This window comes from Saccharibacillus kuerlensis DSM 22868, from assembly GCF_000378145.1.
GTDB classification, from domain to species: Bacteria; Bacillota; Bacilli; order Paenibacillales; family Paenibacillaceae; genus Saccharibacillus; species Saccharibacillus kuerlensis.
Genome location: NZ_KB899301.1, coordinates 1 through 56,889 on the forward strand (window position 1 = coordinate 1; position 56,889 = coordinate 56,889).

Sequence of the window (56,889 nt, forward strand, 5' to 3'; positions counted from 1 at the left end):
TGGTTTTGTTCCAACGTCCGCGTTGGTCGGCAAAGCCTTCCCCCGTCTTACTTTTCTCAACCCACCGTTGAATCTGGGATTTATTTGCGATGTTCAGCTTCTCCATGATTTGGGGATAGCTCCAGCCTTCTTCGGTTCTCAACCTCACGGCTTCCCGTTTGGTTTCTTCCTCGTATCGCTTGAACGTTTGTCCTTTTTTAGCCATAAAAAATCCCCTCCGGTCTTCAGTGTTGATCTCATTTTACCATGAGGTCTTTTTTCACTGTCTACCTTGAGGGGATAATACCACCGCCTCGGCGCCGCAGGTGCTTTTTGGTTAGTCGGATGTACATTCTGCCTCTTCTTACAGCTGAGCGACGAGAATTTCAGCAAACTGCTCTAGGAATTCACGGTCGGTCTCATCGAATCGAGCATGTTCTGGGCTGTCGATATCCAATACGCCGATCAGTTCGTCGTTTTTGACAAGTGGAACGACAATCTCACTGTTGGTAGCCGCATCGCAGGCGATATGACCAGGGAACGCATGCACATCTTCGATAAGCTGTGTTTCGCGTGTCTGGGCAGCCGTACCGCAGACGCCTTTGCCGATTGGGATACGAATGCAGGCAGGCAGTCCCTGGAATGGGCCAAGAACCAACTCTTTGCCGTCATACAGGTAAAATCCGGACCAATTTGTATCGGGCAGGCACTGCGCAAGCAGTGCCGAAGCGTTAGCAAGATTGGCGATTCTGTCGGGCTCGCCGTCGATCAGAGCTTTCAATTGGGAAAGCGCGGTTGCATAACGTTCTTCGCGCGTACCTTCATAGCTTTTTGTTTCAAACATGGGTATGAGCCTCCTATTCGCGGGGGAATTCGAAAAATATCGGTCGGGTTGAAAAACGAGTCAAAATCGAAGAAAAGCGGCCCGAAATTTTTCTCCCAACCTCTGGTTCCAATGTCTGTCCAGTCTCTTAATTAAGGCCTTTTCCGAGAGAAATGTCAATGCATGCAGCGATTTCCGAGAGGTGTTTCCCTCGATAAAGCGACGGGTAATTAGTGGGTAACTCAAACGCTGCGTATTTTGCTTTGCCGAAATCTATAGTAGGATCGAAGCCACAGAAATGCGACAGCCGTCACAGAATGGAGGAGAGGCGATATGCAGGCCGCAACACAGAACTTATTCATACGGATTCACCTGCTGCATTATGCGGAGGAACAAGATATTTCTATTCGCGAAGCGCTGCCCAAACTTGAGCGTGCCGGTTACCGGGTTGCAGACCGCGAGGTCAAGCAGGAACTGGAGCATTTGGCTGCCGAAAATCTGCTTACCGCCCACGGGGAAGAGTATACGCTGACCGGAGCAGGGATCAACGAGCTGCGCAAGGTCCGCACTTCGCTCGGCAGTATGTGTTCGGAAGTACTGACCGAAAGCCGGGCAGACAAAGCCGTTCGCGTCTGAATGAACAAATAGCGGATCATGTACAAGATGGACACGAATCTTAACCGCAGGCAGTCAAAACGATTGGCCGGCGGATAGATCCCCGAAGCTGTATCCAAGGATACGGCTTCGGGGATTTTTGTGACCGGCATCGCCGGACGCTTTCTGACATGGTAAGTTCTGACATGGTAAGATGGAAGAGATGCTGCCTAGCCTGCATCTACAGGGCCGAATTATGCAGCTATTTTGGACGGAACGCTTTCGGGCGCTTTACGTGACGGGGGGACTTGAAAGAAGTGGGACGAGTGCAAGACAAACGAAAGTATGTACTGGCCGGTCTGATGCTGTCCACTTTTTTGGCGGCAGTCGAGGGAACGGTGATCAGCCCGGCAACGCCGTCGATCGTAGGCGAATTTGAAGCGGCTTCGCTGATGAGCTGGGTATTCGCCGCTTATCTGCTGACGATGGCCGTGACGACACCGATCTTCGGCAAGCTCAGCGACCTTTTTGGACGCAAGCCCGTTTTCCTAATCGGCTGTGTGCTCTTCATTATCGGTTCGGCGCTGTGCGGATTTGCCGGCGGCATGGAGCAGCTGATTGCTTTTCGTGCCCTGCAGGGTATTGGAGCCGGAGCCGTTATCCCGGTCACGTATACGATTGTAGGCGATCTGTACAAGATGGAAGAGCGCGGCAAAGTGCAGGGTATGATCAGCTCGGTATGGGGAATCGCTTCGCTCGTCGGACCTCTGCTGGGCGGTTATTTGGTCGATACATTTTCCTGGCGCTGGATCTTCGGAATCAATGTGCCGTTCGGCCTGCTGGCCGTACTGTTTATTATGCTGTTTCTCAAAGAAGAGCGGACTCGCCGGAAAGCGCAGATCGACTGGGCTGGAGCGGCGACTTTCTCGATCGGGATGACGGCACTGCTGCTTGCATTGACTTCAGGCGGGCAAAACGCTTCCTGGGGTTCGCAGCTCATTATCGGTCTGCTTGCGGGCTCGGTGGGGATGCTGGTGCTCTTCGTCTGGATCGAAAGCCGGGTGTCGGAGCCGCTGGTTCCACTGAAGCTGTTCCGTATTCGCGACATTACGTTTTCCAGTATCGCGGCGATCTTTGTCAGCACACTGCTGATCGGTCTTACGACGTATATTCCGCTGTGGGTACAGGGCGTGCAGCAGGGCAGCGCTGTTCTGTCGGGACTGCTGCTCGCGCCGATGTCTTTCAGCTGGATTGCCGGTTCGTTTATCGGCGGACGAATGATTGCCAAGAACGGAGCACGAGGCGCGGCGGTTATCGGTTTGACGGCGCTGGTGGCGGGCATTGCAGGAGTAACGATGATCGGAGGCGGCTCGCCAGGCTATGTGCTTCCGCTGCTGATGCTCGTACTCGGTCTCGGATTCGGGATGTCGCTCACCGTGTTTACGATCATCGCACAGTCTTCGGTCGGCTATTCGCTCCGGGGTGCTTCGACAGCACTGAACACCTTCCTGCGTACGCTCGGACAGACGCTGGGCGTTGCTTTCTTCGGAACGCTTCTGAATGCTTCCCTCTTGTCGGGAACGGGGGCCGCAGGTGCCCAGGGCGTTACTGAATCTGATATCAACACGCTGCTGTCGGAACATGGCCGTGCCGAACTGACGCCGGATAAGCTGGCAAGCCTATCCGGGATTCTGGAAGGCGGTCTGCATGGATTGTTTGTCGTTATGCTGATTCTGACCGTGCTGGGTCTGCTGGCGGTACTGCCGCTGAGCAAGCGTCCTCCGGCACCGCAGGAAGAGCCGGGGGAACCGACTCAGGGACAGCATGCAGACTGAGGCTGGCAAGAGCTGTAGAGCATTCATACTGATACAGATCGAAGAGCCTCGGTACTTTTGGTTGAAAAGGATATAAGCCTGTATTCTGTATTCAATTCTGTATTCAATTCCGTATTCAAATTCCGTATTCAAATCAGGCGACGATAAATTCAAAAAGACGACTTCCCGCTTTGAAAGCAGGGTAGTCGTCTTTTTGCTTTGCTGCCGCGGGAATCCAAAACTTGTTCAATCCTGCTTATCGCCTACGACTACCTACTTGCGTGCCAACGGAGAAAGCTTTGCCGCCTCCATGCCCATTTTTTTGAGCAGCAGAATCAGTTGAAGCTTCTCTTCCTCTTCAAGACCGCTGAGTGCATCAGTGAGGCGTTCCGCATAATGGGGATAGACTTCGTCCATCAGACTTCTGCCTTTTTCCGTTAGTTCCGCATAAATGACGCGCCGATCGGTTGGACAGGGGCGGCGAGCCAGCAGACCGTGGTGTTCCAATTTATCGATGACATAAGTGACGTTGCCGCTCTGCAGCAGAAGCTTGGCTCCAATCTGCTGAATCGGCTGTTGGCCTTTGAAATAGAGAACTTCGAGAACGGCAAATGCCGTGGGATTAAAGCCTTGAATTTTGCTTCCGCCAACTGCATGTTCGTTGACACTCTTGAACGATTTGGCAAACACCCGGTACAGATGCATCGACAGTTCGGTATCTCGTGCCTGGGAATGAATCATTACGCTTCCGCCCTTTCGAATTTGGGTAGATGAACTACATTTATCTTAATTCAGCGCTGTTAATCGGAACATGTCATTTGTCACAGCTTTGCATTTTAACTATTAAAATTTTACGTTTTCGCGGAAGATTCAAATTTGAAGTGACCAGGTGGACCAGGAAGAGTTGGCGAAAAGGAACCCAAAGCCTCAAATAGACGTATTATGGCGTGTACGCAAGCCAATACTCGACATCGTATTTTACGTTCAACAGCTTCATTCGAATTTGAAAACCGGACTGGGCGTTGAAAGAATTTTCTATTTTAAAAAGATGATGAGTTTGCATACAAGCATTTAGAATGCAGAACCTAGAGTGCAGGACCAAATTATTGACTCGTTCGAATAGAAGTTTTTTTCTATGTTCTGTTCTGATCCAGTTTTTGCTCGGATATTTTCATTGTATGGAAAGAGGAGATGAATGATGCAGAACAAAGAAGAGTCTCAAAATGGGAAACCTGAAATCGTTCTAAATGTCCGTATTGAAGAAGCAGGCTATTCGGTGGGCGACGGGCAGATACGGGACATTGAATTTGACGTATGCCGCGGAGAATTGGTCGGATTGATCGGGCCTAACGGCGCAGGGAAAAGTACAACGATCAAAGCGATTCTGAAGCTGATTCCGCATGTGAAAGGCGATATCGTACTGGGAGGATCGGGTACGTATGCCTACGTGCCGGAGCAGCCGCTTTACTATGACACGCTGACGCTGTGGGAACATCTGGCTCTGGCGGGAGCTGCTTATGGCATGGAAGAAAAAGAGTTTGAGCGAAGTGCAAACGGGCTGCTGGAGCGCTTTCGGATGACCGATGCCCGCGATAAGCTGCCCGGCGGAATGTCGAAGGGTATGAAACAGAAGATGATGCTGATGCTCGGATTTCTGCTTAAGCCCGATGTCTATATTGTAGATGAGCCGTTCATCGGACTCGATCCGCGGGCAACCCGGGATTTCCTACGGCTGTTGGAAGAGGAGAGGCAGCGCGGAGCGGGTGTGCTGATGTGTACCCACGTGCTTGATACGGCGGAAAAGATCTGCGATTATTTCGTGCTGCTCTCGAACGGCGAGACCGCGGCACAAGGGAACATGACGCAGATCCGCGAAGCAAGCGGCCTTAGTGAAGGCGACTTGTTCGACTGCTTCGAGGCACTGACTGTATGAGGGACAGCAAATCTGAACCTAGAATACATAAGTTTGCAGGATTGGCTGAACCCGCAGCATTGTTCTGGCGGCGGCTGCATGATTACCTCAATTGGGAACGAAAAAATCTGAGACTGGTCATCGACTGGATCGTGGCGCTGTATATTATCGTTCCGTTTGGACTGCTCGCCGGACGCTATTATTACGGTTTCTGGCACGGAGAAATTCCTATAGTCATGCAAAATCTGCCGCTGATTGTACTTCTGCTGCTTCCGCTGCTGAGCGCTCTGGCTTCCCGCCCTATTCTGCTGCTCAATCCGGCCGACGCGGTGTTCCTCCGACAGCGTCCGGGCTGGCTGAGGAATGTGATTTCCCGGGCAGCCGTTATGTTCACGGTATTTCAAGGCGCCAAAGCAGCGCTGATCATGGCGCTGCTGCTGCCGTTTCTGCGGGAGCTGTATCTGCTCCCATGGGGCGGCGTCGCCGCCCTGTACCTGGCGGTCTGGGCGCTGCATCTGGCAGCGGGGATGACTGCGCATTTCGCCGGTATATTCCGGCGGGAGCGCCTGAAAGGGAGCGCGGCCCTGGCGGCGCTGCTCGCCATATCGGCGCTCTTTCTCTGGGCGGCCGTCTCCGGAACGGCCGCGAGTCTGGCCGCCGCCGCGGTGCTCGGCGCGGCGGCAGGAATTATGATGCAAAGGCGCGTGGCGCTGTCGCATCATTTTGAGGAAAGCGCCGCCGCCGATGTGGCGGTGCGCTTGCGGTTCGCGGCGCTGCTGCTGGCGCGCGCAGTGGAGCGGCCGCAGCCGCCCAAGCGCAGGTCGCTGCTGCTGCGCCGCTCGGGACCGCTGCTGCCGCGCTTCGCCGGCAGCTGGCGCACGCGGCAGATCGCCGACGCCGCGCTCAAAAGTTCGCTGCGCGAGAACGGCTACGCGGCAATGTATCTGCGCTTTGCGGTCATCAGCGTAGCAGGAGTCGCTGTCGGGCCGATCTGGGTCGGCTGGGTTGTAACACCGCTGATCCTTCTTCTGTTCTCCATGTGGCTGCGAGGACTCTGGCTGCGCTTCATCGATCATGCTTTTCCGCCGGTTGCCTCCCTGGACCGAGGGATTGCCGATTCCGCCTGCGCACCGGCGGTCGGTATTCAGATGCTGCCGCTGGCTTTTGCCCTGACGGCCTGTCTGGGCGTTAAAGTGTTCGGAGCCTGGTGGGGAGCTCTGGTATTTGGCCTGCCAGGCGCTGCGGTCGGCGTGCTGCTGGCGTTTACTTTATCTATATTCTGGCATAAAAAAGAATGAACGGCAGGTTCAGCGCGTCGGGATCTTCGGCTTATCTGTTCGTCGCACCTATTCAGCCTACCTGCCTACCCGCTCTACCTATCTATCCGGCCTATCTGCTTTACCTGTCTATCTGCTTTACCTGTCTATCTGCTTTACCTATCTACCTGGCCTACCTGCCTATCTATCCGTTCTACCTACCTGATCTATACTTATCCAACTCAAAATAGAAAACAGGGCTGCGTCTTAACGACGCAGCCCTGTTCGTTTATCGGGTAAGTTTCTTTCATTCATCTAAAAGCATGTCTATTCTGCCTTATTCTATGTTTTAACGAATCCAGGTATCCCTATTTAATGATTTTCGGGCTTTTTGAGAATTTAACGAATTCTCATATCCTTATTTGCGGCAATTGGCTCGGTTTCAGTCTGATTAGGGACAAATAGCGTTATCACGATTCTTTAGAATCCATAAGAGCGGTTTGGAGAGCGAATAGTGTTATCAGGATTCGTTAAAATCAGGCTGCCGAGCAAGTAAGACTGCCGAGCAAGTAAGACTGCCGAGCAAGTAAGACTGCCGAGAACGTTAGACTGTCGAGAACGTTAGACTGCCGAGAACGTTAGACTGCCGAGAACGACAGACTGCCTAGAACGACAGACTGTCCAGAAAGTCGGATTCTCCATAGAGACTCATCTCTCAATCGCTGCAGAAGCTAATCTCTCAAACTTATCCCCGCAGCGCAATCGCACGCTCTGCAGCGCTCGTCCCAGCTGCATGGCCGGTAGAGAAAGCGGCTGTAATATTGTAACCGCCGGTGTAGCCGTGAATATCGAGCAGTTCGCCGCAGAAATACAGACCTTCGGTCAGCTTGGATTCCAGTGTAGACGGATCAACTTCTTTCAGATGAACACCGCCGCCCGTAACGAAAGCATCTTCGATCGACAGCGTACCGTTGACCGGGATTGGGAATGCTTTGATCAGCTTCGCAAGTTCGGTCCACTTGGCTTTCGGAATGTTGTCGTGTGTCAGCATGTCGTCCAGTTCTGCGCGGATCAGCAGCAGCGGGATCAACTTCTCCGGCACCGCATTTTTGAGTACGTTCTTAATCGCCTTCTTCGGTTCAGCGGCTGTCAGATTCAGCGTTTCCCGATAGACGTCGTCGGCGCTTCGATCCGGCATCAGGTCTACCGTAACTCGTACGGTACCGCCGGCCTGTTTGTCCAACTCCTTGACGACATATTGGCTGCATCTCAGCGCTGCCGGACCCGACAGGCCAAAGTGCGTGAACAGCATATCGCCGACATGGGTCACAAGCTTCTTGCCCTTGGCATTCCAGACGGTCAGTTCGATATCTCGCAGAGACAAGCCCTGCAGTTCCTTGCTCTGGATAAAAGCAGCGCCCGATGTCAGCGGCACTTCGGTCGGGAACAGCTTGGTAATCGTATGTCCGGCTTCTTCTGCCCACGGATAGCCGTCCCCGGTCGATCCGGTCTTGGGAACGGACTTGCCGCCGACGGCCGCGATGACGCAGGAAGCGGAAATCTCTTTGCCGTCTTTCAGTCGAACGCCCGCTGCCTGTCCGTCATGATACAGAATGCGTTCTACCGGCGTGTTGATCCGTACTTCAACGCCGAGCGAACGAACCCGTCCGACCAGAGCGTCTACTACCGTTTTGGCCTTGTCGCTGACCGGAAACATCCGTCCGTTGTCTTCTTCTTTGAGTTGAATACCGAGTCCTTCAAAGAACGCGATAATATCGCGGCTGCCGAACTGCGACAGCGCACTATAGAGAAACCGGCCGTTGCCGGGAATCCATTTGATCAGTTCGTCGAACTCTTTGTTATTCGTTACGTTGCAGCGTCCTCCGCCGGAAATGCCCAGCTTGCGCCCCAATTTGTCTCCCTTGTCGAGCAGCAGTACTTTCGCTCCGCGCTCGCCGGCCGCTGCTGCGGCCATTAGCCCGGCGGATCCTCCACCGATCACAATCACTTCATAATCCAACATTCATCGTCCTTTTCCTTGTTAATCGATTTTCTCCATGATAGCACAAAAAGTGCGCAGAAATGGCTCTGTTCCGCTGGAAAAGCGATACGATTTTGGAAATGGAAACAGAGACGGAATTTCGTCTTTATATGGACAAAAGGCGAAATCGTTCAGGCGGAAGATGGGATCACGGCTTTCCTTTCGTTAGGAAGCACGTTATAATAAAGGAACATTAACGTTTTGAAGGAGTGAATCGACATGGCAATGTCTTTTGATCAATATATGCGCGATATGATCCAGCCGATGCGTGATGAGCTGACATCGCTGGGAATTCGTGAACTGCGTACACCGGAAGAAGTGGAAGAAAACCTGCCGAACGCGACAGGCACAACGCTTGTCGTGATCAACTCGGTCTGCGGCTGTGCCGCGGGACAATGCCGTCCGGGTGTTGCCCAGGCGCTTCAGCATGAGAAAACGCCAAACAACCTGTTTACGGTATTCGCCGGACAGGACAAGGAAGCCACGGCTCAGGCTCGCGAATACTTCGCACCGTACCCGCCTTCCTCGCCTTCGATTGCGCTGTTCAAGGACGGAGAACTGGTTCACTTTATCGAGCGTCACGGAATTGAAGACCGCTCTGCCGGTGAGATTGCCGAAGAGCTGACTCAGAAATTCGACGAATTCTGCGGCTAAACATTTTTGACGGTTTATCTTTTGAACGGTCTGTTTTTAAATAAGTCTGTTTTTGAATAATAAATATGCGGCGCTCCGGCAGACGATTTCGTCATGCGGGGCGCTTTTTTTCATGAATGGATAGGGGAATACTTCGCAAGCAGATGAGGAATTACATAGCAAAAATAGAAGCGGAATATGTAAAAAAAGACGCGTAAGTTCGATGTTAGCCTGTTACGGGTATAATGGAGAGGAGAGGCATTAACCATTTTGTCCGGGAGATACAAGTTCCGGATACTCAAAGGAGAGAATGTACGATGAGTTTGCAGCAACAGATTATCGCGGAATTGGGTGTAAAGCCCACGATCGATCCTGAAGCCGAAATCCGCAAGCGGGTCGACTTTCTGAAACAGTATGTGCTTGGTTCAGGCACCAACGGTCTGCTGATCGCGATCAGCGGCGGTGTAGACAGTGCAGTAGCTGCCGGCCTGTGCAAGCGGGCGACGGACGAATTAACGCAGGAGCAGGGCAAGGAATATGTCACGCTCGGCGTATTCCAGCCGTACGGCGAACAGTCCGATATCGAACACAGCTACGCGACGGCCAAAGCTTTCGATCTGAAGCATACCGTCGAAACGAATATTCAAGATGCGGTAGACCATGTCGCTTCTACAGTCGAGAAAAGCTTCCAAGACCTGGCTATCAACAATGCAGGCAAGATGACGGACAAGGGCAAAGGCAACATCAAAGCGAGAACTCGTATGGTTGTACAGTATGCACTGTCATTCGAGTTAAACCTGCTTGTAGTCGGCACCGACCATGCTTCGGAAGCGATCACCGGCTTCTATACGAAGTGGGGCGACGGAGCGGTCGATATTACGCCGCTGTCTACCCTGAACAAGCGTCAAGTTCGTCAGGTAGCGCGTGCGCTGGGCGTTCCAAGCGAGATTGTCGAGAAAGCGCCGACGGCCGGCCTGTGGGTCGGACAGACCGACGAAGCTGAGCTGGGCATTACGTACGACGAGAACAGTGACTACCTGGAGGGCAAGGAAGTCGATCCGAACGTTCAGTCGCTGCTGGAAAACTTCTATAAGAACACAGCGCATAAGCGGAGTCCGATTCCGGGAATCTGATTCAAAGCGAAACGCATAGAAACCTTGTCGACCGCTTAAAGACCTGCTTACAGCAGGTCAATGTTCGAGAAAGTATGATTCCGAGTGAAGTGAGGAGGCGGAGGGAGAAATTCAGTATAGGAACGATAGTGCTCGCCTTTGAAATTGAGAAAACACCGCTAAAACGCGATCCTTTTTCTTAATTTCAACAAGCGACTTAAAGCCTTTCGAAGAAAGGCACATCGTAAGCATCAGCCAACGAATTTCTCCCGCAGCCCTTGAGCTTCCAAAGTGCATAGGATTTTCTTAATAGCTTAAAGACCTGCTTATAGCAGGTCTTTTTTGCGGGATGACCCAGGTTCGTCAGGAGGCCATCTGTTGAGCACGACATCAATCCAGAAATCGAACCGGAACTGGAGTTCGCCTGCTTCTCCTGCTACAATATAGGGCAGAGCTGCGGCACTGCCGCCACACGGCGGCCGAATTATACGGAGTGAAAGTGGGGGAGCCGAGATGATCTACGGAATCGGCCATGACATATTGGAGATCGACCGGGTCGTCCGGCTGCTGAAGGGAAAACAAAGCGAACGTTTCCTGTACCGAATTTTGACACCGAAGGAACTTGAAATTGCCCGAGCCCGAGGTCCTAAGCTGGCGGAATTTGTCTCCGGGCGCTTTGCTGCCAAGGAAGCGATCGTGAAGGCGCTGGGCTGCGGAATCGGTCGCACAGTCGGATTCGACGATATCGAGATCGTTCCAGATACGCTGGGCAAGCCGGGAGTCTCTCTCTCGGAGGCAGCTTGGAACAGGCTGAATCTGCCGGGCGGGAACGCTTATCTTATACATTTGAGCATTACGCATCAGCCGGCGATGGCTTCGGCTTTCGCCGTAGTAGAAAGGACGACATCATGACTGACGAGGAAACAAGGAACGAAGCAGCGAACGAAAGCGCGGCACAGGAGAGAGAGCGGCGGGTTCGGGAGCGGATTGGTACTGTCGAAGCGGAAGAGAGCAAAGCTTATTTTAGCCGTGAGCTTCTGCTCTGGTACGACCGCAGCAAGCGGGATCTGCCGTGGCGTCGCCATCGCGATCCTTACTTCATCTGGGTATCGGAAATTATGCTGCAGCAGACCAGAGTCGATACGGTTATTCCGTACTTCAACCGCTTTATCGAGCGTTTCCCGACCATACGCGATCTGGCGGAAGCGCCTCAGGAAGACGTCGTGAAAATGTGGGAAGGGCTTGGTTATTATTCCCGGGCCCGGAACCTGCAGGCAGCTGCGCAGCAGATTGTAGAGCTGCATGACGGAAAAATGCCTTCCGAACGCGAACACGTCTTTGCTTTAAAAGGTGTCGGTCCGTACACGGCCGGGGCGATTTTGAGCATCGCCTTCAACCGGCCTGAACCGGCGGTAGACGGCAACGTTATGCGTGTGCTGTCGCGCTATTTTCTGATCGAAGACGATATTGCCAAGCCCAAGACGAGAGTGGCGATGGAGAAGATGATTCCGGAATTGATTCCGGAAGGGCGGGCGTCGGACTTCAACCAGGCGCTGATGGAGCTTGGTGCGCTGATCTGTACGCCGAAATCGCCGCACTGTCTGATCTGTCCGGTTATGGAGCACTGCCGGGGCCGGATCGAAGGGATGGAGCGCGACCTGCCGATCAAGACGAAGGCGAAGAAGCCTCGTCCCGAGCAGCGGCTGGGCGTGCTGCTGGAAGGGTCCGGCGAACACGAGGGACGCGTGCTGGTACGCCGTCGTCCGAAGACAGGCCTGCTGGCGGGCATGTGGGAACTTCCGCATATTGCGGCAGGAAGCGGGGCGGAAGCGGGAGATCTCGGTCTTGATGTCGCGCAGCTTGAAGAACTGCTTGAAGACCGTGGATTGGCATGGTCGCCAATGTCACCATATTTGACAGCGGAGCATACGTTCAGCCATATTCATTGGACGATGAGAGTGTTGATCGCCCGCGAGGAGTCGGAAACATTGGCACATTTGGCTGCCGAGAGCGGCGTGCCTTACGCAGTCGCGGTTCCGGAAGCTGCTGAAGCGGAGGACGAATTAATAGACGAAGAAACCGGCGAGGAATGGCGCTGGATCTCACGCGAAGATATGGAAACTATCGCATTCCCCAACCTGTTCTTGAATATTTTAAACCGGTATTTCGCAGGAGAGAGCGAGCGGGAGTAGAGGCAGCAAGAGAAGCAAAAGGAGCTATGAACGAAGTAGTGGGAATGAACGGAGAAACAGCAATAAAAGAAGCAGTTGCAAAAGAAGCAGAAGTAACAAGTAGAAGATATCGTAGAGGTTCCGGCATACGAATTGCAAGGAACAAACAGCGGAATGCATAAAAAACGCCGATCCTTAAGGATCGGCGTTTTTGCGATAAGCTGCATCGGCTGTGCCGGGCAGCAGGCTCGTCGGGAATTACTTCGCAGCTTCGTAACGCTTGGACACTTCGTCCCAGTTGATTACGTTCCAGAAAGCAGCGATGTAGTCTGGACGCTTGTTCTGGTATTTCAGGTAGTAGGAGTGCTCCCATACGTCCAGACCAAGGATCGGAGTCAGACCTTCCATGATTGGGCTGTCCTGGTTCGGTGTGCTTGTTACAGCCAGTTTGCCGTCTTTGCCGACAACGAGCCATGCCCAGCCGCTGCCGAAACGAGTCGTAGCCGCTTTGTTGAAATCTTCTTTGAATTTATCGAAGCCGCCCAGCTCGCTGTCGATTGCTTCAGCCAGCGCGCCCGAAGGGTTGCCGCCGCCGTTTGGTCCGATAACGGTCCAGAACAGGCTGTGGTTGTGGTGACCGCCGCCGTTGTTGCGAACAGCCGTACGGATGCTTTCAGGTACGCTGTCGAGGTTGGCGATCAGCTCTTCGAGGCTCTTGCTTTGCAGCTCGGGAGCGCTCTCCAGAGCGTTGTTCAAGTTGGTAACGTATGTGTTGTGATGGCGATCGTGGTGGATTTCCATCGTCTGTGCGTCGATATGTGGCTCAAGCGCGTCGTTCGAGTACGGCAGTGCTGGCAGTTCAAAAGCCATAATAAAATTACCTCCTGCTTAAGTGGGATTTGGCGACGTTTCGCGCAAAAGATGATGAACTTGCCTAGGAAGTACAGAGAAACGTCTTTACCCTTTAATTAAACAGGAACACTTTCTTTAAATCAATAGATCATTTTTCCTCCGTGACTTTTTGCAGAACGAAAAAATCTTGCAAGCCTGTGCTGTAGGGAGAAAAGAAAATAGGGAAGTGTTAAAAAAGTCATAATGATGTAAATTCCATTTGTTTATAATCGAACGGTAAAGAAGGCGAAAAATCGCGAGAAATGCACGGCAAGCTGGCGAAAAAACTCGAATTATAGCGCTTTCAAAAGAAAAGTAATGTTTTTTCGTGTCACTTGTGGTTTAATAAGCGTGTGAGGAAAGTGAAACCGCTGGAAACCACGCATTTTTTCTGCCTTTTTTGTAAATCCGCGTCTTTCTTTCTGTAAAAACCTGATTCAAGTAAGCTTTTGCGAAAGGCTCCGAACGACGGTTTTCATAGCCTGATCGAGCCGGGGGATAACAGTCGTCCGTTCTATAGCTGTGAAAACTTGTAATGCCGCTTTTTGCATGTGCTGCCATTTCCAAAGAAGAAGGGGATTTAAGCATGAACGTTCGTTCTTTTCAGTTAAGTGATTCTAGCCGTATTTCAGAACTTCTGAAGGTCGCTTTATCCGAAGAATGTTATGAAAAGACGATTGGTCCATTCGCCAGGCAGTTGTCTTGGGATTCGGAACTGATTCTGGTAGCGGAAGACGGAGATGAGCTTGTCGGTGTGCTGATCGGTACGATTGAGCGCAACATGGGCTGTTATTACCGTATTGCTGTTCATCCGGATTATCGTCGGCAGGGAATCGGCAAGGCGATGGTCGCCAAGCTCGAAGGCCGCTTTCAACAGCGTAAAGTCAGCGATATTTTTGTATCTGGAGATGAGCACAACTCACCTGCACTCCCGCTGTATGAAGCTATGGGCTACGGCGCGAACCGCATTTTGAATGCTGTTCAGAAGCTCAGTATTTTGGCTGTACATTAAAAGGCTGAAGCCGATCAATATCCGAAGCGGGAAGCTGTCGGATACGGTGGAGAAAGCCGCAGAATAGACATATACGCGGATTCCCCGGAAAGGAACCGCTTGAACTTGAATAAGCATGCCTGCTTTCTCGGGTGTCCGCACGGCCTTCGCGCCGCATACGGAAGCTGGAGAGTGTAGGGATGCTTTTTATTTTGTCCGGTCTTATATTCAGGTGAGATCCAGAAGTGAAATTCCTGCGAAATCCCTCGATTTTATTCCGTATTAGAGGTAAAATAGAGAGTGCTTCATAATAGCATAATGACACAAGAACGCTTCCGGCAGCTTGATGAAGCCCGGATTAAAGCGTCTTTTTTGCGTAAAGCATAGATGAAAATTTCCATGTGCACGTGTATGAACAAGAATAAAGAGAAGGGAGGGATCGGTATGAACGAACAGGTACGAGAGGGCGGCGGAACGAAGACGGCGTCATGGGAAGCGCTGAAACGCGAAATTATCGAGGCGGCCCCATCGCTTGGAATCGACGACATCGGATTTGCTTCGGCCGAGCCTTTTCTGTCGCTGCGAACGAGACTGGAGCAGCATCGCGCCAACGGTTACGAGTCGGGCTTCGAAGAACCGGATCTGGACAAGCGAACTTATCCGGCGCTCAGCCACGAGGACCCGCAGTCGCTGATTGCCATTGCTGTCGCTTATCCTTCCAAACTGGAGAATGCGCCGAAGTCCGAGCCGGGCCGCACCCGCGGCATGATGGCGCGTTCGGCCTGGGGCCGGGATTATCATCATGTGCTGCGGGAAGCGATGGACCGGCTGGTTGAGTTTATTAAGCAAAAAGTGCCGCATGCCAGCGTCGTCAGTATGGTGGATACCGGCGTGCTGTCGGACCGCGCTGTCGCGCACCGGGCGGGGATCGGTTTTCAAGGGAAAAACTGCATGATCATCTCTCCTAAATACGGTTCATGGATTTATTTGGGCGAACTGATTACGAATATCCCGTTCTCGCCGGATGAAGAAGTTCAGGAGGACTGCGGCGACTGCACACGCTGTATCGACGCCTGCCCGACAGGTGCACTGGTCGGTCCCGGCGAGCTGAATGCACAGCGCTGCGTATCCTTTCTGACTCAGACCAAGGGGCTGCTGAGCGAAGAATTCATGATGAAGATCGGCAACCGGCTGTACGGCTGTGATACCTGCCAGATCGTCTGTCCGAAAAATAAGGGCAAGCACTGGCCGCATCATGAGCAGCTTCAGCCGGATCCCGAGAAGGCGAAGCCGCTGCTGCTGCCGATCCTGGATCTGAGCAACCGACAGTTCAAGGAGCGTTTCGGCGATACGGCCGCTGCATGGCGCGGACGGGGACCGATCCAGCGTAATGCGGTGATCGCGCTGGGGAATTTTAAGGACGAGGCGGCAATGCCTAAGCTCGCTGAAGTGCTGCAGAGCGATCCGCGTCCGGTTATGCGCGGCACGGCCGCATGGGCGATCGGCCGAATCGGCGGTCCTGCCGCCGAAGAGGCGCTGCTCGCTGCGAAGCCGCTGGAGCAGGATGCGGAAGTGGTAGAGCGGATTGAGCTTGCATTGAGCGAAGTGCGAGAAGGCCGCAGACCGCGACCGGCGAAAGGAGATCCCGCACGGCGCGGAGCGGCAGCTCCCGGGCCGGGTGCATCAGGCCCAAGCGGCGAAGCGGCTGCATCTGCTGTTATAAGCGGCACAAGTGAAGCGGCTGTGGCGGAAGACGGACCAAGTACTTCGGCTGCAGTGGAAGACGGAACAAGCGGCACGGATAATTCAGCCGCCGAAGCTGCAAGCGAGGCAGGCGATACAGCCGCAGCGGCAGGTATCACGAGCGCTTCTTCGCCTGCTGGCGGTACAAACGCTGCGGCTGCAGACGGTGCAAGCGAAGCGTCGGCAGCAGGAATCTCTCCTGCCGCAGCACTCCTGCCATCCGCTCTGCCGTCTTCCCCGATGGAAGCGGCAGTTCCCGGCGGAAATGGACGTACAAGCGTTACGGCAGTAGAAATGCTTCTCTGCGACGAGATGCAGTCGCCGATCGGTCCGCTGCTGCTGACAGCAAGCGAACGGGGATTATGCCGCATCGACTTCGGCACGTTCGACGGACGCTCTGCAGAGCTTGCGAGCTGGGCGAAGCGTTGGTTCGGATCGGCGGACATTGTTCGCAGGCCTGACATCATCAAGCCATATAAGAAGCAGTTATTTGAATACTTGTCCGGCCGCCGCGAGAAGTTTGAATTCGAACTTGATCTGCGCGGAACGCCTTTCCAAGTCGAAGTATGGCGTGCGTTGGAGAGCATCGGTTACGGCGGCACAGCTTCTTACAAATGGGTCGCCGAATTCGTTGGGCGTCCGAATGCTGTAAGAGCGGTAGGCGGCGCCAATAATCGCAATCCTCTGCCGATCGTTCTTCCATGTCACCGGGTTGTCGGTTCGAGCGGGAAGCTGATCGGTTATGCCGGCGGACTTGATATCAAAGAAAAGCTGCTTGAGATCGAGCGCAAGAGAATGAACGTACAAGAAGAAGGCAGTCCGTACAACTAGGGAAGACTTTGGCGGTTACTTTTCAATGCTGTCATATACTGAGAGAGCTCTTCCGCCAGCAATAATAAATTGCGGCGAATGCCGCCTCGTGCTACACTTATTACGTGCGTTTATATGGGCACACATAGCGAAAAAACGTGGGGTGACATCAGCGATGTGGTGGAATTATGTGATACCGATCGTGACATTGATCGTCGGTTTGGTTGGCGGATTCTTTATCGGCGTTTACTATCTGCGCCGGCAGCTTACCAGCATGCAGAACGACCCGCAAATGCTGCAGAAAATGGCCAAACAGATGGGATATAATCTGAACGGCAAGCAAATGCAGCAGGCGCAGCAGATGATGAAGCAAAACGGCGGTATGCCTGGCGGCAAACCGCCAAAAGGAAATGCTTATCCTCCTAACAAACGGAGAAGATAAGTACGTCTTCCGGGCTCCAGCAGGAGCTTCGGCAAATGTGTCAGCCGGGCTGCATGTTGATGCAGGACCCGGTCGACGCATTAGGTAAGGAGGAACGGAACATGTCCGGCTTGAACGATTATACAAATAAAAAGGTTGGCGACAACCGCGAACAGATCGAACATCATATTGCCAAGATTCTGGAGCTGATCGGCGAGGATCCGCAGCGGGAAGGGCTGCTGGATACTCCGGCGCGAGTAACCCGGATGTACGAAGAGATTTTTGCCGGATACGACACCGATCCTCGTGAAGCGCTGGGCGTGACGTTCGACGAACATCACGAAGAGCTGGTCATCGTCAAGGACATTGTGTACTACAGCCAATGTGAGCATCACATGGCTCCGTTCTTCGGCAAGATTCATATCGGCTATATTCCAAACGGCCGTATCGCAGGACTAAGCAAATTCGCACGGTTGGCCGAAGCGGTAACGCGCCGTCTTCAGGTACAAGAGCGAATCACGACTCAGATTGCCGACATTCTGGTGGAGGTTCTCCAACCGAAGGGTGTTATGGTGGTTGTCGAAGGTGAGCACTTGTGCATGTGCGCACGTGGAGTGAAGAAGCCGGGCAGCAAGACAGTTACGACTGCCGTACGCGGTGTTCTCCGCAATGATGCGGCGCAGCGGGCGGAATGTCTGACGCTCATCAAGAATTGAAACGATATGCAGGATGAACCTGTCCGGCCGGAGGCCGTGTCTTCAAAACGCCTTATCTTTCCGGATAAAGCGCCAATTTGAAAACACGCCTTGGGTCGGCGGGTTCTTTTTCAGCTTGGGAAGTTAATCGTATTCGGTCCCGAGCAAAATCAGGAAGGGGCGGAAATGATGAAAAAAAAGACAGTCGGCTTTGTGCTGTTAATAGTACTGCTGTTGACACTGACAGCCTGCGGCAAACCGGCATGGATCGGCAATCAGAAAGCAGAACCGCTTGAAGGGACGGAGCAACTTTTTGATCTCAAAGCTTACGATCCTGAAGAACAGGTGGAACTGAGCTGGGAAGGCCAGAAGATGACAGGGACGTTCGAACGTCACCCAACGCTTCCGATCGGCGTGTATCTGCCCCAAGGAGCTTCGGCTTTCAAGATGGGGAACGATACAGCTTGGGGTTTCCAGAGTAAACAGATCTTTATGAGCGTGACGAAGAACTCGCTGATCGATGCTTCGCTGATGCGCGATCGCACTGAAGAGGTCGCCGGCTACAAAGAATATCGGGGTTCAATCAATGATGGCCGGATTGCAGACTTTTTCCAAGTAGAGCATGACGGAGAGACGTATATCGTATCGTTTACTTATCTGGACAAAGCCAAAGCGCTGCCACTGCTAATTGATATGGCGAAAAGTTTGCGAATTACAGAATAAAAGCTTAAACCGTCAGGACGAAGAATTTCTTCGTTCTGACGGTTTTTTTTATTCCGGGCAAGTAAAAAGTAAAATATTTCTTAACAAATCGATAGAAAAAGATTATTTTATACTTATAGTTATACAGAAGTATAAAAAGGAGTGAAGAGATGACAATTATTTATACGGAAGCTTTGAGCAAAATGTACGGAAACAAGCAGGCTGTATCGGATTTAAGCCTGGAAGTACAGTCCGGAGAAATCTACGGGTTTATTGGACCGAATGGAGCAGGAAAGTCCACGACGATCCGAATGCTCCTTCAGCTCGCCAAGCCAACGTCTGGCCGGATATCGTTATTCGGCAGGGATGCCGGTCGCCCTTCCGCCGAACTTCGCCGCCGCATCGGATACCTCCCTTCGGAAATCCGGCTGTATGAGCGTTGGACGGGAATGGAAAGTTTGGCTTTTACCGCACGGGCTTACGGACTGAAGTTGGATACGACCGATTACCGTCAGCAGGCCGCAATGCTGAACCTCGACCTGGGCAAAAGAATCAAATCGTACTCGCTCGGCAACCGCAAAAAACTTGGATTGATCCAGAGCCTCCTGCACAGCCCCGAACTGCTGATCCTCGACGAACCAACATCCGGACTCGATCCGCTGATCCAGCATAAGCTGATTGATCTGCTGAAGCAGCAGCGGGAAGCCGGTATGACTTTGTTTTTTTCCACGCATGTATTGAGCGAAGTGGAACGCTTATGTGATCGTGTAGCGATGATCCGGGATGGACGGCTGCTGCGGGTGGAGAGTGTTGCTGCGCTTGTCGGCGGCAAACGGCATGTTTTTCGAGTTCGCTTTGCTGACGATCAGGATCGGACGGATGAGTTGGGACTGCACGATTTCGCTGCGGAAACAATCGTAAAAGACGGTATACACCAGTTTACGATAGACGGCCCGCCTGGTCCGGTGCTGCAGCGATTGGGCAGATATGAGATTCTGGATTTAACAGTCGAACGTCCGACACTTGAAGAATCGTTTATGCGCGATTATAAAGAGGGGGAAAAATGATGAGCAGAAATTTGATCGGGATGGAATTAAAATCGCTAAGAGTGTCTTTTCTAGTGGGCACTCTCGTTCTGCTTATCTACCAATTTGTGCTGGGCGCAATGGCGGATTCATTCGCGGGAAACGCAGGCATGATGGAAGTGCTCCAGGGGAAATCGGCAATTTTGGAGTCTTTCGGTATTAATACGGTCATGATGTCTTCTTACGAAGGGTGGGTCGGAGCACAGCCGCATATGCTTTTTGCTCTGCTGCTGAGTGCATTCTCCGCCATCTGGGCCGGGACGTGTATTTCGCGTGAACGAGATAAGGGGACGGCAGAGTACTTGTTTTCGCTGCCTTACAGCCGCCGGGAAATTTTCTTCTCCAAAGCTGCCGCACATTTGCTTTTAGTTACGATCATTGCGCTGTTGACCTTTCTTGTGAATTGGGCGGCAGGAGAACTGTTCAGCAGTGTTTCCAACGTCAAAATACTGCTTCTGCTCGTATTGGCAGGTTATTGTATAGCGCTCGCTTTTCTCGGAATCGGTTATATACTGACGTTCTGGGTAACTTCGGAGCGTGCGGCGACTTCAACGGGAATCGGTCTTGTACTGATGATGTTCTTCATGGGCCTGCTATCGACAGCACCGGGAAATGCGGCACGTCTGGCAGACTTGAGTTTGTTTCGTTTGTTCGTGCCCAGTGATATTGTCATGGATGTAACCTTGACAGCGGCAGGTGTATTGATTACGGTTGGATTATACGCAGTGGGGCTGGCGGCTGCGGCCTTGGGGCTGGAACGTCAGGACTTATAACGGGAAGGTGTGAACAAGCCAAGTGAGCGGCAAACGCGAACGGGTTGTCGAAGCCGCTTCGGCGCTGTTTTTCGAATATGGCATTGCCGATACCGGCATGGAGCGGATCGCCGAGCAGGCTTCGGTGTCCAAGATGACTCTGTATAATTATTTTCAAAATAAAGAAGGGCTGCTGCGCGAAGTCACAAGCCGACTGGTGCAAAAAGCGGAAGAAGATATCGACCGCGTGCTCAGCGAAGAATCTGAACCGTTCAGTGCGCTGCTTCGTCTGCGGGACGAAGCGGCTTATGCGTCGATTTCAGACGTGTTTATCAGGGATCTGATTGAAGATTATCCGGATCTCGCGGCAGAACTGATGGAGTTCCAGACGAAAGGCATGGCGGCTAAGATGGAACAGTTGATCTTTAGAAGCCAGCAGTCCGGAATGCTGCGCAAAGATGTTTCTCCGCATGTGCTGTTTGTGTTCACGATGGCGGTTAAAGAATATTTGAGCCGGCCGGGCGTTTGGGACAATATGCCCGATATACGCGCCGCTTCGGAACAAATTTTGTCGATGATGTACAGCGGGATACTCAGTGAAGAATACCGCCGGGAAGGGAAAGGGCTGAACTCTGCAGAAAGCGAAACTCCGGAGGAAGAAGAGTAAGCTTTTCAAAGGACTTCGAAAATAGGAAAGGAGCGGACAGAATGAGCACAGATAGAGCGGAATATGAAGGGATCGGGCCGGAAATAAAACAGCAGGAGCGGCTTGCGGAGCAGAAACGTCAAGTTTGGCCGGAAGGTATCCGCATCTGGGCACCGACGCTGGAAAGCATGCCGGAAGACATTATATTCCCGCTGGCTTGGGAAGAGATGATGTGCCGCCGTGTCGGCGAAGGAGAAGCACCGATCATGCATATCTGGCGGCATCCTTATGCATTGACGATCGGCATGCGGGATCGTCGGCTGCCGCGTGCTCCGCAGGCGATGGAGAAGCTGAGACGCGAAGGCTGCTCAGTAGCCGTACGGGTATCGGGCGGTGCCGCTGTTCCGCTTGATGAAGGCGTAGTCAATGTATCGCTCATTCTGCCTAATCCGGATCGGAAGCTGGAGCTGCACGGAGACTTCGAACGCATGGTCTCGCTGATCGCCGGCGCTGCCGCACCATGGACCAGCGAAGCTAGAGCCGGAGAGATTGCAGGTGCGTTCTGCCCAGGCGATTACGATGTAAGTGTGAACGGACGGAAATTTTGCGGTATTGCCCAGCGCAGACAGACCAAGGCATACATCTTGACTGCATTCATTATTGCAGACGGCAGCGGGGAAGAACGCCGCCGGTTGGCACGCGAATTTTACGACGAAGCTTCCGGCATTCTGCAGCCCGGCGATGCTTACCCTGATGTTCGGGAAGGGTCAATGGCAAGTCTGGACGAGCTGGCTGGCGTACCATCGGCCGAAGCCTATATTTCTTCGCTTCAGGATTGGATGATTGAACAAGCCGGAGCTTCCATACTGACAAAGGGTCCACAGCTGCCGTTGGACGAGCTGGACCGTCTGTCGGCGCAGCTCAAACTACGTTATGATCGGGACTGAGCAGGACTGAATATAATCTGTACAAAAAAGCCGTACCGGAAACCGCATTAGCGGACTTCGGTACGGCTTTTCGATGATTTTTGGACTGCATATCGCTTATCTGCAGTCTCACATCCGATTCGCTTGTTTAGTTCGTTCGTTTGTTTGGCTTGATTGGAAAGAAACAAAGCGTTACGGAGTCCCGGCACCCATTTTTTCTCCGTTTTTGATTTCTTTCTGTTCGGCCATGCTGACGTCGCCTAGGAAGTTTGAGACGCGGCGCAGATATTCACGCGGATGTTCGCGGAAGATCAGTTCATGGTGCGAGTTCTGAACAATCCAGGATCTTGAGTTCGGATTGGTCTGATTTGCGGCGAGCTGTTCGGCGATCTGGTAAGGTGCTTTTGTATCTTCGGTACCGTGGATAAAGAAGATCGGGATCGGGTAATCTTTCTGCTCGACTTCCCGATACGGAATCTGATTTAGACTTGTTCCGTTCAGAACCGGGAACAGCATTTGCAAAATTTCAAGCGACGGATGGCGTGGAAGCGCAATGTTCTGCCGGATGTTATGATACAGCGTGTCCGGCTGAAGCAGGAAGGCGCTGTCCAGAATCATGGCGTCGATATCGTCGCTGATCAGTGCCGCCTGCAGTGCGGTGCCGCCGCCCATCGAGAAGCCCCAGACTACGACCTGCTCCGCACCCTGCTGCTTGGCGTATTGGACGGCCCCGAGCAGCTGCTGCGTTTCCTTTTTGCCTCCGGTTGCTACTTCCTTGCTGCCCTGCGAAGCAAAACCATAGTCGAACATGATGACATTAAAATTCAGGCGGTGCGCATAATGCGCCAGATCGTACATAGGAACCCAGGTCTCTTCGCGATTGGCTCCATAACCGTGGCTGAGTACAATCGTTTTCTTTGAATCCGCGCTGTCGGCCGGGATATACCAGCCCTGCATGATGCGGCTTCCGTCAACTGCAGGAAACGTGACATCTTTATAGTCCATGCCAGTCGCCTGCTTAGGGTTGGAATACAGCGGAGCGACGGTTGGATTGGATAATACCCAGGCGATATAGGCATGCAGCGCGACAAAACAAAAGATCAGAAAGAAAAGAATCGATAAGAACAAAGCCACTGCTATATTACGCAACCGGCGATGGCCCGGTGAGATTTCCTTAACGGTATCTTCCGTCTGCGGAGTGCTGCTCCGTTCAGACTGAACGACACTTTCGGAAGCAGGATTCATCGCGGTCTCTCCTTGGCTAAAATTTTGATGAAGCTTGAACAATATAGGACAGCTGAACTTTTATTGTTTCTTTTATTTAATGGTATGTCTCGGCAGAGCCGAAGTCAAACTTACAAGCACTATATCGGCATCTGAAAGCGTTCTCTGCACCCCATTCCTTCTGTCCGTCTTTGGCGGACGAATTTCGTCTGTTTGAGGGGCGAAAAAGGATGGAATCAGAAAAATGAGAGTTTCATAAATATTGATTATGTTTCACTCAATGAAACGAAAATATGCTATATTAGAAACAAACGCAGGCCGATGCTTCATCTATCATTTATATGAAACGTTCAGCCGAACGATGAAACCCAAAATTCCCACATGGAATTCGGAGAGAAGGTATGCTTGTATGGAAGACGGCAAATTGAAAGTCCGCGCCGTTGATCGTGCGCTCGATATATTGATGTGTTTTACCCGGAGCGGCACTCTTAGCCTGACGGAAATTGCTGGGGAAGTAGGGCTCCACAAGAGTACGGTACATAGGTTGATGACGACGCTTGAGGAGAAAGGCTTCGTCAGCCGGGATGTATCTACCGAAAAGTATCGTCTGGGTATCAAGATTTGGGAGCTTTCAGCGCATTTGTCGAATACCAATGATCCCGCGCTCCTGCTGCTTCCGGCGATGGAGCGTCTGCGCGACGAGCTGGAAGAAACGGTTAGTTTGTACGTGCGCGACGGCCGGGAACGGCTGCGTATTCAGGCGGTGCAAAGTAATCAGGCGATCCGCCGCGTCGCTCCAGTTGGCGCGCGATTGCCTCTGTATGTCGGCGCTTCGAGCAAGATCCTTGTCGCTTTTTCAAGCGAGCGCGAGCAGGAGTATATTCTGAGCGATCCGATCTGGCCGGATATGGTAGGACGGTCGGCTTTCCGCGATCAACTGAAGTCTATTCGTGCCGCCGGTTATGCGATCAGCGTTGAAGAGCGTGAGCAGGGAGCGACTTCGGTCGCCGCACCGATCTTCGACTTGAAAGGCAATCTGGCTGCAGCTCTATCGGTATCGGGACCGCTTGCCCGCCTGCCGGTCGAGAAGCTGGAGAGCTATGCGCCGCTGCTGATGGAAAGAGCGAGAGAGATGGGTTTGATGATTCGATGATTGGGTGAATAACCCAACATAGAAATGATCGTTGTAGAACTGCCACGGGCTTCTTTGCCGAAGTCCGTTTTGGCATGCGTACATTTTGTTCTTTTCTGAAATTCGGAGTATGATTATTTTCACAAGTAAAATCATGCCTTAGGAAAGGAAGATCCGAACATGCAGGTTACGTTTTCACCGGTCAACAAACCCGAGGAGATTAAGGAAACTGCCGATTTGGCAGCGGAGATCTGGAATGAATACTATATCTCTCTCCTCACACAGGGACAGATTGATTACATGATCGAAAAATTCCAGTCCGTTCCGGCAATTACGAGTCAGATTGAACATCAGGGTTATGAGTATTACCTGATACGCAATGAAGAAGCGGCAGTAGGGTATGTAGCGGTCAAGGAAGACGAAGGCCGGCTGTTTCTGAGCAAGTTCTATGTCAAGCGTGAGGATCGGGGACGCGGATATGCCAGTCAGGCGAATGCGTTTCTGGAACAATTGTGCCGGGAACGCAGGCTGAGTCACATCTGGCTGACCGTCAATCGGGATAACCGTTCAAGTATTGCGGTGTACGAGAAAAAAGGCTTTCGCACTATACGCGAGCAGATTGCCGATATTGGGAACGGCTATGTAATGGATGATTTTGTGATGGAAAAAGAAATGATATAAAAGCAAATCTAAGCTTGAGGACCGGCAGCGTAGGAGTGAGGGGCAGAAGCGCTTTTTACAAATCCATCGACATTCGAATCATATCCCGGCATCGGATACCGTTCTCGTAGATCTCTTCTTCATAGTGCCGGACGAAAAAGTCAAGATCCACACCAACGATTCGGAAGCCGCATTTCTGATACAGGGCAAGTTGGCCGATGCTTGAATTGCCGGTTCCGATTTCAATGGTTTTGTAACGAGCCTGATGAGCGGTTTGGACGGCATGGAGGACGAGCTGTCTGCCTATGCCTTGCCCGTGCAGCCCTTCGGCCACAGCGACATTCACGAGCTCTACCGTCTCGGGCCGTGTAGGCAGCAGAACGTAGGCGCCGATCGTTTGGTCTTCCAGTTCCGCAATAAAACAGGTGCCACGACGCAGGTAATCTTCAATGAGCGGGAGTGAGGGATCTGCGAGCAGCAGCAGTTCTGTCGGATGCCGTTCTTCCGTGCCCAGCGGGCGGATGACAAGAGATTCGGTATTCATGAGCATTCCTCCTGATCATTGTAGGGTAAGAAGTTAACGCCCTGTAAGCATTGTAACGTGAAGTATTCTGTCGTTACAAAACAGATCTATCCCGTTTCTGCATGATGAAAAAGTAAAAGCCGCTTCATTCGCCAGTTGGCGAATGAAGCGGCTTTTTGGTTGAATCTTTTTAGTCCTGCATTTTCAGCGGCTTCTCACCATTTGCGACTTTCATCATTTGGCGAAGAACCGTCTGGAGGATGCCTCCATTGTAGTAGTAGTCGACGTCGACCATACTGTCCAAACGTGCGATAGCGTTGAATTCGAACTGTGTGCCGTCCTCGCGAGTTACGGCAACTGTCACCTTCTGTCCCGGCTGAATATCGTTGCTCAGGCCCAGAATGTCGAAGGTCTCGCGGCCATCAAGACCGAGGGATTTCCAGCTGCTTCCTTCTTCGAACTGCAGAGGCAGAACGCCCATACCGACGAGGTTGCTGCGGTGGATCCGCTCGAAGCTTTCGGCGATAACCGCTTTGACACCCAGCAGCATCGTACCTTTGGCTGCCCAGTCACGCGAGCTGCCCGTACCGTATTCTTTACCGGCGATAACGACAAGGTTCTGGCCCTCATCTTGATACTTCATCGAAGCATCATAAATGGACATCACTTCGTCGGTCGGCAGATACTTGGTTACACCGCCTTCGGTACCTGGAGCGACCATGTTGCGGATACGAATGTTTGCAAACGTACCGCGCATCATAACTTCGTGATTGCCTCGACGGGAGCCGTAGGAGTTGAAGTCTTTGCGTTCTACACCATGCTCAGCGAGATACAGACCAGCTGGGCTGCTAGGCGCAATATTACCTGCAGGCGAGATATGGTCGGTCGTAACCGAATCGCCCAGCAGTGCCAGAACACGGGACTGCTTGATATCGGAAATATCGTTGAGTCCTTCGTTCAGGTAACGGAAGAACGGAGGGTTTTGGATATATGTCGATTCCGCATCCCACTCGTACAGTTCGCCTTCCGGTACTTCAATCGCGTTCCAGCGCTCATTGGCTGTAAACACGTTGGCGTATTTCAAGCGGAACATTTCCGGTGTGATCGCCATAGCGACCGCATCGCGGATTTCTTGGGAAGTCGGCCAGATATCGCGCAGGAATACCGGTTCGCCCTGCTGATCGTAACCGAGAGGTTCCGTTTCCATATCGATATTTACCGTGCCTGCCAGCGCATAAGCGACAACGAGAGGCGGCGAAGCCAGGTAGTTCATTTTGACTTGAGCGTGAATACGGCCTTCGAAGTTCCGGTTGCCGGACAGTACACCCGCTACCGTCAAATCGTTATCGGTAATCGCTTGTGCAACATCTTCCGACAGCGGACCGGAGTTACCGATACAAGTAGCGCAGCCGTAGCCGGCAACGTAGAAGCCCAGCTTCTCGAGAGGATCCATCAATCCGGCTTTGTACAGGTAGTCCGTTACGATAAGGGAGCCCGGCGTAAGACTTGTTTTCACATATTCCGGACGGGTCAAACCGCGTTCTACGGCTTTTTTCGCCAGCAGACCGGCACCGAGCATAACGCTTGGGTTAGATGTGTTGGTACAGCTTGTAATCGCTGCGATCGCAACGGCGCCCGCGCCCATCTCGCTCGTTTTGCCGTTCTTATGGTTAACTGTAACCTTCTCGGCAATCTTCTCGTCGCTCAGACCGTAACCGCCTTTGTCGATCGGCGTACGGACGATGTCGTTGAAGTTTTCCTTCATATTGGTCAGCTCGATACGGTCCTGCGGACGTTTAGGTCCCGCAAGGCTCGGTACGACGGAGCCCAGATCGAGCTCAATGACCTCGCTGAATTCCGGATCGGCCATATCGTCAGTGCGGAACATGCCCTGGGCACGGTAATACTGTTCGACCAGTTCGATCTGTTCGTCCGTACGACCTGTGTTGCGCAGGTAGGTCAGCGTTTCTTCGTCGACAGGGAAGAAGCCCATTGTTGCGCCGTATTCCGGAGCCATATTGGCAACCGTTGCACGGTCCGCCAGACCGATGTTGCTGAGGCCTGGGCCGTAGAACTCGACAAATTTGCCGACTACGCCTTTTTTACGCAGAATCTCGGTGACGGTAAGAGCCAGGTCGGTTGCGGTTGCACCTTCAGCCAGGCTGCCTGTCAGTTTGAAGCCGACAACGTCAGGTGTGACAAAGTACAGCGGCTGGCCGAGCATGCCGGCTTCCGCTTCAATGCCGCCAACGCCCCAGCCTACAACACCGAGACCGTTGATCATTGTTGTATGGGAGTCTGTTCCAACAAGGGAATCCGGGAAGACGTAAGTTTCGCCGTCGATTTCCTTGGTTGCCGCTACAGAAGCCAAGTACTCCAAGTTAACCTGGTGCACAATACCTGTGGAAGGCGGAACAGCACGGAAGTTATCGAATGCCGTTTGTGCCCAACGAAGGAAGCGATAGCGTTCCTCGTTGCGTTCAAACTCGAGATTAATATTGAAATCAAGCGCATCGGATGTACCGAACGCATCAACCATAACGGAGTGGTCAATTACGAGGTCAACCGGTACGAGCGGGTTGATCTGTTTCGGATCGCCGCCGCTGAGTTTAACGGTATCACGCATGGCTGCCAGATCGACAACGACCGGAACACCCGTAAAGTCCTGCAGTACGATACGTGCTGGGATGAAAGGAATTTCCTTGTTGCTGTCGCGATCGACGTTCCAGCGTGCAATTTGTTTAACATGTTCTTCGGTAATCGCTCGTCCGTCGAATTGGCGAATGGCCGCTTCGAGCAGAACGCGAATAGAAAACGGAAGCTTGGAGATGCTGCCGTGACCTTGTTCTTCGAGTGCTTTCAGACTGTAATAACGGAAGGTCTTGCCGCCCGATTCAAGAGTACGCGCGGTAGAAAATTGATCGGATAAAGCCATGAGTGTACCTCCTCGGAAAATGGGATAAAGCGTCTCGGCGTCCGGAAAATCCTGCATAAACGCGGGAAAACCGGGAAGTCGTCAGCAAACATAAGAATTGGAGCAAGGCGCATTTTGATACTCTTAGCACCAGTTGTTTCATTTAGTGAAACTAAATTTCAAAAATATCTATTTTAATTATAACGTTTACAATCCGGTGCGTAAAGCCCTTTTTACTCTTAAAACGCCGCGATATTCCAAATTTCGTAAGTACGCGGTATGTGCGTTTTCTTTGCAGGTCGGCCATCAATCTACTATACTGGTGAAAGAGATTTCAATGAATTGACGGGGGTTCAGACATGACAGCAAATAAAGTAACCGTAGGACTGGTATACGGCGGCAAATCAGGCGAACATGAAGTTTCGCTGCAGACCGGTTTCGCGGTAATGAATGCATTCGATTACGAGAAATACGAGATTGTTCCTTTTTATATTACCCTTAGGGGCGAGTGGCGAATGGGTTCCGTGCTTCATAGACCAATGAATTCGCTGGACGAGATGAAGCTGGAATCGGCATCGGACGGAACGGCCGAAGCAGCCGGTGCCATGTTCGCGTCGCTGAGCGGTCGGGAAAGCGGAATCGATGTCATGTTCCCGCTGCTGCACGGCACTTTCGGCGAAGACGGTACGGTGCAGGGGCTGTTTGAGATGGCGGGGCTGCCTTATGTGGGCGCAGGAGTCCTTTCGTCCGCTGCAGGCATGGATAAAGACGTGATGAAAAAATTGTTTGCAGCCGCCGGACTTGAACAGGGCGAATACATTGCTTTCAACGAGCGCGACTGGCAGACAAATCGTCATGAGCTGCTGCAGGAAGCAGAGAACAGGCTGGGCTACCCTTGCTTCGTCAAGCCGGCCAACCTTGGCTCCAGCGTCGGCATTTCCAAAGCGGAAGATCAGGAAGCATTGATCGATGCAGTAGAGCTTGCGCTGCGTTATGACCGTAAAGTCTTGATCGAGACGTTTATCGATGGACGCGAGCTGGAAGTTGGCGTGCTCGGCAACGACGAACCGCAGGCTTCCATACCGGGAGAGATTGTCTCCTCCGGCGATTACTACGATTATAACGCCAAGTACATCGATGGTAAGTCGGAGATGATGATTCCAGCTCCGGTTGATCCAGATCTGGCCGATTCCCTGCGTGAACTTGCCGTTCGTGCCTTCCGTGCAGTCGAAGGTAGCGGACTGTGCCGAGCAGATTTCTTTGTCCGCCGTTCCGACAACAAGATTCTGATCAATGAAGTCAACACAATGCCTGGCTTTACGCCGTTCAGTATGTATCCGCTTCTATGGCGCGAGACAGGTATGTCCTATCAGGCTCTGCTGGACCGCCTGATTGAATTGGCTCTCGAACGTCATGAAGCCCGTACTAATCTTCAATACGGAAGATAATAGGAACGAGAATCCAATATCCCTATGGGCAATTGGATTCGCAGTTCCCGCGCCAAGCGATTCTTTTGATTAAACAAATTCGCAGTTCCCGCGCCGAGCGAGCCTTTTGGTTAAGTGCATTCACAGTTCAGTTCCCGCGCCAAGCCGGCTGACCAGTTACATAAATTCGAAAGGGGTTCTAGTCCATGGGATTTGAAACGGAGTTCAATTCGATATGCAAATTCAAGAGCGATCAGGAGCTTTACGAACTGCTGGAGTATGGACGCGGCAAGATGGTAAAAGAAGGATTCCGCGTATTTCCGACAGGCCAGAAAGTTATTGCCTACACACCGGAAAATCAGGCGATCGCGATTGTACGTATTACCGCGTCCATCGCGGAAATCAATTTTCAGGACAAAGAGGTTACCCAGGTCGAACTGGAACTGGTACGCAAACTAACGGAAGAAGAATCGCGCATGCAAACGGCGCTTGCGTACGAGATGTTTTTCGGCGAACGGGAATAAGATACGGTCAATCGGGAAGGAACGGGTATAGGAGAGCTGCTGGAGGGTAAGAATATCTTAGTGCTGGACACGGCCAAAAAGGCCGATCGAAGACACCGAGATTCTCCTGTGCAGCGGCTTATCTCGTGGAATTATTGGAGAAGTCTCTATGTAGATAAGCGACAAACCGAACGAAAATTCACGTCTTCAACAAACAAATACAGCCTCACAGCAATTCGAGAAAGGCGGTAAAATAGTGGAATCCAACGATAAAATTCCTTATGTCTTAACGGGAAAAAGTTATACAGCAGTCGCAATTAACGCAGCAGCCAAAGCAGGAGAATGGATCAAAAGCAAGCTGGGAACCTTTGAACAGTTGTCTACAAAGACATCGGCCCAAGATTTGGTTACGGAAGTGGATAAAGGTGCAGAGCAGATGATTCGCAGACTGATCCTCACGCATTTTCCGGATCACGGAATTTTGGGAGAAGAAAGTGTGGAACCGGGCGAAGAAGCATCGATTCAAGCACTCGCCGAAGCGCAGAAAGAAGAGTATCTGTGGATTATTGATCCGATCGATGGGACTACCAATTTCGTTCATGGGTTTCCATTCTATTCGGTTTCGATCGCTCTTGCCCATAACGGCGAAGTTATTATCGGTGTCATCTATGATCCGTCGCGAGACGAGATGTTTGTGGCAGAAAAAGGCAAAGGCGCTTACGTACACGGTGCCCGTATGGTCGTCTCCGGAGAGGAACGTCTGGCACAGGGATTAATCGCCGTAGGTTTCCCAGCCGATCCGATCGTCAAGCTCCCGATCAATCTGCGCGGTATTGAAGCGGTTGCGCCGCGTGCGCGCAGCTTGCGTGCCGGCGGCTCGGCTGCTCTGCACCTCGCGCATGTCGCAGCAGGACGATTGAGCGGCTACTGGGAATCCGGTCTGAATGCTTGGGATATCGCAGCGGGAGCGCTGCTGGTTGCAGAATCGGGCGGAAGAGTAACCGATACGCTTGGAAATGCTTATCACCTTGGCGTGCGCAATGTTGTGGCAACCAATGGAGCGCTTCATGCCGAGCTGCTGACCGTATTAAAAGAAGCCGACGCAACAGGTTTCTGAAAGTCGCCACTGCCTGAATCATCATGACTGAAGACTCCTAAGGAGGGATATCCATGAGCGATGATGCACAGGATCGTAAGCTTGGACAGGAACAATTGGAAGAAGAACTTAGCGAACTGCTGACAGAAGGCGAACTGAAGGATGAGAATCGTGAGCGCAGAACTCGTGAACAGATTTCCCCTCGGTATGAGATTCGCATTCAGACTACACTTGATCCGATCGTCGAAGAAACTCGCTTATATCGCCAGATGGCGGAAGAAATAGATGACCGTTATGACGATTATTTAAAGAAAACCCGTTCTCAGCAGCCTAAGGAGACGGAAGGCGAGCATGAGAAGAAGTAACTCCTTTGTAGATGGTGGACCGTCGTACCCGGAAAAAATTCCGTTAGTGGCGACGGTTCTTTTTTTACTCTGCCTTCTGAATCTCCGAACACAATGCCGATCAAATTTGCAAGGGTCCGTACGGACCGGAAGGGAATCACAATGAAAATTGCATGGAGAAAAAGCTGTATGGTGCTTGTCTGCGTCGCGCTGGCATTTCCGGCGTTGGGCTTAACAGGTGTGAGCAGCGTGAATGCCGCCGTAGAATCCTATAAGATTGTATCGTTCGGAGACTCACTGACGACCGGCTATCAACCGGACAAAAAGCCGAATGAATATTATGGCTTTGTACCTCGCCTTGCAGAGCAAGCTCAGTTCCGAGGACGTGCCGAAGTTGATAACTACGGAATCTCTGGCTTGGACTCTTCTGGACTAAACCGTTATATTGAAGCTGTTGAAGCTGAGAGAAATACAACAGCGGATGCCATTCAAAGTGGGCTGCGAGATCCCAATGCGGCGAAATTGGCGGCAAATGTTTCCGAGGTGCGTTCCGATATAGTGGAGGCCGATGTAATTACCATCACAATCGGAGGCAATGATTTGCTTCCGCTCCTTACCGCTCGTCCACGACTGACTGCGGCGCAGTTGGAGCCGAAGGTGGAAGAACTGCTGCAGGGTTATGCTTCCAATGTTGACCAAATCTTGACCAACCTCAAACAGATCAACCCCAATGCGCGGATTGTAATCGCCGATCAGTATCAACCTGTCTCGGATTCTAAGTCCGGCGGTCTGTACGCTCAGTTGAATCAGGCGGCAGAGGCTTATACAAAAACACTGGACACTGTGACAGCCAAGCAGAACGCTCAAGGAGCCAAAGTTGAAGCTGTGCATGTGGTTCCTCTGTTCGCAGGCAAGGAATCCGAACTTACTTACATCGAATACAATGATATTCACCCGAATCAGGACGGCTACGAACTGCTGGCGAAGGCGTTCGCCGAGCAGATCTGGGGCGAGTATCGTACACTTAAAGCTTCGGCTCTTGCAAATACAGTAGCCGTTGTTGTATCCGGCAGAGAACTGGATACGAAGTTTAAGCCGATTCTTAAGAACAATACTACTTTTGTTGTGCTTCGTGATATTACCGATGCTCTGGGCGCAAATCTCAAGTGGAACAATAAGACTGCAGCAGCAAGCATTAATTATGGCGGCCGTGCTGTCAATATCCCGGTCGGCAAGAAGGCGATTACCGTCAATGGACAGAGTAAAGTGATCACAGTTCCGGCCTTTACGACGAAAGTTAATGGAGAAACGAAAACTTATGTACCGCTCGCGGTACTGGCAGACGGACTCGGTTTCGACGTTCAATATACACAGCGGTTGAAGACAGTATTTGTCAATCCATAAAAGTTGTTTAGAATGTCTTCTGCCTCTGGAAACGCATGGCTGGGGAGATCATGAAATTCAAATCACGATGAAGGAGAAAGCCGTCATTGAAACCGAACCTAACAGAAAAACTTAAACATTTGATTTCGACTGATGGGGCCTATCATTCACTGATGGAAAATCACCCTGACGGCATTGTAGTGCTGGAGCGATCGGGAGGCGTCATCGGAATAAATCCGGCATTACATCGAATTACCGGTTATACATTGGAAGAACTGCAAGCTCTGCAGCCCAAAAATTGGGGTATTCGCGCTACTCCCGAAAAATTAAAGCACCTTTTTTCTCAAGCTAAGAGAGGGCACACGGCAGAAGAAGAAGTCAAGGTTCTGCATAAGGATGGCTCACGCCTTTGGCTGCAGCTGACTTTCGTTCCGCTCGAATTTGATTCGGATGTCATCGGGATTTATGTCATCTGCCGGAATGTAACGGATTTTAAAAGAACGGAAGAAGAGCTGAGGAGTGTTACACTCAAACATGCTCAGGTTGAAGAAATTGTACAGATTGCTTCATGGGATTGGGAAATAGGTAAGGATTACATTACATGTTCCGATACTTTTTACGAAATATTTGACATTGAGAATCCTCAAAAATTTTACCAATATAAACATTTTGCCGAGAAACTTATACCCGAAGATCGTGAGCGTATTAAGGGAGAGATTGGTAAAGCATTGGAAGGCGACCTTTACGATACCGAGTACAGCATAGTAGTAAGCGGTGGCAAACGCAAAATAATCCGGGCACAAGGAAAACCGTATCAGGATCCTCATACCGGCAGCCTTCATTTGTTTGGTACGGTACAGGATATTACGCAGTCCAAGATGCTTGAGATGCAGCTGCGGAAGAGTGAAAAAGGGTTCCGGTTGATTTCGGAGCATTCGATCGATCTTATTTCAAGACATGCGGCGGAAGCAGAGGCTCCTTATCTCTATGCTTCGCCGGCGTGTGAAAGAATACTCGGCTACAAACCTGAAGAACTGATTGGCCGAAGCGCCTATGAATTTTTTCATCCGGATGATGTGGTTCTGGTGACCAATTATCTGCAAGAAATTCTGAGTACGGAAGGTGCTTACACGGTTTCCTACCGAATCCGGGCAAAGGACGGTCACTACGTCTGGATCGAAAGTACAGGACGCTTTAGCTATAATGACGAAACGGGAGAAATCGAGGAAATCATTGCCGTTTCCCGCGACATCACTGAACGTAAGGAAGCCGAACGCCAGCTGCAGGAAAGCGAACAGCGATACAAGTCTTTATTCGAATACAACCCGTTTGCCGTTTATTCATTCGATAAGGAAGGCAGATATGTATCGACCAATGCTGTTCTCTCTCAAATGCTTGGTTATGCGCCGGAACAATTGGAAAATATGTCTTACAAGCAGGTTGTGACTCCCGAGGAGCTTGAAAATACCGAGAAACATTTCGAAGCCGCGAAAAACGGTATTCCGCAAAGTTATGAAACGGCTGTTACGAGCAGTGATGGAACTATATTGAATCTCAGCGTCACTAACGTTCCGATTGTGGTAGATTCGGAAGTCGTTGGGGTATACGGGATCGCCAATGATATTACAGAGCGGAATCGTTATATTCGGCAGATTGAAGAATTAGGGTATGAGCATGCCCTGATTCTACGTTCTGTATCTGAAGGCATTTTTGGACTTGATCGGGAAGGCAGGGCTATGTTTACCAATCCTGCGGCTTTGGAAATGCTTGGTTTTGAACAAGAAGAATTTTTGGGGGCCTATAACCACATACTGCTCAATCATGCGGGGGCGGGAGGCGTAACTCATCCCATCGAACACTGTCCAATCTGCTGCACCGTTCAAGACGGCGTATCAAGATCGGATAAAGAGGGCGTTTTTTGGAGAAAAGATGGCTCCAGCTGTCTGATCGAATACACGGTAAATCCGATCTTCGACAAAGGCGAGATTCGAGGAGCGGTCGTGGTGTTCCGGGATATTACCAATGAACGGGAAGTGCTGCGTCAGAAGGAGTTGGCGGAACGAACAGCTTCGGCCAAATCCGAATTCCTGGCGATGATGAGTCATGAAATTCGTACCCCGATGAACGGGGTTCTTGGAATGACGGACCTGTTATTGGATACGGAATTGTCCGGCGTGCAGAGAGAATATGTAGAGATTATCGGTCAGAGCGGCAGAAGCCTGATGCGCATTCTGAACGATGTGCTCGATTTCAGTAAGATTGATGCGGGCAAGCTGAGTTTAGAGCCCGAAAGCTTTATGGTTGAGCCTCTGTTAAGAAGTACCGTGGATTTGTTCGAGCCGAAAGCAATGGAAAAAGGAGTGGAACTATCCTGCCGGATCGGTTCAAGGGTTCCGGAAGAAATCGTAACAGACCCGAGCCGTCTAAGGCAGGTGTTAACCAACCTTATCGGCAATGCAATCAAATTCACCGAGCGGGGGAAAATCGAAGTAGCGGTGGATCTGATGAGAGGCTGTTCCGAAGAACGGCCGGTATTGGAATTCAGGGTAGAGGATACCGGAATCGGGATTCCGGCCGATAAGCTAAACCGATTGTTCCAATCTTTCTCGCAGCTTCATCCCGAGCTGAACCGTAAGTATGGAGGTACAGGCTTAGGACTGTCGATCTGCAAGAAGCTTGTCGAGTTAATGGGAGGGACGATTAGGGCTGAAAGTCTGTTCGGATCCGGATCAGTCTTCCGCTTCACACTGCCCTGCTATTTAAGCGAGAACGACACGTACGAAGTAAGCCAAGACGAAGACAAAATATTGATGGTCAGAGAAAAGGCGATCGATCCCCAAGATCTGAACATTTTGATTGCGGAAGACCATCCGGTTAATCGGCGTCTGCTCATTGATCTGCTGGAGAAAATGGGCTGCAAAGCGGATATAGCGATTAACGGGATCGAAGCTTTCTCGGCAGTGGCACATAAATCTTACGACATTGTTTTTATGGATGTACAGATGCCGCTGATGGACGGAATGACCACAGCCCGTCTGATTCGTCAGATGGTGCCTGCCGAGCAGAGACCTTACATCGTTGCAGTTACCGCCTTTGTACGTCCGGGATTTGAAGAGGAATGCTTGGAAAGCGGCATACAGGACCTCATTTCCAAGCCGTTTTCCGAAGCGGAAATCCGGCGGGTATTGGAAGACCGCGATGGCCGTCGGCGTGAATTTATGCGCAGTTCTTCTTGATAAAAGCTCAGAATTCCCATGCATCCGAGAGCCTATCCGTCATTGACTTGTTGTTTAAATCCTTGCGCTTTTGAGTATTACCGCTTCTGTTTTACAGAGAAAAAGGATGAAAGATTAAAAAGACCTTTCCCGTGAGGGAAAGGTCTTCAGGCTGTCGAGAAAGTTCAATACGCAGAACATTCGTAGAGGCTGCGAAGGGAATTCGTTAGCTGATCCTTACGATGTGCCTTTCTTCGAAAGGCTTTAGGTCGCGTGTTGAAATCGGGAAAGAAGATTATATTTTAAAGGAATTTTCCCGAGAGCGGACTTTCTCGAGAAGTCAAAGACCTTTCGCGTGAGGAAGGCTATTTGACTTCTTCTGCCATCCAGTCCGCCCTCAGCGCATCGCTTTCAACGTTTCGTTGAGAGCGATCATCGTTCGGTTTGAGTAACCCGACCTCAGCGCATCGCTTTCAACGTTTCGTTGAGAGCGATCATCGTTCGGTTTGAGTAATCCGCCCTCAGCGCATCGCTTTCAATGTTTCGTTGAGAGCGATCATCGTTCGGTTTAAGTAATCCGCCCTCAGCGCATCGCTTTCAACGTTGATTCAGCTGCGTCCAAAGTACGGTCGATATCGGCATCGGTATGAGCAGTGGTCAGGAACCACGCTTCGTATTTCGAAGGAGCCAGACAGATGCCGCGGTCCAGCATACCGCGGAAGAAAGCAGCGAAGGCTTCGCCGTCCGTGTCTTTTGCCTGCTCGTAATTAGTGATCGGATGATCGCAGAAATGTGTGGAGAAAGCACCGCGAATCCGGTTAATTGTCATCGGTACGCCGTGACGCTTCGCCGACTCGGCAATGCCGTCCGTCAAGCGAATCGCGAGACGTTCCATTTCTTCGTATACGCCTTCGCCCTGCAGCACCTCTAGGCAGGCGATGCCGGCCGAGATCGAAGCCGGATTGCCGGCCATCGTACCTGCTTGGTAAGCGGGTCCGAGAGGGGCAACCTGTTCCATGATATGCTTACGGCCGCCATACGCGCCGATCGGCAATCCGCCTCCGAGGATCTTGCCGAGCGCTGTCAGGTCCGGCGTAATGGCCTCATGGTTGTCCAGTCCAGCGTAAGTCTGCGAAGAACCGTAGTGGAAGCGGAACGCGGTAATGACTTCATCATAGATAACGAGCGCGCCGTGATCATGAGCCAGCTTGCACAGACCTTCAAGGAATCCTTTTTCGGGCATAACCATGCCGAAGTTGCCAACGATCGGTTCGACCATAACGGCTGCGATTTCCCCTTCCCAGTGGTTCAGCGCTTCTTCAAGACCCTGGAGATCGTTGAACGGCACAGTAATGACTTCTTGTGCAATACTGGCCGGTACACCAGCGCTGTCCGGAGTACCCAGTGTGGAGGGTCCGGAGCCTGCGGCAACAAGCACGAGATCTGAGTGTCCGTGATAACAGCCGGCGAACTTGATAATTTTCGAACGCTCGGTATAAGCGCGTGCTACGCGAATTGTCGACATGACGGCTTCCGTGCCGGAATTGACGAAGCGGACTTTGTCCATTGACGGAATAGCGTCTTTAAGCATCTTGGCAAGCTTAATCTCAAGCTCGGTCGGCGTGCCGTACAGCACACCGTTTTGTGCGGCGCGTACAATCGCCTCCGTAATATGGGGATGTGCGTGTCCGGTAATGATCGGACCGTAAGCAGCCAGATAGTCGATGTATTCGTTGCCGTCGACGTCCCAGAAATGTGAGCCTTGGCCCCGCTGCATAAAGACGGGCGAACCTCCGCCTACGGCTTTGAATGAGCGGGAAGGGCTGTTGACACCGCCAACGATATGTTCGAGTGCTTCGGTGTATAGTTTTTCGGAATTTGAACGATTCATGATTCACGATCCTTTCAGAAATATGGAGAACCCGCTGACGGGGCTGCAAACGCAGAGAGCGCCCGGTAAGGGCGCTCTCTAAGCGTAACGAATTTTCGCGTCGGAGTACAGCGTCTGTTTTGTTAATTCTGATCGTTTTCGTCTAATCCGTCTGCTTCCGTTTTCGGTCCCGAAGGCGTGGAGAACGGCGTTTGAAGCAGATCGGACTCGTCTTCCGCCGGAGCTTCCTCGCTGCCTGCGTTTAGTGTATCCTGAACGAACTGCTTGAGTTTGTCTTCGCTGCGGATCGTGAGCACTGCGGCTCCGCCGATTGTTTCTTCTTTCAAAATGGAATTCGGCGGAATCTGTTCACTGCCGTTCATCTTACTATCGTAAGCGACGGTTGCAAGCTTCCACATATCGCTGACGCTCAAATTGGTATCGATATACGGGTTGACCTGTTCAAGGATATCGGGAAGGTTCATCACTGAAGTAGTCGATTTGAGCTTGTCTCCAACGGCCTGCAGGAAATCGCGCTGTCTGCTCGTGCGGCTGAAGTCGGACAGAAGGTCATGACGGAAGCGGACGTACTGCAGAGCCATTCTGCCGTCCAAATGCTGCATGCCCTCTTTCAGATCAATATCGTACTGAGGACCATCGGCTGCACTAATGTATTTCATATTCTTTTCTACGTAAAAGTCGATCCCGCCCACAGAATCGACCAGCTTAATGAAGCCTTCGAAGTCCGTATAAACATAATACTGAATCGGGATTCCCATTAGATTGCCGACGGCTTCCATGGCGGTGTTGGGTCCACGGGTGATGGCCATGTTAATTCGCTGTTTGCCAAAACCGGGAATGTCCACATATGTATCGCGCATGATCGAGAAAACGTTGATCGCTTTTTTGACCGGATCGATCGAAGCAACCAGCATCGTATCCGAACGGGGAATGTCGTCTCCGAGCGCATCACGGCCATCCACACCCATCAGCAAAATGTTGACCGGCTCATTGCCTTCCCACTTGGGCGGCTCCTGAGCAACTATTGTTTCCGTAACCGGAAGATTGCGGAACGGGGAACTATCTCCGACTTTTTGCAGGTTCGATACTTGATTGTAGAGGTTAGAGAAGTAGTAGACGGCATAACCTCCGGCAGAAGCGAAAATAAGAACCAATGCCCAAATCAGCACATGTTTTTTCTTCCTAATCATTCGTTTTCTTCCTTTCGTCACTCAAAAATAATAGAAGACAGAACGCCGTTTGCCATTGTTGCATCCCTACATTATAATTTTTTTCGGAGCAGCAGGCAATTCAGCGTCTCCGGCCGGTATGTACACGTACCAAGAAACACCGGTGTTACGGAATGTGATTGCCCTGCAATTCGTTCATATCGGAGGCTGTGACTTCCCTGTAGACGGATTGATTTTCGAAAACGGGCAAGAAAGAGTCTTATGCGACAAAGAAACGACAGACGGAACACACACCATGCAATAACGGCGTCTCAACGCTGAATAGCCGGTGATTTTTGCAGTGAATCGTAAAGCTCCTTGAGAAAAAACGATCCGGACAGCCGAATGTTTTCAAATGGTGCATTGCCGGTATGGAAAAGGGCGATGAATTTGAAAAACCGACTTGGCCAGGATTCGAAGAAAGGAAATTATATGAAAGCCATCGAAGTGGAGCATCTCAGCAAAATTTTCAAAGTACAGAAAAACCGCGGCGGGCTCAAAGGAGCGCTGCAGGATTTATTTGCTCGTCAGTATAATGAGGTCGCGGCCGTCAATGATATCTCGTTCTCTATTCCGGAGGGCGAAATTTGCGGATACATCGGCGAGAACGGTGCAGGCAAGTCGACGACAATCAAGATGCTGACCGGCATTCTCGTTCCGACCTCGGGCAAACTTAATGTCGGAGGCTATGTACCGCATGAGGAGCGTGAGAAGTTCGTCCGTAACATCGGCGTTGTATTTGGCCAGCGCAGTCAGCTCTGGTGGGACATCGGCGTTATCGAATCATTCGGTCTGCTGCGCAAGGTGTACGGTGTACCGGAGAACGATTATAAGAAGCGGCTCGACGAACTCGTACAGCGCCTTGATCTGGGGGAACTGCTGAGCCGGCCTGTACGCAAACTTAGTCTCGGTCAGCGTATGCGCTGTGAGTTGGTAGCCGCGCTGCTGCATAACCCGTCGATCGTCTTTCTGGACGAGCCAACCATCGGACTCGACATTATTGTCAAGACGGAAATTCGCGAGTTTCTCAAAGACATGAACCGTCAGCACGGCACGACCATTCTGCTGACGACGCACGACCTTCAGGATATCGAAGCGCTCTGCTCCCGGGTCATCATGCTCGACGAAGGTCGCGTCATTTACGACGGTGGTCTCGATGCGCTCAAGACCCGTTGGGGACAAGGGACGCGAGTGACATTCCAGTTTGGCGCATCCTGTCCGCTGGGGCGTCTGCAGGCGCTTGTCGAAGGTCTTGATGTTACCTGGACCGCCGAGAACGATCTTCATGCCGAAGCACTTGTGCCCGGCAGCCTGAATGTGTCGGACGTACTGGCGAAAGTCGTTGGACAGACAGATATTCCGATTACGGATATCAAGATCACGGAGACGACGACCGATGAGATTGTGCGGCAGATTTACCAGACAGGCTCAGCGACTACACCGAAGATCGTCGTATCGGAAGGCGGGCATAATTCTCATGCTTAGCGTGTATACCGACTTTATCCGTATCCGTTTCTTGACTATGCTGGCATACCGGGTCAACTATTATTCCGGCATTCTGATCTACATGCTGAACATCGGGGTCTATTATTTTACCTGGCAGGCGATCTACGGGGACAAAGGCGAGATCGGCGGATTCACCGCTTCCCAGATGACGACTTATATCGCGGTGTCCTGGATGGCGCGCGCGTTCTACTTCAACAACTTGGACCGCGAGATCGCGACCGATATTCGGGACGGTTCCATTGCCATTCAGTTTATTAGGCCTTACAATTATTTATTCGTCAAAATGATGCAGGGGTTCGGTGAAGGATTGTTCCGCTTTACGCTATTCATGATTCCGGGGATGCTGCTTGCGCTGCTGCTGTTTCCGGTCCGCCTTCCGACAGATCCGTTCGCCTGGATCGGATTCCTCGTCATGCTGTTCTTCAGCTTTCTGATCAATTCGCAGCTGAACATTCTGACCGGACTTATGGCGTTCTTCGTGGAAAATAACGAGGGCATCATGCGGATGAAAAGGGTCGTCGTCGATCTGTTTTCGGGTCTTGTGATTCCGATCAGCTTGTTCCCCGGCTGGCTCAGCGGAATTATGCAGTGGCTGCCTTTTCAAGCGATCACGTATCTGCCGGGTTCGGTCTTTACGGGACGCACAACAGGCACAGGTATTCTGGAAGTATTCGCTATTCAGCTGATCTGGTTCTTTGCCCTGCTGATCCCGATTTACTTCATGTGGCGTTCGGCGCGCAAGCGGCTGTTCGTGCAGGGGGGTTGAGAATATGTACTACATCGAATTGGTCTTTGAGTATCTTAAGAACTATATGAAAACAAGGCTGACTTACCGGGCCGATTTCTGGGTCGAAGTCGTTTCGGACCTGCTGATGCAGGCGAGCAACCTGATCTTTATCTTCGTCGTGTTCGGACATACGGACACGCTGGGCGGGTGGAGCGAAGCGGAAGTTGTGTTCGTGTACGGATTCTTTATGGTTCCGTTCGGACTGTTCAGCTGTTTCGTCAATCTATGGAATTTCAGCGACCGCTATATCGTCAAAGGAGAGATGGATCGCATCTTGACCCGTCCCGCCTATAATCTATTTCAGATCTTCTTGGAAAATATCGATCCGCCGGGTCTGATCGGTTCTCTGATCGGTCTGATCATTATGATCATCAGCGGCGGCCAGCTGGGATTGGATCTGATGTGGTGGCATATTCCGGTGCTGATTCTGTTCGCCATTAGCGCAACATTGATTTACACCGGTATCTACATTGCGCTGACCTCGCTGTCGTTCTATTCCGATTCGCCGACCGGCATTATGCCGCTGATGTACAATATTCAGAACTACGGCCGTTACCCGGTGACGATCTACAACCGCGCGATCCAGTTCCTGCTGACGTGGATTCTGCCTTTTGCGTTCGTCGGCATTTATCCCGCTTCCTTGTTCCTCGGGCGAACGGAGATGACGCATATGGCTTGGCTGACGCCGGTTATGGCTGTTATTTTCCTGACGATCGGCTTGACCAGCTGGAACGTAGGTGTGAAAAGGTACCGGGGGGCAGGGTCTTAGACGCTTCGGGGGAAGGTGGCTTACGATCGCTGTTTCGATTCGATTTCTTCATTGTATTTTGATAAGGTGGAAATCGAATCTCAAAGGCGAACATTTCATTTCTTCAGCCACCTTCCCCCTCCGCTCCGACCCTGCTTACCGGTAGGGGGAGAGAAGAGGGAAGATCAGATATAAGAGCACGGGCCCCAGCGCGGGCCGCGGCAAGTTCAAGAGCGGTAGGGACGTCGGCGGGTCGGGACAATTCGACCCTGGACGTGGAGTGTCTGAGACACCAAAAGCACCAGAAGCACGCGCCAGAAACACCAGAAGCACCTACATGACTTAAACTAGCTGAGCAGTCGAAGTCAGCCTAATCGTCATCATGACCAACAACGAACCCAACCAAAGTTCACTCAAACACGGGAGTCATAGCCTGCGGAGGAGCCGGCCGACCACGCCGGATCCTCTCACCCTCTAGCGAGTTTACTTTCAGAAAATATTTTTGTGCGCACGCAGCAGCGGAAGGGAAAGGGAGTTGTAGGAAGCTAAAGGCTTACCGAAGGAAAGGCAACGTGTCGAAAAAAACTAATTCAAAGAGAAGCGGATGTGCGAAGAGGGAAATTCAGTGAAGGAACGATAGTGTTCGCCTTTGTGGTGCAAGTTCACCCAAGATCAGGATGTGAACTTGCACCGCTAATCGGGAAAATTCCATTTTAATTTGATCACTTTTCCCGATTTCAACACGCGACCGGAACGAATTTCTCTCGCAGCCCTTGAGCTTCTATAACGAATAGGACTTTCGAGGGCAGCCTGAGCTTTCTGGAGGAAAGGTAAATCGAAAGCCCCTTCCCCTGAAGCGCCACCAGCACACCCACATTTTCTTACTAAAAGGAGCGATTCATTTATGGTAGAAGTTGGACAAATCGTACCGGAATTCAGCCTGCCGGCTATCGGCGGAGAAACAATCAAATTCAGCGATTATCGAGGCAAAAAGCTGGTGATCTACTTTTATCCCAAAGACATGACGCCGGGCTGCACGCAGCAGGCCTGCGATTTCCGCGATTCCGAAAGCTATTTTGCGACCAAAAATGCAGCGGTAATCGGAATCAGTGCAGACGATGTAAAATCGCATGAAAAATTCGGTGCCAAATACGCTCTGCCGTTCCCGCTGCTGTCGGATACGGAGCATGAGGTTAGTGAGCTGTTCGGCGTCTGGCAGCTCAAGAAAAACTTCGGCAAAGAATACGAAGGAATTGTACGCTCGACATTTCTGATCGATGAAGAAGGTCGACTGATCCGCGAATGGCGAAAAGTCAAAGTGGAAGGGCATGTCGACGAAGTCCTGCAGGCGATCGAATAGGCCAGGAAGCAGATGGAATTGCTGCGGTTGATGTCGAATCAATCGCTCTTTTCACTTGTTTTCTACAAAGAGAGTCATATTTTTGTCTTATTTCTGAATTTTCAATGAAATCCATTAAAAATCGTTTGAGAAAAAACGAGAAAACGTTTAAATTTATGATAGGTAATGAAAATTCCATTAATTTTCAATGTCTAGAATCGAACGGGAGGGAATTGATAAACAAGTCGAACGGCGGGGGTCCTGTATTCCTTTTTGAAATAGAAAAAGTCGTTCGCAAACTGTCACAGGAAAAGGGGTTTTCGGGCACTTTTCTGGAACGACGGACGATGCATGGAGTGCGTCTGTCTAAGAATAGATGCCGCAATTAGTCTTCAGACTGGCGGGGGCCGGTTTAGCGAGACTTTAATGATTTTTTTGGGGAGAGAGGAATTTGTTATGCAGAACATTCCAGCATGGGTGAAAGTCGATCACAATTCTTACAACGCGAAACTTCGGGGAATCTACAAGAATGTGAAGGAAAATGATATTACAGCGGCGTATGAACAAGCGCATCGTCTGTATATGGATTTGCTTGAAGATCTTGAGATTCGGGGAATCGAAGTACCTGACAAGTCAGCTGCTATGGCGGAACGAGTGAAGGTTGACCGGGAAACTGCCGGTATTGGCGTTTAGAATTAAGATTGGATGTATGCCTGATTTAGCTGCAAGCCTCGCAAGAAACGAAACTCCCGGGTTGGGGAACCCGGGAGTTTTTGTATAGAACTTTTTAATTGTGAGATTCATCAGCAGGCCGCGGCTCCGTTTTATTTTCCCGATCGTTTTAGCCCTTATGACTTGGTTCGGGATTTTAATATGATTTTCGAAGGAAAGCGTCCCGGTTGAATTCTTGCAATACGAGAACGCTTCAACCTTGAACGCATACGCGCAGCGGGAGTGCAGATCCGAAGTGCGGCACGTGGAGAGCGATGCTGCGTAGGCTGCGACTTCCGCTTCGAAGCTCGACGACTGCCCGAAAAGTATACCGGAAGTGCGGCCAGGATTGAAGCCATCCATGCCCGATACTTGAAGATAAGGAACACAAGAAGCATCAGTACGAGAATCGAAATGATCCAGATTGCATAACGCTCGGCGAGCTTGAAGGCGACGGACCACTGCGGTCCGAATACTTTCCCTAATCCGATGAACAGTACGGTCCAGAAGAGTGCGCCGGAGAATGCATAAGCGCCGAACTTCTTGAAAGGAATGTTCATAATGCCCGCCAGGTAACCGGTGAAGTGGCGCACCCCCGGAATAAAATAGCCAAAGAAAATCAGAGCCGGACCGTACTTATTAAAAAAGGTTTGTGTTTTGATCAGTTTGCTTTCTTTGAAAAACCAACCGCCGAAGCGTCTCAGAAAGGGAAGCCCTGCTTTTTTACCGATGAAATACGTGATGCTCATCCCAATCGTAGTTCCGAGGAAAGCGACGAGCAGGAGCAGATCGAATCGAAGTAATCCTTTATAGGAAAGATATCCGGCATAGGCCATCGTGGTTTCCCCAGGAAACGGAAGAGCGATAAATTCCAGAAACAACCCCAAGAACATGACTAAATAGCCGTAATGCTCGAACAGCTTCTGGATCATTTCAAATAGTTGCATAGGCTTCGAACTCCTTTGAGCAATTAACGCTATAAACGTTTTTTTAATTTTACGATATTTGAAGCGGAAAAATCCAACTTTATGGTCAGATATCTGCCAACTTGGCGAATAAGCCAGGACAATCGCCTTTTTGTCTTGCGGTATAAGGAGGGCATCGGTATAATAGCGTCAGTAATCAAGGGAGGCGTGACATGAATAAACCGAACGAACTCATCGTCGTACTCGACTTTGGGGGACAATATAACCAATTGATTGCCAGAAGAATCCGTGATTTGGGTGTATTTAGCGAGCTAATGCCGTACAATACCCCGGTAGAGCGTATTCGTGAATTGAATCCGGCCGGTATCGTCTTCTCTGGTGGCCCGCTCAGCGTATATGAAGAGGGAGCCCCTCATGTCGATCCGGCTATTTATGAACTTGGACTGCCGATCTTTGGTATCTGCTACGGCATGCAGCTGATGGCGCAGCAGCTCGGCGGCAAAGTCGAACGTGCAGGCAAGCGCGAATATGGCAAAGCCGATGTCGAGTTCCTGCACAACAGCATTTTGACCAAGGGTCTTGATGCCAAACAGACGGTCTGGATGAGCCACGGCGATCACGTTGTGACGCTGCCAGAAGGCTTCGTTCTCGAAGCAGGTACCGAATCCGCACCGATCGCGGCGATGAGCCATCCGGAGCGCAATCTGCACGCCGTACAGTTCCACCCGGAAGTGCGCCACTCCGTATACGGCAACGAAATGATCAAGAACTTCCTGTATGAAGTGTGCAAATGCAGCGGCGAGTGGACAATGGAATCGTTCATTGAAGACGCAATTCAAGATATCCGCAATAAAGTCGGCGACCGCAAAGTATTGTGCGCACTGAGCGGCGGCGTTGATTCTTCCGTTGTGGCAATGCTGATCCACCGTGCGATCGGCGATCAGCTGACGTGTATGTTCATCGACCACGGACTGCTGCGCAAAGGCGAAGCGGAAAGTGTCATGGAGACATTCGTTGGCAAGTTCGATATCAACGTGATCAAGATTGACGCACAGGAACGCTTCCTGAGCAAACTCGCGGGCGTCGAAGATCCGGAACAGAAGCGGAAGATCATCGGCAACGAATTCATCTACTGCTTCGACGAAGAGTCTGCAAAGCTGGGCGACTTCGGCTTCCTGGCGCAGGGTACGCTGTACACGGACATCGTGGAGAGCGGCACGGCGACAGCACAGACGATCAAGTCTCACCACAACGTGGGCGGCCTGCCAGCAGATATGAAGTTCCAGCTGATCGAGCCTCTTAACACACTGTTCAAAGACGAAGTTCGCAAAGTCGGCGCAGAACTCGGACTGCCGCATGCGATCGTATGGCGTCAGCCTTTCCCAGGACCGGGTCTTGCGATCCGTGTGCTTGGCGAAGTAACGGAAGAAAAACTGACGATCGTTCGCGATTCGGACCTGATCCTGCGCGAAGAGATCGCCAAAGCCGGTCTCGAAAGCGAGATCTGGCAGTACTTCACGGCTCTGCCGAACATGAAGAGCGTCGGCGTAATGGGCGATGCGCGTACGTACTCCTACACCGTCGGCATCCGCGCGGTTACTTCCATCGATGGTATGACCGCTGACTGGGCGCGTATTCCGTGGGACGTACTGGAGAAGATTTCGGTCCGCATTGTCAACGAGGTGGAGAACGTCAACCGCATCGTGTACGATGTGACGTCGAAACCGCCTTCCACGATTGAGTGGGAATAGGATTTGTAAATAAACTTTGTAAATAAACAGTGATAAACGACCGAAAACGTGATACGTTTTGCGGTCGTTTTTGCTTTTTATTACTTGAATGTTTTCATTGTTCGAATGTCTCCCGTGTTCGTGATCGTATTCCATTTCATTTTCGAATCGCCTATGCAGGGAAAAGAATTCGCCGTAGATCCCCCCCGGCAGCTGCACGGAAAATAATAAAGTATGAAATTTAAAATAAATACAGTTCACTTAGTAACCGGGGTCCTGTATAATCTGAAATCAGGTTGGATTAAGAAGGACTGGAGAGTCATACTATTATGAATAAGAGTAACAGCAGTCGGTGGAGCGTGATCGCTCTCGCTTTATTGTTAGGCGTATTTTCAACGTTAGGACCGTTTACGATCGATATGTATTTGCCCGCGTTCCCTGAAATCGCAAAAGATTTGAATACGAGCGCATCCCTGGTTCAATTCAGTCTGACGGCTTGCTTATTGGGACTCGGCATAGGCCAGCTTGTCGTGGGTCCTTTAAGTGATGCATACGGCAGACGCAGACCCCTGCTCATTGGCATCATTGCTTACGTGATTGTTTCGTTTGCGTGCGCGTATTCTCCGAATATCGGCACGTTGATCGTACTCCGATTTGCGCAAGGTTTTGCGGCTTCCGCAGGAATTGTCATTTCGCGCGCGATCGCTCGCGATCTGTACAGCGGTCATGAGCTTACCAAATTTTTCTCTCTGCTATTGCTTGTAGGAAACTTGGGACCGTTGGTTGCTCCGATTGCTGGAAGCGGAGTGCTTACCTTTACGACATGGCCGGGCGTATTCCTTTCCCTGGCGATTCTGGGTGTTTTCCTCTACCTGATGACGCAATTTCGTTTGAAGGAAAGTCATCCTCCCGAACAGCGCGTATCGCCGAATTTCAAGTCCCAGCTTCGTAACTACGGTTTGATGTTACGCAATCGGAAGTTTGTGGGTTACATGTTGGCGCAGGGGATCCTGACAGGAGGGGTATTCGCGTACGTGGCAGCCACGCCTTTCGTCTATCAAAATATTTACGGCGTTTCACCGACGATGTTCTCCGTATTGTTTGCATCCAACGGGATCAGCTTGATGATCGGTTCCCAAATCGTCGGCCGGATCTCGCATCGGGTCCCGGAGCAGAAGCTTATGGTAGTCGGCTTATGGATGGCTTTACTATCAAGCATCGTCGTGGTCGGGGTTACGATTGCCCAAGGACCGCTGTTTGCTTTGGTTATTCCTTTGTTCTTCTTCGTATGTTCGATCAGCATTACTTCCACGGCGGCCTTCCCGCTTGCGATGGAGAGCCAGTCCAAAAATGCAGGAAGCGCAGCGGCGCTGCTCGGTCTTGTACCGTTCGTGCTGGGAGGGCTGGTAGCTCCTATCGTCGGGATTGCGGGCGAGGACACGGCCGTTCCGCTTGGTCTTACTTTAATGGGCACGAGTCTCATTGCGATTCTGACTTACTTTATGCTTGTTCGAAAAAACGAATCGTCATAAAGCCAATCTAAAAAAGGACAGCTGCGCACTTGGGCGGCTGTCCTTTTTGTCGTCCAATAACTACCGAATCGGCATCTTTCAGTGAACGATATCCTAGCAAGAAGTAGGGTTTTTAAGTTGCGCATCCCTTTAAATGGAAAGCAATATGGCCTAATATGAGATCAGGGACAAGAATTGCCCGAAGAGAATGAATAAATACATAACAATTGAACAAGTACATTATCGAAATAAAAAGAAGTGACACAGACAGAGGAGGCCGCATGACCGCAAACAAACGTACAGGGTTTATTCCGATTCACGCGCTGCTTATGCTCGTGGCCATTTTATATGCTTATCAAGTGAACGGTGGATCTAAAATATTCATCTTTGACATTTCTTTTTCCGTGCTGTTGGTGCTAATGGGTACAGTCATTTATTTATGCACTTCAAAAAATACGGCCAGCCTGCTGTTTCTGATGCTGATGTATGCTTCGGCGTGGATCATGATCTCTTTGAATACTTCTCTTTATTTTCACCGGATCATCGGTCAACCTTTAATGAGTCTGGTGCCCAATTTAATGTTCGTCTTTTTCGTTACTTTCACACAGCTTCCGAGAAAAAGGCTGTATTACAAGTGGAACATCTGGCTGCTGCATTCTTCGGCTGTCACGCTGGTCGCATTATGGAGTCCTGTGAAGCTGCTGGGCTACTTGTTTTGCATACATATTCTATTGGCCATTCTGGCCTGCATTCGGATGTCTGTATATTATGGGCCGAAGCAGCGTCAGATCTTGAATCGTGAACGTTGGCTGTTGAATGGGGCGATGGCGATATCCTTTGTTCCTTTTATAGTCAGTGTTTTACTGCTGCGCAGCTGGCTGCCGCAAGAAATCCGGAATTCCTCCATTTACATGATGATCGTTCTTCCGGCTGCCGTTGGCTATGTGCTGATGAAGCGAAACGGGATTCAGACCCGTTACGATTACCGATTCATGCTTAAGCTGACGGCGATTGCGGGCGGGGGAGCGGCTGCATTTGTAGGCTTGGCTTATTATGAAGTCGGCATCTCGCTGCTCCAATCTCTGATTCTGCTGTTGTTCGCTTCCTTGATCATTTACCTGTATATGATGGCTCAGAAAGCGATGGCGAAGCGCCAACTCAAGACGGTAAGCCGAGCTAAAGGGGATCTGGAGAAGGAGCGGCTCGAAATTCTGCAGAAGATCACATACGACCATTATTTGAGTACGCTGAGCGGGATGATCAAGCAGCTGATCGACAAGACGCTGCCGATGGACGGAATGATGATCATTTGGAGAGAACAAGAACGAAGCTACATTCTGGAGCAGAGTGGGATTTTTGCGGACTTTTCATTGAAACGGCTGTCCGGCGGACAGCTTCACCGACAGACCGAACATGTGATGATCGACGGAAAGCTTTATTTTGCGTTCCCGTTGTTTTATAAGGAGAATTTGAACGGTTGGATGATTGCCGGTCATAAGCGGTCCGGAAGCAAATTTACGAACTCGGAAGTGGAGACCTTGTCCTTGCTGGCGGATACGGTGTGCGAAATCCTTAAGACGACAGAGATTCTGCATGAAAATCAACGAAGATACGTTTCCCTGCCGAGTCTTCGCTATGAGGACTATCAGAGTGTGTACGTGACCCGAAATGCAGAGAAGATCCGCAAAGAGGTCGCCCTCTATCTGCATGACGATATTTTGCAGTCTATTTTAGCTGTTCGGCGAATGTGTGAAGTGTCGGGCGGCAATGATCCTGAGATCCGGCAGCTCATTTTGGACACGTTGGATGAACTGAACGATTCGATCCGCCGTAAGATGTTCGATATCTATCCGACAACTTTGCAGGATCTTGGATTGTATCAGAGTTTGAGCATTCTATGCCGTAAGTTGAGGGAAGAAGCGGTGCAGCAGCCTCATTTGAATATCCGGTTAGAAGCCGAAGAAGAGATCGAAGTGGAAGAAACCCTCCAGTACCCGGTGTTTCGTACCGTTAAGGAACTGCTGCAAAATGCGATTAAGCATGCATCCGCAAATGAGATCGTCGTCTCTCTGGAGGTTTCGCAAGAAGGAATTCTGCTGGCGGACGTGATTGACGACGGAAAAGGCTTTGATATTGAAAAAGATCTGGATACTGCGGAGGTCCAACATGTCGGTCTCTTATCGGTCAAGCAGGACATCAACGCGCTGGGCGGAGAGTTTACGATTCGGAAAAACGCCGGCTCCGGGATGCACCTTCACTTTAAGATTCCGCTGGAAAGGACGGGAAATGAATATGCACATCATACTGGTTGACGATCATAAACTGTTTGCCAAAAGTCTGGAGATTTCGCTCAAAGGCCAGGTCGACAAATTCGAAGTCTATACGTCTCCCGAGCAGCTGTCGAAGGTGCTGGAGAGCAGAGTGCCGGATATTCTACTGCTCGACATTCATATGGGCGATTACAACGGATTCGACGTGGCTCGGGAAGTGCTGGAATCCTATGCAGACTTGAAAATCATTTTTTTGTCGGGCTACGACCTGGTGGAATATCATAACCGGGCGATCGAGATCGGAGCCAAAGGCTTTATCCATAAAAATATCTCGCTCCACGATCTCGTTGATCAGATTGAACGGGTACGCAGCGGCGGTATGATCTTTCCCCGCAGCTCTTCGGACATCGTGCAGCTTACGGCGCGCGAGAAGGAAGTGCTGCAGCTGATGGCGGAAGGGCTAAGACAGCAGGATGTGGCAGATCGGTTGTTTATCAGCAGAAGAACGGTCAACAACCATATCCAAATGATTAACGAAAAGTTTCACGTCAATTCAACCGTCTCGGCCATTGTGAAAGGAATCGAGCTCGGCATCGTCACATTAAATTTCCGGACTTGATGCCAATTTTCAAACTTGATCCAAACTTCCGAACTTGAGCCGAAAATTGCACAAAATACTCGTTTTCAACTTTCTCTTCTGTCGTAAACTGGGTTCAACAGCAATAACAACTACCGAGCAGCGGCAGAGAGAAGGAGGTCAAACGATGGAATTGAATGTGACCAAGTTAAGCAAAAGATACGGAAACAAGCAGGTGCTGGATGAACTCACCCTTTCTTTTACAAGCGGAAGCACCTATCTGATCCTTGGAAAAAACGGAGCCGGCAAAAGTACGTTCGTCAATATTCTCTCCGGTAATCTGAACAGTGACGGGGGAGAAATTGTGCTTGAAGCAGGCGGAGAAGAATATGATCTGGAATCCAATGCCGTTTTCCAATATCAGAGCTTCAACAGTTTCCGGTTTCTGAAAGTGAAAGAAGTGATCCATTTTTTCTCCACGATTACGGTCGATGCCAAGGAAGATCCGGAATTGTACAAGCTGCTGTCGCTGGACCGCATTCATAATCAGTTGATTGAAAATTTGTCGGGCGGAGAGCGAAAAGCCGTTTCTTTATACCTGACTTTCCTGTTGAACAAGCGGGTCGTCGTATTGGATGAGCCGTTTTCAGAGCTGGATATCGAGAAAAAGTATCTGCTGGCCAAACATCTAAAACAAAAGTTGGCGGACCAAAATGCAATGACCATTATTATCAGTCACGAAATTTTGGGCTATCAAGAACTGTTTACCGACGTGATCATTATGGACAACGGCAAAGTGCTGGAGACCGGCAAAACGCAGGATCTGCTGGATAAGTACCCAAATTCTCCGTTCCAAGGGCTTGAGGGAGTATTCTACAGCCTGACGGGAAAATATATCGAGGTGAGCTGATGGTCTGGAACGTAACGAAATTTTATTTGTTGGAACAGTGGAGAAATAAATGGACGACGTTCGGCCAGATCATGGCTCCTCTCATTTTTCTTATTTTTGCTCTGGTCATAAAAAACACGATGGAAAACAAGACTGTAGTCGATCTGCTCATTAAATCTCAGTTTCTCCCTTTTACTCTCTTGATTTTGATTTTTAGTTTGGCGCTGTCCTTGAACAGTCTGCTGCTTTCCGAGAAGAAAGAAGACGGAACGTTTCTGCTGCTAAAAAGGACCGACTTGAAATTGAACAGCTACTTTATGGGAGTCGCATTGGGGAGCTTTATGATTTTCAATGTTCTCTTGATCTTATTTATGCTCAGCTACAAATGGTTAGTCGGAATCGATGGGGCGGCTTTCTTGAACATCTGCCTGTTTGCCAATGTCACTCTACTGTGCTTGTACCCGGCGAGCTACATCTTGGCTTCCTTTTTCAAACAAAGCAAAAAGGTTGTCGCGATCCTGACGCCCATTACGATGCTGTTGATGTTCAGCATTACGATGCCGTCCATGTTTGCCATGATTCAGAACCAGAGCCCGCACATTTATTATAAGTTCTTATTTTGGAATCCCATGATGATTATGAACGATTTTACGCTGCTGGAGCTGGATGTGGTCGCAAGCACTTGGCTTCCAACCTATCAGTATCTGTTTATTCTGATTGGAATGTCGGCTGTACTCTGGTTTGTCGCTCTTCGAATGTTCAAAATCGCCGATCCGGATTGAATCTGAAATAAACAACATGAAATGAAAACAAAATAAATAACATAAAATCAAAACATTAAAAAGGAGATGTTGTTATGCAGACATGCTCAAATTGCAGTGGAACAGAATTCAAGGAAGCGATCCAGTATGCTAAAGTTAAAGATGCTGAAAAAAGCAAAATGGCATTTACAGGTTCAGATGTTCTCTTGACCTTCTGTACAAACTGCGGAACGGTGTCGAACATTCGCTTGACCAATCCCAGTATGGTGTAACAAATTATACGGCTATTCGAAAAGGCGGCTTTTTCCATGTGAGAGTGGGAGGAGCCGCCTTATTTGGTTGTGAAGTTTTAAACAGGCTTTTGTCTGCATGATAAATTGGGAAACATGTCCTCTACCAAGAGAAAGTGGGCTATACTCTACATGAAAAAATGTTTGTGAAAAGGAGGAAATAACATGCAGTACATACCGAAACACGTTAATCATTTGCAAATCATGACCGAACCGGAAAAGCAGACTGTGGAAGAAGGCGTACTGAAACTGCACACTCAGCCGGACACCGACTTTTGGCTGAAAACGCATTACGGATTTGAACGTTACAATGGGCATGTTCTGTACGATGAGATTGAAGGAGACTTTGAAGCGATTACCGAGCTGGCGATGAACCCCAAGTATATGTTTGATCAATCCGGACTGTTTGTAGAAATTGATCGGGACAATTGGCTAAAGACATCGGTCGAGTATATTCCAAACGGTCCTTCACATCTGGGAGCGGTTGTAACGAGAGATGGATATTCGGATTGGTCGACACGCAACGTGGATACAGATCTGCTCAAGCGGCGGCTGCAGTTTAAAGTTACCCGCGAAGGAAACGACTTCTTTATCCATGCGCGTGAGGCGGGCAGAGAATGGGAGCAGCTGCGAATCGCGCATCTGCGCTGTCCGGAAGAAGCTGTATTGAAGATAGGATTGTACTCGGCAAGTCCCGGTACAGAGGGTGGTTTCGAGACTTCTTTTTACAGCTTCGAAATTAACAAGCATGAACGGAAGAACAGCGGAGAAGCTCAATAAGATTCAGGAAATACACCAGATCTTGACGCTCAAATGCGATCCTATGTTGGCGGAAGAATACAAGGAGCGCTACAAGCAGATTGTTCCCGGTTATGACTCCAATAAATCTCGTTGGAACAGCATACTGCTGGAAGAAGGCGGGTTGGAGACCGAATTTGCCCAAGAGTAAAATAAGCGAAACTTTCAATTTTTGTTCCGAATAAGACAGAATAACCTACAGGCAAGTAAGCATTTTCAAGCGAAGTTTGAAATATTGACGAACAATAATGAAGTATAAAAGGTTTATCATTCGTTTTTGTTGTTGACAAGCGTGTGCAGCTCACCTAGAATGTAACCTGTGAAGCCGAACTGCTGGTATTCGTTTGCCGGTAAATAGGCGGATAAGGTAATCGACAATTCAATGAAATAGCGTTCGTATAATTTCGGGAATAGGCCTGAAAGTCTCTACGTGATCACCGCAAATGATCGCTCTACGGAACGGGAAAAAGCAGCCTTGCGGCCCAAACGGCCAGTTGCCTCGGCGCAGTGGTTTGCGTTTTCCCTATTCTAAGAGCACCGGGGGCGAATTTTCGAACCCGGTCTCTTTTGTCGTTCTCCGCATTCATACTCCAGAGGGGGCAAAATTGTAACATGGAAAAGTTCTTTAAACTCCAAGAACACGGCACCACAATCAGAACGGAAATTATTGCCGGACTGACAACATTCATCACGATGGCCTATATTCTGATTGTGAACATTTCGTTCCTGGGACCGGATGGAGCGGGAATTCCGGCTTCGGCCGTATTCTTCGCTACGGCGGTAGGTGCAGGCATCGTAACCATTCTGATGGGACTGTTCGCCAATCTTCCGGTGGCGTTGGCGCCGGGCATGGGATTGAACGCCTACTTTATGACGGTTGTCCTCAGTTCGAACGGAGCCATTACTTGGCAGGCTGCACTGGGAGCGGTCTTCATTTCGGGTATTATATTCATCATTCTGACCATCACCAGGATTCGTCAGATGCTCATTGTAGCGGTTCCGTCCTCGATCAAAGCCGCAATTACAGTCGGTATCGGCTTATTCGTTACCATTATCGGGATGAAGTTGGGCAACATCGTCACTGTCTCGGCAACAGTAAGCGGCGTGACCGACTTGGCTCAGCTTCAGGCGCCGGTACATGTACTCGGTTCGAATTTCCAACTTGCGCTTGGCGACTTCATTCATCAGAAAGACACGCTGCTCTCGCTGATCGGAATTTTCATTATCGGTATTCTGATGGTAATGAGAATACGCGGAGCGCTGTTGATCGGTATCGTATTGATTACACTGATCGGTATTCCGATGGGAGTGACCAACTTGAGCGGATTGTCTGCCGGCGGATGGATTCCTTCGCTTGGCGATCTGGCTGTCGGTCAATTGGACATTATGGGAGCCCTGCAGCTTGGCCTGTTTGAGATCGTATTTGTCTTCACCTTTATCGAATTGTTCGATACATTCGGTACATTGGTCGGAACAACCGAACGTGCCGGCTTGATGAAGAACAAGGAAGAGGGCGAGAAAAAGCTCGGCAAAGCCATGATGGTCGATGCGGTAGGCGTCAGCACGGGTGCAGTACTCGGTACAAGTACGATCACTTCTTATGTAGAGAGTACAGCAGGTATCGCAGAAGGCGGCCGTACCGGTCTGACTGCAGTTACAACAGGCGTACTGTTCCTGCTGGCTATGTTCATTGCTCCGTTGGCTCTCGTGGTGCCTTCGGCGGCAACAGCCCCTGCATTGATTATGGTAGGCGTTCTGATGATCTCCCAAGTTCGCAGTATTGATTGGGACGATATGCTGCACGCGATTCCGGCTTTCTTGACGATTATCTTCATGCCTTTCACCAACGGAATCGCAAACGGGATTTCGATCGGTATCCTGTCTTATGTGGTTCTCGGATCGGCAAGCAGCTTGTTCACCAGCCGTAAAGTGAAAATTCACTGGCTGATGTGGGTATTGGCGATTATCGTTCTTGCGCGTTATGCTTTCATGGGCGGAGAATAACTCAAGTTTTTCGCAAAAAGCATATGGAAAACATGAAGATGTGCAAAAAGAAGTATAGAAAAGCATTATAGAGAGAAATAAAACAGATAAAGCGTTCAAAAGGGCTAAGGTACGGAACTGAACATAAGCTGCTGCTCGTCAATTGACGAGCAGCAGCTTTTTTTATATTGATCGTATAGTGGCTAGCATATGTATTTAGGACATGTATTTAGGTTTTCTAGATGTACCTGAATCTTGCCTATATATAGAAGTTATTTTTGAAAGAGTGGAGAGTGATAAGTAAGGAAGAGAAAAAGCATAAAAGTTTTTAATAAAAGGGGTTGTTTTACGTTTTGCAGGATGGTATAGTCTAGGAACGGCCTTGAGAGAGCGCCTAAGCGGTTCGGACAAGTGAGCAGGTACAGAATAGAATCGGAATAGACGCTTCGCAAGAAGCTGAAAAAAGATTTTAAAAAAGACTTGCAAAACGAAAACGAACATGCTAATATATAAGAGTTGCTGCTGCGAGACAATGGTTGACCGGCG

At 50.6% G+C, this 56,889-nt stretch carries 49 protein-coding genes, 1 pseudogene and 1 riboswitch; of the genes and pseudogenes, 39 read left to right on the top strand and 11 right to left on the bottom strand.

Translation table 11 applies throughout. The features are described from left to right. Together F456_RS0117760 and F456_RS0117765 are read right to left on the bottom strand one after the other, a co-directional pair. On the bottom strand, positions 1–205 hold a 205-nt coding region (locus tag F456_RS0117760), incomplete at its 3' end, for a helix-turn-helix domain-containing protein (RefSeq protein ID WP_018977597.1). 138 nt (positions 206–343) lie between these two features. Then, on the bottom strand, positions 344–823 hold the full coding sequence (locus F456_RS0117765; protein WP_018978401.1) for a GAF domain-containing protein: 480 nt from the start codon (positions 821–823) through the stop codon (positions 344–346). Positions 824–1,135: 312 nt separating this feature from the next. On the opposite strand from F456_RS0117765, the gene F456_RS0117770 reads away from it, so the two are divergent. Beyond that, complete coding sequence (locus F456_RS0117770; RefSeq protein WP_018978402.1) at positions 1,136–1,438, top strand: hypothetical protein; 303 nt, start codon at positions 1,136–1,138, stop codon at positions 1,436–1,438. Between the two features lie 320 nt (positions 1,439–1,758). Further along, the gene (locus tag F456_RS0117775; protein ID WP_051086762.1) at positions 1,759–3,231 is read left to right on the top strand and encodes an MDR family MFS transporter; all 1,473 of its coding nucleotides are present in this window, start codon (positions 1,759–1,761) and stop codon (positions 3,229–3,231) included. A gap of 252 nt (positions 3,232–3,483) precedes the next feature. Here the strand turns inward: F456_RS0117775 and F456_RS0117780 are convergent, their stop codons facing one another. Next, positions 3,484–3,951, bottom strand: a complete 468-nt coding sequence (locus tag F456_RS0117780) for a MarR family winged helix-turn-helix transcriptional regulator (protein WP_018978404.1) — start codon at positions 3,949–3,951, stop codon at positions 3,484–3,486. A gap of 457 nt (positions 3,952–4,408) precedes the next feature. Between F456_RS0117780 and F456_RS0117785 the strand changes: the two genes are divergently transcribed. Together F456_RS0117785 and F456_RS0117790 are read left to right on the top strand one after the other, a co-directional pair. Continuing rightward, a complete protein-coding gene (locus F456_RS0117785) occupies positions 4,409–5,143 on the top strand; it encodes an ABC transporter ATP-binding protein (protein WP_018978405.1) in 735 nt (244 codons plus the stop codon). Continuing rightward, the gene (locus F456_RS0117790) at positions 5,140–6,420 is read left to right on the top strand and encodes an ABC transporter permease (protein WP_018978406.1); all 1,281 of its coding nucleotides are present in this window, start codon (positions 5,140–5,142) and stop codon (positions 6,418–6,420) included. Before F456_RS0117785 ends, F456_RS0117790 begins: the two co-directional genes overlap by 4 nt. Positions 6,421–7,123: 703 nt before the next feature. Here the strand turns inward: F456_RS0117790 and F456_RS0117795 are convergent. Next, a complete protein-coding gene (locus tag F456_RS0117795; protein ID WP_026293962.1) occupies positions 7,124–8,398 on the bottom strand; it encodes a BaiN/RdsA family NAD(P)/FAD-dependent oxidoreductase in 1,275 nt (424 codons plus the stop codon). Positions 8,399–8,638: 240 nt separating this feature from the next. On the opposite strand from F456_RS0117795, the gene F456_RS0117800 reads away from it, so the two are divergent. From F456_RS0117800 to mutY, 4 genes are all read left to right on the top strand, one after another. Then, entirely contained in the window at positions 8,639–9,073 is a 435-nt protein-coding gene (locus tag F456_RS0117800; protein ID WP_018978408.1) for a BrxA/BrxB family bacilliredoxin, read from the top strand. A 296-nt stretch (positions 9,074–9,369) separates the two neighbouring features. Then, entirely contained in the window at positions 9,370–10,185 is an 816-nt protein-coding gene (nadE, locus tag F456_RS0117805; RefSeq protein WP_018978409.1) for an ammonia-dependent NAD(+) synthetase, read from the top strand. A 492-nt stretch (positions 10,186–10,677) separates the two neighbouring features. Continuing rightward, positions 10,678–11,076, top strand: a complete 399-nt coding sequence (gene acpS / locus F456_RS0117810) for a holo-ACP synthase (RefSeq protein ID WP_018978410.1) — start codon at positions 10,678–10,680, stop codon at positions 11,074–11,076. Beyond that, complete coding sequence (gene mutY, locus F456_RS0117815) at positions 11,073–12,356, top strand: A/G-specific adenine glycosylase (protein WP_018978411.1); 1,284 nt, start codon at positions 11,073–11,075, stop codon at positions 12,354–12,356. Before acpS ends, mutY begins: the two co-directional genes overlap by 4 nt. 237 nt (positions 12,357–12,593) lie before the next feature. Here the strand turns inward: mutY and F456_RS0117820 are convergent, their stop codons facing one another. Then, positions 12,594–13,205, bottom strand: a complete 612-nt coding sequence (locus F456_RS0117820) for a superoxide dismutase (protein WP_018978412.1) — start codon at positions 13,203–13,205, stop codon at positions 12,594–12,596. A gap of 607 nt (positions 13,206–13,812) precedes the next feature. On the opposite strand from F456_RS0117820, the gene F456_RS0117830 reads away from it, so the two are divergent. The 9 genes from F456_RS0117830 to F456_RS0117870 all read left to right on the top strand — a co-directional run bounded on the left by F456_RS0117830 (position 13,813) and on the right by F456_RS0117870 (position 22,018). After that, complete coding sequence (locus F456_RS0117830; protein ID WP_018978414.1) at positions 13,813–14,238, top strand: GNAT family N-acetyltransferase; 426 nt, start codon at positions 13,813–13,815, stop codon at positions 14,236–14,238. 423 nt (positions 14,239–14,661) lie between these two features. Further along, entirely contained in the window at positions 14,662–16,791 is a 2,130-nt protein-coding gene (gene queG, locus F456_RS0117835; RefSeq protein WP_018978415.1) for a tRNA epoxyqueuosine(34) reductase QueG, read from the top strand. A gap of 154 nt (positions 16,792–16,945) precedes the next feature. Further along, positions 16,946–17,212, top strand: coding sequence for a YneF family protein (locus F456_RS0117840; RefSeq protein WP_018978416.1), 267 nt, complete (start codon positions 16,946–16,948; stop codon positions 17,210–17,212). A gap of 101 nt (positions 17,213–17,313) precedes the next feature. Continuing rightward, entirely contained in the window at positions 17,314–17,907 is a 594-nt protein-coding gene (gene folE / locus F456_RS0117845) for a GTP cyclohydrolase I FolE (RefSeq protein ID WP_018978417.1), read from the top strand. A 165-nt stretch (positions 17,908–18,072) separates the two neighbouring features. Beyond that, entirely contained in the window at positions 18,073–18,609 is a 537-nt protein-coding gene (locus F456_RS0117850) for a hypothetical protein (protein ID WP_018978418.1), read from the top strand. A 149-nt stretch (positions 18,610–18,758) separates the two neighbouring features. Next, positions 18,759–19,655, top strand: coding sequence for an ABC transporter ATP-binding protein (locus tag F456_RS0117855; RefSeq protein ID WP_018978419.1), 897 nt, complete (start codon positions 18,759–18,761; stop codon positions 19,653–19,655). Beyond that, complete coding sequence (locus F456_RS0117860) at positions 19,652–20,446, top strand: ABC transporter permease (RefSeq protein ID WP_026293964.1); 795 nt, start codon at positions 19,652–19,654, stop codon at positions 20,444–20,446. The genes F456_RS0117855 and F456_RS0117860 overlap by 4 nt, the downstream gene beginning before the upstream one ends. A gap of 22 nt (positions 20,447–20,468) precedes the next feature. After that, positions 20,469–21,092, top strand: a complete 624-nt coding sequence (locus tag F456_RS22935) for a TetR/AcrR family transcriptional regulator (protein WP_018978421.1) — start codon at positions 20,469–20,471, stop codon at positions 21,090–21,092. Between the two features lie 41 nt (positions 21,093–21,133). Continuing rightward, a complete protein-coding gene (locus tag F456_RS0117870) occupies positions 21,134–22,018 on the top strand; it encodes a lipoate--protein ligase family protein (protein ID WP_018978422.1) in 885 nt (294 codons plus the stop codon). A gap of 171 nt (positions 22,019–22,189) precedes the next feature. Here the strand turns inward: F456_RS0117870 and F456_RS0117875 are convergent, their stop codons facing one another. After that, positions 22,190–23,242, bottom strand: a complete 1,053-nt coding sequence (locus F456_RS0117875; protein ID WP_018978423.1) for an alpha/beta hydrolase — start codon at positions 23,240–23,242, stop codon at positions 22,190–22,192. Between the two features lie 388 nt (positions 23,243–23,630). Here F456_RS0117875 and F456_RS0117880 point away from each other — a divergent pair, with 388 nt between their 5' ends. Then, positions 23,631–24,374 carry an IclR family transcriptional regulator gene (locus tag F456_RS0117880; RefSeq protein ID WP_018978424.1) on the top strand — a complete coding sequence of 248 codons (744 nt, stop codon included), beginning with the start codon at positions 23,631–23,633 and terminating at the stop codon, positions 24,372–24,374. Positions 24,375–24,533: 159 nt separating this feature from the next. Next, on the top strand, positions 24,534–25,034 hold the full coding sequence (locus F456_RS0117885; protein ID WP_018978425.1) for a GNAT family N-acetyltransferase: 501 nt from the start codon (positions 24,534–24,536) through the stop codon (positions 25,032–25,034). Positions 25,035–25,089: 55 nt separating this feature from the next. On the opposite strand, the gene F456_RS0117890 is transcribed toward F456_RS0117885, so the two are convergent. Further along, positions 25,090–25,557: a GNAT family N-acetyltransferase gene (locus tag F456_RS0117890; protein ID WP_018978426.1), complete on the bottom strand. Its 468-nt coding sequence runs from the start codon at positions 25,555–25,557 to the stop codon at positions 25,090–25,092. Between the two features lie 169 nt (positions 25,558–25,726). Beyond that, positions 25,727–28,471 carry an aconitate hydratase AcnA gene (gene acnA / locus F456_RS0117895; protein ID WP_018978427.1) on the bottom strand — a complete coding sequence of 915 codons (2,745 nt, stop codon included), beginning with the start codon at positions 28,469–28,471 and terminating at the stop codon, positions 25,727–25,729. Between the two features lie 338 nt (positions 28,472–28,809). Between acnA and F456_RS0117900 the strand changes: the two genes are divergently transcribed. From F456_RS0117900 to F456_RS22940, 6 genes are all read left to right on the top strand, one after another. Further along, positions 28,810–29,898 (top strand): D-alanine--D-alanine ligase, encoded by a 1,089-nt coding sequence (locus tag F456_RS0117900; protein ID WP_018978428.1) that lies wholly within the window; start codon positions 28,810–28,812, stop codon positions 29,896–29,898. Positions 29,899–30,083: 185 nt separating this feature from the next. Beyond that, entirely contained in the window at positions 30,084–30,401 is a 318-nt protein-coding gene (locus F456_RS0117905) for a hypothetical protein (protein WP_018978429.1), read from the top strand. Positions 30,402–30,636: 235 nt separating this feature from the next. Then, positions 30,637–31,497 carry an inositol monophosphatase family protein gene (locus tag F456_RS0117910; RefSeq protein ID WP_018978430.1) on the top strand — a complete coding sequence of 287 codons (861 nt, stop codon included), beginning with the start codon at positions 30,637–30,639 and terminating at the stop codon, positions 31,495–31,497. Positions 31,498–31,550: 53 nt separating this feature from the next. After that, the gene (locus F456_RS0117915; RefSeq protein ID WP_018978431.1) at positions 31,551–31,841 is read left to right on the top strand and encodes a hypothetical protein; all 291 of its coding nucleotides are present in this window, start codon (positions 31,551–31,553) and stop codon (positions 31,839–31,841) included. Positions 31,842–31,982: 141 nt separating this feature from the next. Beyond that, positions 31,983–33,224, top strand: coding sequence for a stalk domain-containing protein (locus tag F456_RS0117920; RefSeq protein ID WP_026293966.1), 1,242 nt, complete (start codon positions 31,983–31,985; stop codon positions 33,222–33,224). Positions 33,225–33,310: 86 nt separating this feature from the next. Next, positions 33,311–36,439, top strand: a complete 3,129-nt coding sequence (locus tag F456_RS22940) for a PAS domain S-box protein (RefSeq protein WP_018978433.1) — start codon at positions 33,311–33,313, stop codon at positions 36,437–36,439. A 562-nt stretch (positions 36,440–37,001) separates the two neighbouring features. On the opposite strand, the gene F456_RS0117930 is transcribed toward F456_RS22940, so the two are convergent. Together F456_RS0117930 and F456_RS0117935 are read right to left on the bottom strand one after the other, a co-directional pair. After that, positions 37,002–38,309, bottom strand: coding sequence for a glutamate-1-semialdehyde 2,1-aminomutase (locus tag F456_RS0117930; protein WP_018978434.1), 1,308 nt, complete (start codon positions 38,307–38,309; stop codon positions 37,002–37,004). A 122-nt stretch (positions 38,310–38,431) separates the two neighbouring features. After that, the gene (locus tag F456_RS0117935) at positions 38,432–39,499 is read right to left on the bottom strand and encodes an LCP family protein (protein ID WP_018978435.1); all 1,068 of its coding nucleotides are present in this window, start codon (positions 39,497–39,499) and stop codon (positions 38,432–38,434) included. Positions 39,500–39,949: 450 nt separating this feature from the next. On the opposite strand from F456_RS0117935, the gene F456_RS22945 reads away from it, so the two are divergent. The 5 genes from F456_RS22945 to F456_RS0117975 all read left to right on the top strand — a co-directional run bounded on the left by F456_RS22945 (position 39,950) and on the right by F456_RS0117975 (position 44,590). Beyond that, positions 39,950–41,002, top strand: coding sequence for an ABC transporter ATP-binding protein (locus F456_RS22945; protein ID WP_040925366.1), 1,053 nt, complete (start codon positions 39,950–39,952; stop codon positions 41,000–41,002). Beyond that, positions 40,995–41,789 (top strand): ABC transporter permease, encoded by a 795-nt coding sequence (locus tag F456_RS0117950; protein WP_018978438.1) that lies wholly within the window; start codon positions 40,995–40,997, stop codon positions 41,787–41,789. Before F456_RS22945 ends, F456_RS0117950 begins: the two co-directional genes overlap by 8 nt. Before the next feature lie 4 nt (positions 41,790–41,793). Then, positions 41,794–42,579 (top strand): ABC transporter permease, encoded by a 786-nt coding sequence (locus F456_RS0117955; RefSeq protein ID WP_018978439.1) that lies wholly within the window; start codon positions 41,794–41,796, stop codon positions 42,577–42,579. Positions 42,580–43,462: 883 nt separating this feature from the next. Beyond that, on the top strand, positions 43,463–43,918 hold the full coding sequence (gene bcp / locus F456_RS0117960; RefSeq protein WP_018978440.1) for a thioredoxin-dependent thiol peroxidase: 456 nt from the start codon (positions 43,463–43,465) through the stop codon (positions 43,916–43,918). Between the two features lie 435 nt (positions 43,919–44,353). Further along, the gene (locus F456_RS0117975; protein WP_018978443.1) at positions 44,354–44,590 is read left to right on the top strand and encodes a hypothetical protein; all 237 of its coding nucleotides are present in this window, start codon (positions 44,354–44,356) and stop codon (positions 44,588–44,590) included. Between the two features lie 374 nt (positions 44,591–44,964). Here the strand turns inward: F456_RS0117975 and F456_RS22950 are convergent. Continuing rightward, positions 44,965–45,555 (bottom strand): annotated as a pseudogene (locus F456_RS22950) (DedA family protein); the annotation flags it as partial. Positions 45,556–45,746: 191 nt separating this feature from the next. On the opposite strand from F456_RS22950, the gene guaA reads away from it, so the two are divergent. From guaA to F456_RS0118030, 9 genes are all read left to right on the top strand, one after another. Then, entirely contained in the window at positions 45,747–47,285 is a 1,539-nt protein-coding gene (gene guaA / locus F456_RS0117985; RefSeq protein WP_018978445.1) for a glutamine-hydrolyzing GMP synthase, read from the top strand. A 308-nt stretch (positions 47,286–47,593) separates the two neighbouring features. Next, complete coding sequence (locus F456_RS0117990; RefSeq protein WP_018978446.1) at positions 47,594–48,796, top strand: Bcr/CflA family multidrug efflux MFS transporter; 1,203 nt, start codon at positions 47,594–47,596, stop codon at positions 48,794–48,796. A gap of 260 nt (positions 48,797–49,056) precedes the next feature. Next, positions 49,057–51,087, top strand: coding sequence for a sensor histidine kinase (locus F456_RS0117995; RefSeq protein WP_018978447.1), 2,031 nt, complete (start codon positions 49,057–49,059; stop codon positions 51,085–51,087). Next, entirely contained in the window at positions 51,062–51,664 is a 603-nt protein-coding gene (locus F456_RS0118000) for a response regulator transcription factor (protein WP_018978448.1), read from the top strand. Before F456_RS0117995 ends, F456_RS0118000 begins: the two co-directional genes overlap by 26 nt. Positions 51,665–51,809: 145 nt before the next feature. After that, positions 51,810–52,532 carry an ATP-binding cassette domain-containing protein gene (locus F456_RS0118005; RefSeq protein WP_018978449.1) on the top strand — a complete coding sequence of 241 codons (723 nt, stop codon included), beginning with the start codon at positions 51,810–51,812 and terminating at the stop codon, positions 52,530–52,532. Then, complete coding sequence (locus tag F456_RS0118010; protein WP_018978450.1) at positions 52,532–53,293, top strand: ABC transporter permease; 762 nt, start codon at positions 52,532–52,534, stop codon at positions 53,291–53,293. Before F456_RS0118005 ends, F456_RS0118010 begins: the two co-directional genes overlap by 1 nt. Positions 53,294–53,727: 434 nt before the next feature. Continuing rightward, complete coding sequence (locus tag F456_RS0118020) at positions 53,728–54,342, top strand: DUF1349 domain-containing protein (protein ID WP_018978452.1); 615 nt, start codon at positions 53,728–53,730, stop codon at positions 54,340–54,342. A 22-nt stretch (positions 54,343–54,364) separates the two neighbouring features. Further along, positions 54,365–54,511: an MmcQ/YjbR family DNA-binding protein gene (locus F456_RS24420; RefSeq protein WP_018978453.1), complete on the top strand. Its 147-nt coding sequence runs from the start codon at positions 54,365–54,367 to the stop codon at positions 54,509–54,511. Between the two features lie 223 nt (positions 54,512–54,734). Further along, a riboswitch (purine riboswitch) is annotated at positions 54,735–54,836 on the top strand. Between the two features lie 136 nt (positions 54,837–54,972). Beyond that, complete coding sequence (locus F456_RS0118030) at positions 54,973–56,364, top strand: NCS2 family permease (RefSeq protein WP_018978454.1); 1,392 nt, start codon at positions 54,973–54,975, stop codon at positions 56,362–56,364. Positions 56,365–56,889 lie beyond the last annotated feature (525 nt).

Coding starts and splice junctions, on each gene's coding strand:
- F456_RS0117955 (WP_018978439.1), top strand. CDS start 41,794: ATGTACTACATCGAATTGGTCTTTGAGTATCTTAAGAACTATATGAAA.
- folE (WP_018978417.1), top strand. CDS start 17,314: ATGTCCGGCTTGAACGATTATACAAATAAAAAGGTTGGCGACAACCGC.
- F456_RS0118000 (WP_018978448.1), top strand. CDS start 51,062: ATGAATATGCACATCATACTGGTTGACGATCATAAACTGTTTGCCAAA.
- F456_RS0117880 (WP_018978424.1), top strand. CDS start 23,631: ATGGAAGACGGCAAATTGAAAGTCCGCGCCGTTGATCGTGCGCTCGAT.
- F456_RS0118005 (WP_018978449.1), top strand. CDS start 51,810: ATGGAATTGAATGTGACCAAGTTAAGCAAAAGATACGGAAACAAGCAG.
- F456_RS0117885 (WP_018978425.1), top strand. CDS start 24,534: ATGCAGGTTACGTTTTCACCGGTCAACAAACCCGAGGAGATTAAGGAA.
- queG (WP_018978415.1), top strand. CDS start 14,662: ATGAACGAACAGGTACGAGAGGGCGGCGGAACGAAGACGGCGTCATGG.
- F456_RS0117915 (WP_018978431.1), top strand. CDS start 31,551: ATGAGCGATGATGCACAGGATCGTAAGCTTGGACAGGAACAATTGGAA.
- F456_RS0117935 (WP_018978435.1), bottom strand. CDS start 39,499: ATGATTAGGAAGAAAAAACATGTGCTGATTTGGGCATTGGTTCTTATT.
- F456_RS0117900 (WP_018978428.1), top strand. CDS start 28,810: ATGACAGCAAATAAAGTAACCGTAGGACTGGTATACGGCGGCAAATCA.
- F456_RS0117905 (WP_018978429.1), top strand. CDS start 30,084: ATGGGATTTGAAACGGAGTTCAATTCGATATGCAAATTCAAGAGCGAT.
- F456_RS0117830 (WP_018978414.1), top strand. CDS start 13,813: ATGAACGTTCGTTCTTTTCAGTTAAGTGATTCTAGCCGTATTTCAGAA.
- F456_RS0118010 (WP_018978450.1), top strand. CDS start 52,532: ATGGTCTGGAACGTAACGAAATTTTATTTGTTGGAACAGTGGAGAAAT.
- F456_RS0117765 (WP_018978401.1), bottom strand. CDS start 823: ATGTTTGAAACAAAAAGCTATGAAGGTACGCGCGAAGAACGTTATGCA.
- F456_RS0117875 (WP_018978423.1), bottom strand. CDS start 23,242: ATGAATCCTGCTTCCGAAAGTGTCGTTCAGTCTGAACGGAGCAGCACT.
- acpS (WP_018978410.1), top strand. CDS start 10,678: ATGATCTACGGAATCGGCCATGACATATTGGAGATCGACCGGGTCGTC.
- F456_RS0117770 (WP_018978402.1), top strand. CDS start 1,136: ATGCAGGCCGCAACACAGAACTTATTCATACGGATTCACCTGCTGCAT.
- F456_RS0117840 (WP_018978416.1), top strand. CDS start 16,946: ATGTGGTGGAATTATGTGATACCGATCGTGACATTGATCGTCGGTTTG.
- F456_RS0117850 (WP_018978418.1), top strand. CDS start 18,073: ATGATGAAAAAAAAGACAGTCGGCTTTGTGCTGTTAATAGTACTGCTG.
- F456_RS22945 (WP_040925366.1), top strand. CDS start 39,950: ATGAAAGCCATCGAAGTGGAGCATCTCAGCAAAATTTTCAAAGTACAG.
- F456_RS0118020 (WP_018978452.1), top strand. CDS start 53,728: ATGCAGTACATACCGAAACACGTTAATCATTTGCAAATCATGACCGAA.
- F456_RS0117800 (WP_018978408.1), top strand. CDS start 8,639: ATGGCAATGTCTTTTGATCAATATATGCGCGATATGATCCAGCCGATG.
- F456_RS0117775 (WP_051086762.1), top strand. CDS start 1,759: ATGCTGTCCACTTTTTTGGCGGCAGTCGAGGGAACGGTGATCAGCCCG.
- F456_RS0117870 (WP_018978422.1), top strand. CDS start 21,134: ATGAGCACAGATAGAGCGGAATATGAAGGGATCGGGCCGGAAATAAAA.
- F456_RS0117920 (WP_026293966.1), top strand. CDS start 31,983: ATGAAAATTGCATGGAGAAAAAGCTGTATGGTGCTTGTCTGCGTCGCG.
- F456_RS0117860 (WP_026293964.1), top strand. CDS start 19,652: ATGATGAGCAGAAATTTGATCGGGATGGAATTAAAATCGCTAAGAGTG.
- F456_RS0117785 (WP_018978405.1), top strand. CDS start 4,409: ATGCAGAACAAAGAAGAGTCTCAAAATGGGAAACCTGAAATCGTTCTA.
- F456_RS0117950 (WP_018978438.1), top strand. CDS start 40,995: ATGCTTAGCGTGTATACCGACTTTATCCGTATCCGTTTCTTGACTATG.
- F456_RS0118030 (WP_018978454.1), top strand. CDS start 54,973: ATGGAAAAGTTCTTTAAACTCCAAGAACACGGCACCACAATCAGAACG.
- F456_RS0117995 (WP_018978447.1), top strand. CDS start 49,057: ATGACCGCAAACAAACGTACAGGGTTTATTCCGATTCACGCGCTGCTT.
- acnA (WP_018978427.1), bottom strand. CDS start 28,471: ATGGCTTTATCCGATCAATTTTCTACCGCGCGTACTCTTGAATCGGGC.
- F456_RS0117990 (WP_018978446.1), top strand. CDS start 47,594: ATGAATAAGAGTAACAGCAGTCGGTGGAGCGTGATCGCTCTCGCTTTA.
- F456_RS0117930 (WP_018978434.1), bottom strand. CDS start 38,309: ATGAATCGTTCAAATTCCGAAAAACTATACACCGAAGCACTCGAACAT.
- F456_RS0117855 (WP_018978419.1), top strand. CDS start 18,759: ATGACAATTATTTATACGGAAGCTTTGAGCAAAATGTACGGAAACAAG.
- F456_RS0117790 (WP_018978406.1), top strand. CDS start 5,140: ATGAGGGACAGCAAATCTGAACCTAGAATACATAAGTTTGCAGGATTG.
- guaA (WP_018978445.1), top strand. CDS start 45,747: ATGAATAAACCGAACGAACTCATCGTCGTACTCGACTTTGGGGGACAA.
- F456_RS0117820 (WP_018978412.1), bottom strand. CDS start 13,205: ATGGCTTTTGAACTGCCAGCACTGCCGTACTCGAACGACGCGCTTGAG.
- F456_RS0117890 (WP_018978426.1), bottom strand. CDS start 25,557: ATGAATACCGAATCTCTTGTCATCCGCCCGCTGGGCACGGAAGAACGG.
- F456_RS0117780 (WP_018978404.1), bottom strand. CDS start 3,951: ATGATTCATTCCCAGGCACGAGATACCGAACTGTCGATGCATCTGTAC.
- nadE (WP_018978409.1), top strand. CDS start 9,370: ATGAGTTTGCAGCAACAGATTATCGCGGAATTGGGTGTAAAGCCCACG.
- bcp (WP_018978440.1), top strand. CDS start 43,463: ATGGTAGAAGTTGGACAAATCGTACCGGAATTCAGCCTGCCGGCTATC.
- mutY (WP_018978411.1), top strand. CDS start 11,073: ATGACTGACGAGGAAACAAGGAACGAAGCAGCGAACGAAAGCGCGGCA.
- F456_RS0117975 (WP_018978443.1), top strand. CDS start 44,354: ATGCAGAACATTCCAGCATGGGTGAAAGTCGATCACAATTCTTACAAC.